The organism is Cellulomonas olei, assembly GCF_039548315.1.
Lineage (GTDB): Bacteria > Actinomycetota > Actinomycetes > Actinomycetales > Cellulomonadaceae > Cellulomonas.
The window spans coordinates 1-43,380 of the sequence record NZ_JBCLVN010000064.1; the positions used below are offsets into that span (position 1 = coordinate 1).

Consider the following 43,380-nt stretch of genomic DNA (forward strand, 5'->3'; position numbering starts at 1 on the left):
GCGGAGGGCGCGGCGCGTGCGCGGGCGCGGGAGCGGACCCGGGTGCGTGCGGGGCGCGGGGCGCGCGGTCCGTGGGGGCGGATTCGTCCCGCAGGGTGGGACGCGGGTAGGATCGGGGGGTTGCCTCGGCGAGGGACGTCGGACGGTCGCTCCACGACCCGTCGGCGGTCCGGCGGACGGCGCGTCCCGCACCCCCCGGGTGCCGCGGACACGGCCGCGCGGACCGCGTCGGATCGAGACCACCGATCTCCGTGATCGACTGGGTGGTCCGCCTCCGCGTGCCCGTCCAGCGTCCCGCGTCGAGGCCACCACACCGTCTCGCCCGTCATCCTCTGCTTCTTGGGAGTCACCGTGTCCGAGGTCAAGCTCGTCGCCACCACCCGTACCGAGTTCGGCAAGGGCGCCGCGCGCCGCCTGCGCCGTGCCCACCAGATCCCCGCCGTCCTCTACGGGCACGGCACCGAGCCGGTGCACGTCGCGCTGCCGGGTCACGAGACCATGCTCGCCGTCAAGCAGGCGAACGCCCTGTTCGAGATCGAGCTCGAGGGCAAGGCCACGCTGGCGCTCGCCAAGGACGTGCAGCGCGACCCGGTCAAGAACGTCATCGAGCACGTCGACCTGCTGATCGTCCGCCGCGGCGAGAAGGTCACGGTCGAGGTCCCGGTCACGGTCGTGGGCGAGTCGGCCCCCGGCACGATCCACATCGTCGAGACCCAGACGCTGACCCTCGAGGCCGAGGCCACGCACCTGCCGGAGCACGTCGAGGTCTCCATCGAGGGGCTCGAGGCCGGCACCGCGCTGACCGCCGGCGAGCTGGCCCTCCCGGCGGGCTCCGTGCTCGAGGGCGACGCCGAGCAGGTCATCGTGACCGTCACCGTCCCGACCGTCTCCGCCGAGGACCGCGCCGCGGACGAGGCCGAGGCCGCCGAGGCCGCCGCGGAGTGATCCGCCCGGCGCGCCCCCGTGCGGGGAGCGCGCCGACCACGCTGGGGACGCCCGGTACCGTGCGACGGTGCCGGGCGTCCGGCATGCGGGGCACCCGCGGGTGCCCGTGACGACGAGAGGGAGTGGCGTCGCGATGAGCGAGGGGCGCTGGCTGGTGGTCGGCCTCGGGAACCCGGGTCCGCAGTACGCCGGCAACCGGCACAACGTCGGGCAGATGGTGCTCGACGAGCTGGCGCGGCGCGCGGGCGCGTCGTTCGGGTCGAAGGGCGGCGTGCTGTCCCGGCGCCCGCAGGCGGCGACGGCGGAGGTGCGCATCGGCACGCTGCCCGGGGGAGCGCCCGGTCCGCGGGCCGTCCTGGCGAAGCCGACCACGTTCATGAACACCTCGGGCGGGCCGGTCGCCGCGCTCGCGCGGTACTACGACGTGCCGCCGGACCGGGTGGTGCTGGTGCACGACGAGCTCGACATCCCGTTCGGCGAGATCAAGCTGAAGCTGGGCGGCGGCGAGGGCGGCCACAACGGCCTGCGGGACACGTCGAAGGCGCTCGGGACGAAGGACTACCTGCGGGTGCGGGTCGGCATCGGCCGGCCGCCGGGGCGGATGGACGCGGCGGACTTCGTGCTGCGCGACTTCGCGAAGCCGGAGCAGAAGGAGCTGCCGCTCCTGCTCGACGACGCCGCGGACGCCGTCGAGCTGGTGGTCACGGAGGGCCTGGAGCGCGCGCAGCTCCGGTTCCACACCCGCACCCGCTGACCGGGTCGCGCGCAGCAGTCCGCTCGAGGTCGTCACCTCGGGCCGAGGTCGTCACGCCGACGTGACGACCTCGGCCCGGGGTGACGACCTCGCGGTGCGTCCGGGGTGCGTCCGGGGTGCGGTGGGGCGGCGGGGCGGCTGGTCGGCGGAGAGCCGGAGGTCGGCGCGGGAGGGTGTTGTCGCAGGCCGGGGGCGTGGGGTGCGGCATCCGGGTGACGCCAGGGGTGGGAGCGCGTCCAGCGCGGGTGTCGTCGCAGGTCAGCGCGAGGCGGATCGCCCATACGGGTGCGAAAGGGGTGAAAACGGACAGATAGGGCGGACCGGGACAAACCCGCTGATATAGCCTCAAGTCACACCAACGCCGCCCGGGGGGACCCTGACATGAGCCTGCTCGACGATCACGACGTGTCGCGCTCCGCCGAGCGCGCCGTCGCGGCGCCGGAGGCCGGACCCTCGACGGAGCACGACGCCGCCGAACGCCGGCGCGCCGCCCGCGGACCACGGCTCTCCTGGGCCTCCGAGCGGCCGTTCCACGAGCCCCTCGGCACCGCCGCCCCGTCCGGGTGGCGCAGCCAGCACGCGACCTACCAGGTCGAGACCCTGGCCCGGGACGTGGTGCTCGCCACCTGCATCCCGACGCTGCTGCTGTTCCTCATGCACGGGGTGTCGCTGCTCCAGCTGTCCTGGGGCCTCATGATCGGCGTGCTGTTCATCGCGATGGTCGCCGTCGAGCGCGGCTACGACCGCCAGGTGATCGGCGACGGCCACCTGGAGTTCGAGGCGGTGATCCGCGGCGGCGTGCTGAGCGCGGCGAGCCTCGCGCTGCTCGCGGTCGGCCTGGACGTCGACGTGCCCCGCACGATCGTGTTCTTCGCGCTGCCCCTCGTGGTGCTGGTGCTCATCACCGCCCGGCACGTCGCCCGCCGCGCGCTGCACCGCCGCCGCGCCGCCGGGGAGTCGATGCGCCGCACGCTGGTGGTGGGGGACGCCTCGTCGATCACCCAGGTCGTGGACGACCTGCGCGGGCTGCCGCAGTACGGGTACCACATCGCCGGGGTGTGCGTGCCGTCGTTCGACGGGCCGCTGCCGCCCCTCGGGGTGCCGGTGCTCGGGTCGGTCTCCGACGTCGTGCAGGTGGCGGTGGACGGGGAGTTCGACGTCGTCATCGTCACCGGGTCCGAGCTGTCCGGGCAGGCGCTGCGCCGGCTGTCCTGGGCGCTGCAGCGCACCCGCACCGAGCTGGTCGTCGCGCCGGGCATCGTCGAGGTGTTCGGGCCGCGCGTCACCCTCGAGCCCACGGCGGGCCTCTCGCTGATCCACGTGAACGCCGCCGAGTCGCGCCGGTCCCGCATCATCGCCAAGCGCGTGTTCGACACCGCGTTCTCGGCCGGGGCGCTGCTCGCGCTGCTGCCGGTCCTGGCCGTCATCGCCGTCGCGGTGAAGGTGACGAGCCCGGGTCCGGTGCTGTTCCGCCAGACGCGGGTCGGCAAGGAGGGCCGCGAGTTCTCCATGCTGAAGTTCCGCAGCATGGTGGTGGACGCCGAGGAGCGGCTCGCGGAGCTGCGCGCGGCGAACCAGGCCGACGGCCCGCTGTTCAAGATGGACCGCGACCCGCGCATCACCCGCATCGGGCACTTCCTGCGCAAGCACTCCCTGGACGAGCTGCCGCAGCTGTTCAACGTGGTCAAGGGCGACATGGCGCTGGTCGGGCCCCGCCCGCCGCTGCCGTTCGAGGTCGCCCAGTACCGCGAGTCGGCGCGCCGCCGCCTGCTGGTCAAGCCCGGGCTCACCGGCCTGTGGCAGATCAGCGGCCGCGCGGACCTGGCGTGGGAGGAGGCCGTGAAGCTCGACCTGCGCTACGTCGAGAACTGGTCGATCGCCTTCGACCTCATGATCCTGTGGCGCACCTTCTACGTCGTCGTGAGCGGGCATGGCGGGCGGTGAGCGCGTCGCGCTGGCGCACGACTACGCCACGCAGCGCGGCGGTGCGGAGCGCGTCGCGCTGGTGATGGCGCAGGCGTTCCCGGACGCGCCGCTGTACACGACGCTCTACCACCCCGACGGCACGTTCCCGGAGTTCGCGCCGCTGGACGTCCGCACCAGCCCGCTGGACCGCGTCGGGCTGCTGCGGCGCCACCACCGGCTGGCCCTGCCGCTGCTGGCGCCGGCGGTCCGGGCGACGCCGATCGAGGCGGACGTCGTCCTCGCGTCGTCGACCGGCTGGGCCCACGGGTTCCCGACACCGGGCCGCAAGGTCGTGTACTGCCACGCGCCCGCGCGCTGGCTCTACCAGACGGACCGGTACCTGGGCCCCGCCGGCGGCGCCCAGCGGTGGCTCGCCGCCCGGGCGCTCGGGCTGCTCGCCCCCGGCCTGCGGCGCTGGGACCGCCGGGCCGCGGGGACCGCCGACCGCTACCTCGCGAACTCGACCGTCACCGCCCGGGCGATCCGGGAGGCGTACGGGATCGAGGCCGAGATCCTCCCCCCGCCGCCCGCCATGCTGCCCGCCGGCGAGGAGACCGCGCCCGACGGCGTCGAGCCCGGGTTCCTGCTGTGCGTCGCGCGGCTGCTGCCCTACAAGAACGTGGACGTCGTCGTGGAGGCGGTGCGCCGGATGCCGGGCACCCGCCTCGTGGTGGTCGGCGACGGCCCCGAGCGGGCGGCGCTCGCCCAGCGGGTGCGCGACCTGCCCCGGGTGAGGCTCGTCGGGCGGGTGGACGACGCCCGCCTGCGCTGGCTGTACCGGCACTGCGCCGCCCTCGTCGCCGCGTCCTACGAGGACTACGGCCTGTCCCCGCTGGAGGCCGCCGCCTTCGGCCGTCCGTCCGTCGTCCTGCGCGACGGCGGCTACCTCGACACCGTCCGTGACGGCATCACCGGGGAGTTCTTCGACGCCCCGGACCCCGACCTGGTGGCCGAGGCCGCCGGGCGCGCGCTGGCCCGCACCTGGGACCCCCGGGTGCTGACGGCGCACGCCGACGAGTTCGCCGCAGGGCGGTTCGTCGAGCGGCTGCACGCGATCGCCCGCGAGGAGCTCGCGCACGCCGCCGGCCCCCGGCCCCGCCTCGAGACCGTCCCGACCGAAAGGCGCCCCCGATGACCCTGCAGGACATGTTCCGGACAGTCTGGTTCGGCAAGTGGCTGGTGCTGGTGTCCGTCCTGGCGGCGCTCGCCGGCGCCTGGCTCTACGTCGACCGGCAGGAGCCGGAGTACGCGGCGGAGGCGACGGTGCAGATCGTCGGGACCGAGACGCTGGCGGACGCCGGCATCCGGCTGGAGAGCGACCCCGCGCTGGTGACCGGGGACGCCGTCACCACGACCGCGGCGACCGCCCTGGGCGACCCCGGGCTCGCGGACGACCTCGCGGCCCGGACGTCGGCCGAGTACGCGCTCGAGAGCCCCTCCAACGTCGTCGTGACCGAGACGGGCCTGGACCAGCAGGACACGGTCGACGCCGCGAACGCGGTCGCCACGGCGTACGTCGCGGCGCTGCAGGCGCAGTTCGACGACGACGTCGCGGCGATGCAGAAGCGCCTCGACGCGCTCGCCACGAGCATCGACGAGCAGCAGCAGGCCATCACGGAGTCCCGGCGCGCGGCAGCCGCGGCGGCCGCGAACGCGAACCCCGACGCCCAGGTGGACCCGGTCGAGGGCCTGCTCGAGGCGCAGTACTCCACGACGATGGAGCAGTACCAGACGCTGTCGTCGCAGCTCACGCAGGCCCAGCTGCTGGCCTCGCCGGCCGCGATCCTCCAGAACGCGGTGCACGGCACGCTGGTCAGCCTCCCGCCGATGCTGGTCTACGCCGTCGCCGGCCTGGCGGGCCTGCTGGTCGGCATCGGCCTCGCGGTGGTGCGGCGCGGCCTGGACACCAAGATCCGCACGACGGGCGCCGCGCGCCGCTCGGCGGGTGCTCCGGTGCTCGCCCGCCTGTCCGGCACGGGCGCGGCGCTCAAGTCGTACGAGGCGGAGGGCACGCTCCCGGTGGCCCGCCGCGAGGCCACGGCGTACACCCGGTCCGTCCGCGAGCTCCGCACGGCGCTCCAGGCGGCTGTGGAGAACGACTCCGGCAGCGCGGTGATCGTGGTCACCGCGTCGGACGTCGAGACGCCCCGCTCGTTCGTGGCGGCCAACCTCGCGGCCTCCTGGGCCCTGTCCGGCCGGAGCGTCGTGGTGCTCTCCGGCGACCTGCGCCAGCCGCGGCTCAACGCGCTGCTGCCGGCGTCCGCGGACGCCCCCGCCCCGGCCGGACGCGGCGGCGCCCGCAACCGCACCGCGGCGGTGCCGACCGCGATCCCGCACCTGTCCGTGCACCCGGCGCTCCAGACGGAGCTCGACCCGGCGGACTACCTGGCGAGCGACGAGGTGCGCGCGCTGGTCGAGCAGCTGCGGCGCACCGCGGACGTCGTCATCATCGACGCGCCGCCGATGCTGGTCGCGGCCGACGCCACGATCCTCGGGTCGTACGCGGACGGCGTGCTGCTGGCCGTGACGATCGGCCACACCGCCGCGGCGGCCGTCGAGGAGTCGGCCGAGCGCCTGCGCGCCGCGAACGCCGCGCTGCTGGGCCTCGCGCTCGACGGCGCGGGCGAGCGCCGGCACGTGGCCTACGAGGCGACGTACGCCTACACCGGTGCGGCGGTGGAGACCGAGGACGACGGCGACGCCGCCCCGGCGCCCGGTGCGACCGTGGCCGGGGCGGACGCGCCCGCCGCCGGGCGCGGTGACGCCGCGCGCTCCGAGGGCGACGACGGGCCGGCGCCGGCGGACGACGCCGAGCCGGAGGGCGAGCAGGAGGCCGCCGGCGACGGCACGGCGCGCGAGGGCCGGGTCCCGACCCCCGCGTCGGGCCGCGGCGGCCGGGCGCCGGGCGAGCCGGCGCAGGAGCAGGAGGACTCCGAGGACCGCGCCCGGGAGGACCGCGCGCCGGTCGCCGCCGAGACGACGTGACCACCGGACGCGGTGCGCCGCGTGACGCCGCCGCGCTAGGCGAGCCGCACGTGCCGCACGAGCCGCACGTGCCGCACGGGCCGGGCGCACCGGGCGCGCCGCACGCCCCGGTGCGGGTGGTCGTGCTGGACCACACCGCGGAGCTGGGCGGCGCCGAGCTCGCGCTGCTGCGCACGTGCCGGGCGCTGGACCCTGCCCGGGTCGCGGTGACGGTCGTGCTGTTCTCCGACGGTCCGCTGCGCGAGCGCCTGCGCGAGGCGGGCGTGGCGGTGCGGGTGCTGCCGCTGGACCCGGCCGTCGCCCGCACCGACCGCGCGACGGCGGGGCGCTCGGTGCTCGGGGCGGCGCGGTCCGCGGTCGCGACCGCGCCGTTCGTGGCCCGGCTCGGCCGCCTGCTGCGGGAGCTGGACGCGGACGTGGTCCACACGACGTCGCTCAAGGCGGACCTGCTCGGTCTGCCGGCCGCGGCGCTCGCCCGGCGGCCGCTCGTCTGGCACGTGCACGACCGGATCGCGGACGACTACCTGCCGGGCGGGCTCGCCCGGGTGCTGCGGGCGGTCGCGCGCCGCGGGCCCCGGCACGTCGTGGTCAACTCGCACGCGACCGCCGCGACCCTGCTGCCGCTGCGTCGGGGCTGGACGCTCGCGTACCCCGGTCTCGCGCCGGAGCAGGTCGCGGCGGACCCCGCGGCGCGGCCGGTCCCGGAGGTCCCGGTCGTCGGCCTGGTGGGGCGGATCAGCCCGACCAAGGGCCAGCGCGAGTTCGTCGAGGCGTGCACCCTGCTGGCCGAGCGGTTCCCCGCGGCCCGGTTCCGGGTGGTGGGCGCGTCCCTGTTCGCCGAGGCGGCCTACGAGGCGCAGGTGCGCGAGCTGGCCGCCCGGCGCGGGCTGGACGGACGGCTGGAGTGGACGGGCTGGGTCGCGGACCCGGTCGCCGAGGTGGACGGGCTGTCCGTGCTGGTGCACGCGTCGCCGGTGCCCGAGCCGTTCGGGCAGGTCGTCGCCGAGGGGATGGCCCGCGGCGTGCCCGTGGTCGCGACCGCCGGCGGCGGCGTCGACGAGCTCGCCGTGGCGGCCGACGGCACGGAGCGCTGCCTGCTGGTCCCGCCGCGTGACCCGGCGGCGCTGGCCGCGGCCGTCGCGCGCGTGCTGGAGCGCCCGCAGGAGGCCGCCGCGCGGGCGGACCGGGCGTGGAAGGACGTGCAGGCGGAGTTCGCCGTCGAGCGCACGGCCGACCGGCTGACCACGGTGTGGGAGCGGGTCAGCCGGCGCGGACGCGGCTGAGCACCTCCGCCATCTCCCGGACCCGGTCGGACCAGCGCGGCACGTCGGCGTCGGCCGGCGGCCGCAGCGGGAACCGGGGCCCGGTGGCGTCGGCCCCGGTCGCGTCGGCGTCCGCGAGCACGCGGGCGACGACGTCGGGCAGGTGCTGCGGCGACGCCGTGGTCACGCGGTCCGGCGGCTGGTCGCGGAACCCGGCGACGGGCGTCGCCACGATCGGGCGGCCCACCGCCAGGTACTCGTACAGCTTGATCGGGTCCAGCGAGTCGGTGAAGTCGTCGACGACGTGGGGCACGACGAGCGCACCGGCGTGCTGCAGGTACGCGGGGACCAGCGCGGCCGGGCGGGCGCCGAGCAGCACGGCGCCCGCGGCCTCGAGCCGCGTCAGGTCGAGCGGGTCCAGCAGCGGCGGCCCGACCAGCACGAGCCGGGAGCCGGTCGCCCGCAGGTGCGTCGCGAGCCGCAGGCACGCGTCCACGTCGAGCCGGTCGGGGTGCAGGGTCCCGACGTACACCGCGTACGGGCCGTCCGGCAGGTCGGCCGGGCGGGGCGCGGGCGTGCGGTAGGCGTCCACGTCGACGGCGTTGGTCAGCAGCGTCACGGGGCGGTCGGCGCCCTTCGCGCGCACGAGCGCGGGGGAGCAGACGACGACCTCCGCGCAGCGCTCCATGAGCACCCGCTCGGCGGCCTCGAGGCGCTCGTGCTCGGCGGGCTCGCGGACGGCGCGCAGCCAGTCGTCGGTGACGTCGTACAGCGCCCGCCAGCCGGTGGCGCGCAGCACGGCGGCACCGCCCGGGTCGTTCACCCACAGCACCGGGTCCGCCATGCCGAGCCGCCGGGCCACGCGGGCGACCGCCCGGGCCCGCCGGTCGTCACCGCCCGCGTCGAGACGGCGCGGCAGCCACTTGGTCGGCCGGTACGCCCACGCCCGGCCGGCGGGGGCGCCGTCCTGCGGGCCGAGCCGCCGCACCGGGCGGCCGAGGGTGGGCTGGGCACCGCGGCGCAGGTCGTGCAGGTGGTCGACGGGCGGCTCGACGAACAGCACGCGCAGCCCCGGGTCGTCGGCCAGGAGCCCCGCGACGAGGTGCTGGTTGCGGCGCCACACCTCGTCCCACGGCTCCAGGGACACCACGACGAGGTCGCGGCGGTCGTCCGGGGCCGCGGAGCGCCGCACGGAGGCGTGGGTCGCGGCGGTCACCGGCGCACCGCCCCGGGCAGACCGGGCACGTCGGACACTCCGGTCGCCGCGGCACCCGCCGTCGGGGCCCCGGCGGGTCCGGCGGGTCCGGCGGCCCCCGGCGCCCCGCCCGCGACCGGCCGCGTCCCGCTCTCCCCGCCCAGCACCGCCGCGTACACCGCGGCGACGCCGTCGGCGTGCGTGCCGAGGTCGAAGTGCCGCTGCTGCACCGCCCGGAGCTCCTCGCCGTAGGCGGCGCGGCGCTCCGGGTCGCGGGCGAGCCGGGCGAGCGCGGCACCCGCCGCGGGGACGTCGTCGGCGGGCACGAGCACCGCCCCGTCCGCGGACCCCACGGTCTCGTCGTGCCCGCCGCCGCGCCCCGCGACGACCGGGGTCCCGTGCGCCATGGCCTCGACCACCGACAGGCCGTAGGGCTCGTCGGGCCGGGGGGCGAGGAAGATCCCCGCGGTCGTGAGCAGCGCGTCGACGTCGGACCGCGCGCCGAGGAACCGCGTGGTCGCCGCGACCCCGAGCTCGGCGGCCAGGCGCTCCAGCGCGGGCCGCTCGGCCCCGGACCCCGCCACGAGCAGCTCCCAGCCGGCGTCGGCGAGCCCGCTGGCCGCCCACACGCGCAGGCCGAGGTCCGTCCGCTTCTCCGCCTCGAGCCGCTGCGCCATGAGCACGACGGGGCGGCGGGCGGGCGCCACCTCGCCGTCCACCCGCGGCACGGACGGCACGCCGGGGTGCACCACGGTCGACGCGCCGTCCACGCGGTCGGCCACGAACCGGCTGATCGCGACCTGCGCCGCGATCCGCGGCCCGACGACGCGGGCCACGAGGCGCCCGGCCGCGGAGGATCCCCGGCGGTCCGCGAAGTGCCGCGTGGCGACGACGGGGGCGCGGCCCGCGACGACCGCCGCGAGCTCGGCGGCGGTCATGTGCGCGTGCACCAGGCGGGTGTCGACCCGCCGCAGGGCGGCCGCGGCGCGCAGGGGCGTCGGCGCGGGCGCCCACCGGACGCCGGAGCCGGCCAGCTCGGCGGGCATCCGGTCCGCCGCACCGCCGAGGACGTGCACGCGCAGGCCGCGGGCGTCCTGCGTGCGGGCGAGGGTGGTCACGTAGCGCTCGACACCCGCGAAGGCGTCGGTGCACACGACGTGCACGACGTCGGTGGTCACGAGTGCTCCCGGTGGCCGATCGGCAGGGGCAGGCGGCGCCGCTGGGGCCGCTCGGGGCGGGCGTGCCGGGCGCGGCGGCCCTCCTCGCTGTCCGCGCTGCCCGGTCCGCGCCGCTCGGGCGGTGGTGGCGCCACCCGGGGCGGCAGCCCGTCCTCCCCGGCGCCGGACCGGGCGGCGTGCGCCTGCGCCCCGAGGCAGATGCCGGCGATCACGAACGGGATGGACACCTGCGCGGCGACCCAGAACAGGTCGAACTGGCCCTGCACGAGGCGCATGAGCACCAGGACGAACGCGAGGGTGCCGTAGCGGGAGTCGACCCGCCACAGGATGACGAGGATCGCCAGGAACATGACGAGGAACCCGACGAGGCCGACGATGCCGCCCGACGACAGCATCTCGAACTCGGCGTTCGGCGGCTGGAACTTCTCGTCGAACCGGTCGGTGTACCACCAGCGCAGGCCGGCGCCGAACCAGGGGTACTGCTCCCAGATCAGCAGCGACTGCCGGAACCAGATCAGGCGCTGGTAGGCCGAGTTGTACTGGTCGCCGGACTCGAGCTGGTCCTGCACGAGGGTGCCGACCACGAGGGCTCCGCCCGCGACCGCGAGCAGCACGACCTTCGAGCGGTGCCGGTGGGGGTCGGGGCGCAGGGCCACGACGGCCACGGCGACGGCGAGCCCGATCAGCGCCTGGCGGGACTGCGCGACGAGGATGCCCGCGACGAACAGCACGAACAGGGCGAGGCACACGAGGTCGTTCCACCGCAGCCACCGCGGGCGGGCGTAGACGACGATCGCCGCGAAGGCCAGCACGCACCCGATGTAGTTCTTGTGCATGAGGAACGGCTCGTTGAGGTACACCGGCGCGGTGCTGCCGTGCGCGAGGTTCACCACGAACTGCGTCAGCGCGGCGAGCGTCACCACGACGGCCCCGGCCACGTAGAGCCCGAGCGCGAGCCGGGCGTGCCCGGCGGCGCCGATCGCCCAGCCGACCAGCAGGGCGCCCCCGACCAGCAGCCAGGAGTGCAGCCACTCGACGGCGTTCGCCACGTAGGGGTTCGCGATGACGGTGAACAGGACGGTGGCCTGGTAGAACGCGGTCGCCCACAGCACGCCGCGCATCGCGCCGGTCAGGGGTCGGCGGGCGAACAGCAGCGCCGGCCAGAACCCCGCGAACAGGACGAGGTCCGACAGGGACAGGGCCCCGCCCACCCGGTTCACCAGCAGCAGGAACGGCATGCCGAGCACCGGGATCGCCAGCGGCTCCCGCAGGGTGAGGCCGACCACCAGGACGAGCACGCCGGCGCCGAGCGTGAGCCAGGGCTGCACGGACGTGAGCAGCACCAGCACGACGCCCAGGGCGGCGAGCCCCGCGGCGAGCGCCACCCGGCGCGTCACCCCGGCGCCGGGGACGCGCTCGAGCACGCCCGGCGGCGGCGGAGCGCCGTGCGGCTCGACCCCGGGGGCGAGCGCGGAGGCGAGCGCGGAGCCGGGCGCCGAGCCGGACGCCGCCGGGGGACCGGGCGGGGCGGGTGGCGTGGTCGTGGTCATGCGGCGGGCTCCCGCTCGTCGACGGACTCGGGCAGGGGGCGCGCGCCGGGACCCGGCGCAGCGGGCGGGACGGGCGCGGCGGCCCCGGCGGTCCCGGTGCCGCGCGGCGCGCGCAGGTCGCCCAGCGCCTGCTCGGCGCGCACCGGCCCGCCCAGGTAGAGCCGCAGCCGCAGCCGGGCGGCGCGGCCGCGGTCCCCGGGGAGCAGCGCGCGGGGCACGGCCCCGAGGGCCACGGCCGCGCGGGCGGACGCCCACCCGGTGGCGCCGTGGTGCCGGCGCAGGTAGCGCTCCTGGCCGGCGTGGAAGTGCGTCTCCCGGCGGGCCGGGTCGGAGCTGGTCCCGCCGCCGGCGTGCTGCGCGACGACCTCCGGGACGACCGCCGACCGCCACCCGGCGTCGTGCGCCCGGCGCTGCCAGTCGGTCTCCTCGGAGTACAGGAAGTACGACTCGTCGAACCCTCCGACCCGGGCGAGCGCCTCGGCGCGCAGCAGCAGCACGGAGCCGATCACGAAGCCGTCCCCGCGGTCCGGGCCGAGCCCGAGGCCCGCCGCCTGCCGCCAGGCGGCGCGGGGGGTGGGGAACGGCCACCGGACGCGGGCGGGCTCCCCGTCCTCGTCGACCTGCGCGGGGCCGACCGCGGCCAGGTCGGGCTCGGCGCGCAGCCGCTCGTGCAGCGCGGCGATCCCGTCCGGGTCCACGCGCGCGTCCGGGTTGAGCAGCAGCACGTCCGCGCCGGGCCGCAGCCGGTGCGCGAGCGCGTGGTTGACGGCGGCCCCGAACCCGAGGTTGGCGCCGGGGTCGAGGTAGCGCGCGCCGGCCGCCTCGGCCACGGCGCGGACGTCGGGGTCCCCGGAGTTGTCGACCACGGTCACGGGCAGCACGCCGGCGACGGGGGCGAGGGCGCGCCGCAGGAGGTCGGCCGCGCCGTACGCGACGACGACCACCTCGACGCCCCGGTCGGTGCCGGGCTCCGCGCCGGTGGCCCCGACGTCCGCGGCGGACCCGGCGGGCAGCAGCCCGCGGTACAGGGCCTCGTACCGCTCGGCGATCGCGTCCCACGTGTACTCCGCGGCCCGCCGCAGCCCGGCCTCGCGCAGCCGCGCGGCGTGCTCGGGGTCGTCGAGCACCGCGCGCAGGGCACCGGCGAGGGCGGGGGCGTCGCCGGGCGGGACGAGCACGCCCGCCCCGCCGACGACGTCGCGCAGCGCGCCCGAGTCGGACGCCACGACGGGGACCCCGGCGGCCATCGCCTCGACGGCGACCCGGCCGAACTGCTCCAGCCAGCCGGGCGCGGCGACGGACGGCACGGCGAGCACGCCGATGCCGCGGTAGAACGCGGCGAGCTCCGCCCCGGCGAGGTGCCCGTGGAACGTGACGCGCCCGGCGAGGGCGGGGGAGGACGCCCGGCGCCGCAGGGCGGCCTCGTGCGGGCCGGCGCCGGCGATGGCGACGTGCAGGCCGGGGTCGGCCTCGGCGGCGTCGAGCAGCACGTCGAGGCCCTTGTGCGGCGCGAGGAGGCGGCCGACGTAGCCGGTGCGAGCGGGGGCAGCCGCACCGGCTACGCCGGCGTCCGTGGGCGCCGGGCCGGTCTGCTCGACGCCGAGCCCGATGACGTGCGCGGGGGCGGTCAGCCCCTTGGCGCGCAGCACGTCGCCGGCCTCGGTGTTGCAGACGCTGACGGCGCCGGCGTGGCGCAGGGCCCGGCGCTCCCACCACCGGAACGGCGGTGGGTAGCGCTTGGCGATGTTCTGCGCGGAGTACAGGACGTAGGGGACCCGGGACCGCCGCAGCGCGCGCAGCAGCAGCAGCTCCGCCGTCGCGAGGGCGGCGGGCTCCTCGTGGATGTCGAGGACGTCCCACCGCTCGCCGAGGGCGCGCCAGATCGGCCGCGGGTCGTAGAGGAAGACGTTCGGGTGCCGGCCGACGGTGCGGACGCCGACGACGTCCTCGCCGGGCTGCGGGTCCAGGTCGACGTCCCGGCCGCCCTCCTCCCAGCGGCGGGCCGAGAGCGTGCGGACCTCGAGGCCGCGGGCGCGCAGGGCGGTCTCGCGACCGCGCCACGCCGTGACGACGGCGCTGTGGGAGATCCGCAGGACGCGCATGGTGACCATCGTGCCGGTCACCGGAACAAAACGGACAATTGGTGCAAGAGGTTCACCCGACCGGCGTGGGTGAAACACCGGCGACCTCCGCGAGCACACCGTCGAGCACGCCGCGGGCCCAGCGCCAGTCGCGCGCCTCGGCCCGGCGGCGGCAGCGCGCGCCCACCTGCCGGCGCAGCGTCTCGTCGTCGGCCAGCGCCTCGAGCGCCGCCGCGAGGTCGTCCGGGTCGTCCGGCCGCACGGCCACGCCCGCGTCGCCCAGCACCTCCGGGATACCGCCGGCCGCCGACGCCACCACGGGCACGCCCGACGCCATGCCCTCCATGACGGTGAGCGCGAACGGCTCCGCCCACCGCGAGGGGACCACCACGACGTCGGCCTGCCGGTAGAGCTCCGCGACCTCGGCCCGCGCGGTGAACGGCAGCATCCGGACCCGGTCGCCGAGCGCCGCCGCCCGCTCCCGCAGGTCGCGCTCGTAGGGGGACGGCCGGGCGCCCGCGTCGAAGTTCTGCGAGCCGACGAGCGTCAGCGCCACGTCGTCCCGGCCGAGGCGCTCGACCGCGGAGACCAGCACGTCCGCGCCCTTGTCGGGGATCATCCGGCCGACGAACAGCACCCGCAGCCGGTCGCCGCGCGCGGGGTCGGCCCGCGGGGCGAACCGTGCGGTGTCGACCCCGTTGGGCACCACCCGCAGCCGGTCTCGCAGCCGCGCGGGCAGGTGCGCCGCGGTCTGCTCGGCGAGCGCGGCGCTGACGCAGGCGATCGCCGCCGCGCGCCCGAGCACCCGGTCCGCCTCGCGCGAGGAGTACGTGCGCAGCAGCAGGTTGTGCGCGTACAGCACGGCCGCGTGCCGCTCGTGCACCAGCGGCACGAGCTGCGGCGCGTTGTGCGCGAGCACCACGCCGGGGTCCCAGTCGTCCTGCGCCGCGAGGGTCGGGCGCAGCGTCCGGCGGACGCCCGGCCGTGGGAGGCCGAGCCGTCCCGCGGCGGCGTCCAGGTAGCGGTCCGTGCGCCGCGCCGCGGCCTGCGGGTAGCCCACCGCCTCGGCGCTCGGGTAGCGGTCGGGGTAGGTGCCGTCGGCGACCACGACGCGCGGGCGCGGGGCCGTGCCGGCGGGCAGCGCGGCGCACAGCCCGTCGACGACCGTCGGGATGGCCGACCCCGTGCGGGGCGAGAAGTGGTCCCCGGGCGTGAGGACGTGCACCTCCGGGACCCGGGCGGCCGGGACGCCCCCCGGAGCCGCGTCCGCCGTCGCGCCTCCCGCCACCGCGCTCACCGCCGCGAGCTCCGCGGCTGCAGGCCCAGCGCCGCCCACACGTCCGCGGCGGGCCCGCGCCAGCGCGGCAGCGTCCACGCCACCGGGATCGTCGCCAGGCACCGGGCCGTCTCGGCGGCGTCCAGGGGCGACGACAGCACGCCGCGCACCAGCTCGACGCTGACCTTCGTGTGGGGGAACGCGAACCGGACGGACGCCTTCGGGGCGTGCCACGCGATCTGCGCCTGGCCCTGCGCGGAGAACTGCTCGGCGTGCCGGCGCTGCAGGAACAGCTGCTCCGGGACCAGGGCGAACGGCCCGCGGCACGCCAGCTCCGCGAGGATCACGAGGTCGTTGCCGACCGTCGGCCGGATGCCGCGCGTGCTGCGCAGGGCCTCGGTGCGGTGCAGGCCGTAGAAGATGTGGGCGGCCTGCGCCCGCAGGAAGTGCGCCATCCGCTCGTGCGGCGTCGGCTCGTCGCAGGCCAGGTCGGCGTCGTTGAGGTCCTCGGTGACCAGGCCGCCGGCGTCGATGATCTGCGTGCGCGGGTAGACGAGCACCGTCGCGGGGTCGGAGTCGGCGAACACCTCCAGGCACCGGCGCACGAAGGCGGGGCGCCGGATGTCGTCCGCGGCGGCCCACGTGAAGTAGGGCGCCCGCGCGAGCTCGACGAGATGGTTGAAGTTCCACCGCCCGCCGCGGTTCTCCGCCTGCCGGACGTACCGGATGCGCGGGTCCTCGGCGGCCGCCGCGCGGCAGATCTCCTCGGTGGCGTCGGTGGAGGCGTTGTCCGAGATGACGATCTCGATGTCCTCCTCGTCCTGCGCGCGCACGGAGTCGAGGGCGGCGGGCAGGTACTTCTCCCCGTTGTAGACGGGGATCCCCACGGTGGCCCGGGGTGGCATGGCGACCTCCTGGTCGGCGGGAGCGGGTCGGACGGGGTCAGGGGCCGTACGCGGCGAGGCTGACGAGGGAGACGGGCCAGGTCGGTTCCGGCCGCACCGGCTCCCACGCGGGGAGCAGGCCGCCGGTCTGGCCGCCGTAGTTCGCGCTGGGGATGGTGACGTCGCGCTGCTCGGTGGTCGGGACGGTGACGCGCACGGCCGTCGCCTCGACCGGGTCGAACCGCACGACGTGGGTGCGCTCGAGGAACGCGCCCGTGACGCGGCCGACCTCGGTCCAGGCGCCGTCGGCGTCCTCGACCTCGACGACGGCGTCCTTGAGGCCCGCCGTGCAGCACCGGATGCCGGCCGAGCCGACCACCACCCGGTCGAGGGTCGTCGCCTCCGGCAACGTCGCGGTGACCCACGGGCTGACGTCCGGCTCGCCGTCGGTCGTCGGGCCGGCCCGCCACGGGTCCGCCAGGGCGCCGGCGGCCGTGACGAGGGTCGCGACGTCGCCGGCGGAGGTGGACGACGCGGTGACGTCGGCGTCCGCGAGCAGGTTCGTCCCGCCGTCGAGCGCCGCCACCCGCAGCCCGGCGCCCGCCGGCGCGGACAGGTACTGCGGCGCGCCGGTGACGCGCAGCCGGGTCGACTCCCCGGCGGCGACGTCCACCGTGCGGGTGCCGCCGTACACGTCGGTGACGGTCACGGACGCGTCCTCGTCGGCGAGCAGGGCCACGTCGGTGACGGCGTCCAGCGTCCACACCGCCAGCAGCGGCTCGGCGGCCGGCCCGTCGTCCGCGCCCGGCACCGGTCCGACGGTCATCGCGCGCACCGTCGGGTCCTCCACGTCGGCCTGCTCGGCGGCGGGGCGCCCGGCCAGCAGGTCGCCGACCGTCGCCATCGCCAGCGCGCCCGGCTTCACGAACGAGCCGACCTGCACCAGCGACCACGTGTTGTTGCCCTCGCCCCAGCCGCCCTCGCTGAAGAAGTACATCCACGCGTCGACGCCGAGCTCGCTCTGCCACAGCGACGTGCGGGCGACGTCGTACGCCTGGCCCCACTCGTTCGCCGGGCCGTCGGACCACCAGCCGGACTCCGTGTTCCACACCGGCACGTCGTCGTCGCACGCCGCGAGCACCTCGCGCAGCTGGGTGATCTGCCCGATCGGGCCCTGATCGCCCTCCTCGTCCCACGACCGGTTGAAGCCGGTGTACGGGTGGATGCCCACGACGTCCCAGGAGTCGCAGGCACCGGCGTCCACGGCCTGCCGGTACCAGGGCACGACGACGTTCAGCGCGTTCCCGCCGATCACCCGCGCCTGCGGGTCGATCGCGTGCACCGCCGCCGCGAACGGCTCCAGCACCTGCTCGACGTAGGAGGCCCCGTCCCCGAAGCCGGTGTTGTTCGGCTCGTTCCACGGCGCCCACAGGTGCACGTCCGGGGCGCCCTCGTGCACCGCCGTCACGATCGCGGTGACCCAGTCGCCCCAGGTGCCGTCGGCCACGGCCTGCTGGGCGCGCTCGTCCGCCTCGCCCACCTGCACGTACAGGTTCACGCCGCGCTCGGCCGCCTCGGTGGCCGCGGCCGCGAGCCCGGCGAACGGGTCGTCCTCGGTCGCGCCCGGGATGGCCGACAGGTTCAGCGCGCCGACGGACGGCGCCGCGTCCTCCGGCACCATGCCCGCGACGTCGAGCTGCACGCGGTGCGTCCCCAGGCCGAGCTCGTCGGCGAGCTGCACGCCGCGCAGCGGGCCGGCGCCGCCCCAGTCCGCGCCGTCCGCGAGGCCGTCCGGGTCGAACGTCGCGCCCGGCGCCCCGACCGCGTACCGCAGGCACGTCGCGGTGCGGACCTCGCCGGTGGCCTTCTCGACCAGCGTCGCGTGCACCTGGTACGGGCCCGGCCGGGCCGCCGGCAGGTCCAGGGGCACCTCGCCGCCGCCCTCGGGGATCGCGACGGTGCCGCTCACGGTCTCGACGGCGGGCTGCGCCCACGGGTCGCCGCTGACCTCGTAGCGGACCTCGTAGTCGTCCGCGACGGTGCCCCACCACGGGTCGAACTGCGCGTGCACGGCCGGGGTCTGCCCGTCCGCGAAGTAGTCGTACGTCGCGTCGGTGGCGAGCCCCGCCCCGTAGCCCAGCTTGTCGGTCGTCCCCGACACCGAGACGTTCCAGGTGATCGGCGCATCCAGCAGGGTGCGCAGCCCCGTGGCGGACACGCGGCTGAGCTGCACCCCGCCGCTCTCGGCCGGGGACAGGAAGTAGTAGTCGTCGCCCGCCCGGGTCAGGGGGGTGTGGTCCGCGAGCCGGAACGTCGACCCCTGGCCCTCGCCGGACAGCGCGATGCCGCGCCACATCCCGTCCGGCCCGATCTCGACGACGCGCCAGGTGGGGCCCGACACGAGGAACCCGTCGCCGTCCGGGGCCGGGGCCACGCCGGACGGGTGGTCGAGGGTCTGCGCGCGCCCGTTGCCGGAGTCGGTCGTCATGGTGCCGCCGACCTGCAGCAGCACGCTGCCCTCCGCGTCGTAGCGGGTCAGCGTCGTGTAGGAGGACTCGCCGTCGGCGTCGCTCAGCACGAACAGCGTGCCGTCCGGCTGCGGGTAGAACCGCGGGTACCAGTCCCAGGCCAGCTCGGGCCCGTCGGACACGGTGCCGTCGGCGTGCAGCAGCACCAGCGTGCGCGAGCGCTCGAACGCCACGGCGGCCACCGCGTCGTCGTCGTCCGCGGTGAACGGCAGGACGTCGATGACGTGGCCGTCGCCTGCGTCCGCGAGGTCCCACACCGTCGCCGGCTCGTCGCTCTCGGTCCACGACCCGACCTGCCGGCCGTCCGCGGAACCGGTCGGGGCGATGACGTCGCCGTCGGGGGAGAGCGTGAACGTGTCCGGCGCGGAGCCCCCGCGCGGCGCCGTCACCGTGACCACGCGCTCGGCGTCGCCGTCCGGGGACCACACGGTCACCACGGCCGCGTCGCCGTCGTCCGCACGGGCCAGCGTCGCCACGTGGTCGCCCACGGCCTCGAGGCCCGCCGGCTCGCCGCCACCCGACGCGACCAGGTCCGGCACCAGCGCGGTCGGCTCCACCGACGGGGCGTCCGCCGCGAGCGCCGCGAACCGCCCCGGGTCCGCGACGCCGCACATCCGCGCGGCCGGGACGCCCGCGGGCGGGGCGTCCTCACCGGTCGCGGACACGGCGGCCTCCCGGTCGCGGGTCAGCGCCACCGTCGTGCCCGTCGCGACGACGGCGCCCGCGACGACGACCGCCGCCACCGCCCAGCGCGCGCGCCCACGGTCCCCGCCCGGCCTCGAGCCCACGGTGCTGGTCACGTCGTCCCCCTCGGAGCCGGCACGTCAGATCACGTCCGCGAAGCCACGTTCCATCTTCGAGAAGACGAGGGCGCCGCCGGCGAACACGACGACGCTGACGACGGCCGTGGCGACCATCTGCCACGGGGCCGGCTGGGCGAGGTCGAGCAGCGCCCAGCGGAAGCCCTCGAGCACCCACGTCAGCGGGTTGATGTCGAACAGCCAGCGGATGCTCTCGCCCACCTCGGACAGCGAGTACGCCAGCGGGCTCGCGTACAGCAGCGTCTGCAGCGCGAACGGCACCACGTACGCCACGTCGCGGAACTTCACCATGAGGGCCGAGCACGCCATGCCGAGACCGGAGCCCAGCAGGATGACCGCCAGCACCCACAGCGGCAGCGTCACGATCGCCCACCCCGGCTGCACGCCGTACACCAGCAGCAGCACCACCATGAGCGCGGACGCCACGAGGAAGTCCACCAGCACGGACAGCACCGACGACAGGGGCACCAGCATCCGGGGGAAGAACACCTTCGACACCAGCGCCTGGTTGTTCACCAGCGACGGCGCCGCCCGGGACACGATGCCGTTGAACAGCGTCCACGCGAGCATCCCGGCGAACGAGAACACGAAGTACGGCACGCCGTCGCTCGACAGGTTCGCGATCTGCCCGAAGACGACCGAGAAGATGCCGGCGCTCAGCAGCGGCTGCAGCACCACCCAGATGACGCCGAGCGCCGTCTGCCGGTAGCGCAGCTTGAGGTCCCGGGTGCCGAACCGGGTGAAGACCTCGCGGGCCTCCCACAGCTCGCGGACGGACGGCAGCGGCAGCCGGCCGGGCGGGGTGATGACGATCGCGCGCGTGGCCATCGCGGTCACCGCCTCTCGTAGTCGAAGTCGGCGAGGACGAGGCCGGCGTCGAGCCCCTCGTCGGACACGGCCTGCGGGTAGGGCAGCACGGGGTGGATCTCGAACCGGCCGGCGCCCTCGAACGCGTCGAGCACACCCGAGGAGCACACGAACAGGTCGACGGAGTACTCGCCGGGCTTGAGCCAGGGCTCCTTGATCGTCAGCGCGATCTTCTGCTCCTGCGCCGGGTCCAGCCACAGGCCGCTGACCCGGGAGTCGCACTGCAGGATCGTGGTGCCGTGCCGGTCGTTGATGTGGCAGGACACGAAGTACTTGCCGATGTAGTCCGCGTTGGCGGAGACCAGGAACTCGATGGTCTTCGGCTCGGTGGTCCGGTACAGCGGGCTGGAGATCGTGGCCGACGTGATGCGCAGCTCGCCGGAGCCCGGGCGGCGCTCGATGTCCGTCTGGCTCAGCGCCGCGCGGTCCCGGCTGGTCTGGTACAGCTCGATCGCGTCGTCGACGTCCCCGTGCATCACGAGGTTGCCGTGCTCGAGGAACAGCGCCGACGTGCACAGCGCCTTGACCGTCTGGATCTGGTGCGACACGTACAGCACCGTGCGGCCCTCGGCGGCGACCGTCCGCATCCGCTCGATGCACTTCGCCTGGAACTCCGCGTCGCCGACCGCCAGCACCTCGTCGATCGCCAGGATCTCCGTGTCCAGGTGGGCCGCGACGGCGAACGCCAGCCGCACGTACATGCCGGACGAGTACCGCTTCACGGGGGTGTCGAGGAACTTCTCGACGCCGGAGAACGCCACGATCTCGTCGAACCGGGCCTTGATCTCCGACTTCCGCATGCCGAGCAGCGTCCCGTTGAGGAACACGTTCTCGCGGCCCGTCAGCTCGGGGTGGAACCCGGTGCCGACCTCCAGCAGCGACCCGACGCGGCCGCCCAGCTCGATGCGGCCGCGGGTCGGGGCCGCCACGCGGGTCAGCAGCTTGAGCAGCGTCGACTTGCCCGCGCCGTTGCGGCCGAGGATGCCGATGGCCTCGCCCCACGGGACCTCGAACGACACGTCGTCCAGCGCGCGGAACTCCTCGAACTGCTGGCGCTCCATCGGGTGGCGCAGCCGGCGCACGACCGCCTCGGCGGCGGTCGTCGGGGCGTCCCCGCTGGTGGCGATCCGGTAGTGCTTGCCCACCCCGGTGGCGCGGATGGCGGCGTCGGTCATCGGGACTCTCCGTGCTGGGCGGTGGTGGTCTGGGGGGCGGGCGCCGTGCCGGCGGTGGTCCGGGCGGCGGTGGTCCGGCCGGCCGGGGCCCCGCCGCGGTACAGGCGCTCGTAGGCGTCGGCGACGGCGGTGAGCGAGAAGCTGCGGACGCGGTCCAGGCCGCGCGCGGTGAGGTCGGCGCGGCGGTCCGGGCTCTCGAGCAGGTCGGCGAGCGCCGCGCCCAGGCCGTCGAGCTCGGTCAGCACCGCGGCGCGGCCCTCGTCGCTGACGTAGCGGGCGCCGACGTTCGGCGTGGCGACCACGGGCAGCCCGCTGGCCATCGCCTCCGCGTACGGGATGCCGAAGCCCTCGTACGAGGACGGCAGGCAGAACACCCACGCGCGCCGGTAGGCGTCCGCGAGCTCGGCGTCGGACAGCCGCCCCAGCACCCGCACGCCCGGCCCCGGGTCCTGCGGCGCGTCGCGGGTGACCATCCACAGCTCGGCATCGGGCAGCCGCGGCAGCACGTCCCGCTGGAACGCCGCCGCCAGGTCCCGCCCGCGCTTGCGGCCGTGCCAGGTCCCGACGAACAGCACCACCGGGTGGTCGGCGCGCGCGCCGTCGTCCGCGGGGGTGAAGCGCGTGGTGTCGACGCCGTTCGGGACCACCGCGTGGGAGCGCGGCACCCAGCGGCGGGTCTGCGGCGACACGACCACCACCCGGTCGGCGACGTACGACGCGACCACCTCGCTGACGCCGAGCAGCAGCATCCGCAGCTTCTCCTTGGCGCCGCGGATGTGCCGGGCCTCCTCGAAGCACGAGCCGTGCACCGTCCGCACGTGCAGCGGCGCGCGGCGGCGCCACAGCCAGTAGTCGTCGCCGTGCGCGTGCAGGACGTCGAAGCCCGACAGGTCCTGCCGGCGCAGCGCGGTCGCGAACCGGAACGTGCGCAGGGACCCGGACATCGCGACGTGCCGGTGCTCGTAGGGGGCGCCGGGGACCGGCGGGCAGTCGCTGAACATCGCGACGTGGTGCCCGCGGCGGGCCAGCTCCGCGGCCAGCTCGTGCGCCTGGAATCCGACGCCGATCTTGCTGCCGGAGGGGAGGTAGTAGGACACCATCGCGATGCGCAGGGGGCGGTCGGCGGTGGTGCCGGTGGTGGGGTCCGTGGTGGCCGCTGTCGTGACGGCGGCCTTCGTGGCGTCCGCGCGGGTGGGCTCAGCCATGCGCGCCCCCCTCCGCGACGGCGGCACGGGCCGGGACCGGCCGGGAGGCGGCGGACGGCGCGGGGGTGCGTGTCGGCTCGGGGCTGCGCGCGGGCTCGGGGCTCCGGGCGGGCTCGAGGGCTCCGCCGTCCCGGGGTGCGGTCTGCACCGTCTGCCCGGGCGAGGTCCGTCCGGCCGCCGTCGGGTCGGTCAGCCCGTCCCGGAGCGCCTCGAGCCAGCCGTGGCCGTGCTCCAGGTCGGGCTCCAGGTAGTTGCCCTCCGCCCACTCGTTCCACGACTTGACCCACAGCAGCCGCTCGGCGGGGCGGCGGTCCTGCAGCGAGTCGGCGGCCTGCCGGACGTGGTGCGCGAACAGCTCGGGCGTCGACTCGGTGACCGCCAGCCCGCGCGCACCGGAGCGCGGCGTGTTGTCCCAGTTCGGGTACACGCACGGCTGCAGCCGGTCGGACAGCCCGGCGGGCGCCGGCTGGAAGTCGGGGGCGTGCGGGTACACCTCGGGGCGGCCGAGCTTGCGGCCCACCCGCATCCGCAGCACGTCGGCCCGCGTCTGCCGCGCCGGGATCCGCATGTACACGCCGGCGTCGAACCCGGCGCCGTCCACGTCGGTGTAGCGCGGGCCGCGGCCCAGCAGGTCCGACACCTCCGCCACCAGGTACAGCCCGGGCAGGCCGGCCGCGCGGGCCATCGCCTGCCAGCGGTCCACGAACGCCGCGGCGTCCGGCAGCTCCTCCGGTCGGAACACGTAGAACACGGGCCGGTCGTCCACCCGCAGGTACCGCTCGTCGCGGAACGCCGGCAGCAGCGTGTCGAAGTGCCGCTGCTCGTCCTCCGGCCCGGGGTAGGTCTGCTCCATCAGGATGCGGTCGCTGGCGCCGTGCCAGATGCCGCTCCACGTCTGGTTGGCCCACGCCAGGCAGAACTTCACCGACGGCGCGCCGGACGCGAGCACCTCGGCGAACGGGCGCTCGAGGATCCGCCGGCCGCCGCCGAACCAGTAGTGCCAGTACACGAACGCCTCGACGCCGTACCGCCGGGCCAGGTCGCTCTGCGCCTCGCGGGCCTCGGGCATCCGCAGGTCGTAGAACCCGAGGTCCGCCGGCAGGTGCGGCTGGACGTGCCCGCGGAACAGCGGCCGGGCCTTCGCCGTGTTCGTCCACTCCGTGAACCCGGGTCCCCACCAGGCGTCGTTCTCGGGCACGGGGTGGAACTGGGGGAGGTAGAACGTCACGGCACGGGCGCGCAGCGCGGTGGGTGACACGGGCGTCGCGGGTGTCGCGGGCACAGCGGTCCCCTCTCTCGGCGTCGGACGGTGACTGGTCGGGGCGGGTGTCCCGGGCCCCCGTGCTGGCGAGTCTATGAGCGCATTTGTCCGATTTGTCCCGTCACCCCGGGTGAACTGCCTGGCATCCGGGTGACACCCCACCCGCACCCGCCACCCACCCGAGCACCCGCACCCCCGCGCTCCGCTCACCGCCCCCCGCTCACCGCCTCCCGCCCCCGCCCCTCGTTCCCCTCGGACGCTCCGAACGTGCTCGGAGGCGTCGGCGTGCTCTCGGAGGTGTCCGCGGACCACCACGATGGCGCGCGCACCCCTCCGATTGCGTTCGGAGCCTCCGAACGTGCCGGGGTGGCAGGCCGCACTCGGGGAGGTGGGGCGCTTCGCGGGTGCCGCGCGTTCTCGCGGGTGCCGCGCGCTCTCGCAGGTTCCGCGCGCTCTCGCAGGTTCCGCGCGCTCTCGCAGGTCCCGCACGCTCTCGGAGAGGTCCGCGTGTGCTCGGAGGTGTCCGCGGACCACCACGATGGCGCGCGCACCCCTCCGAGTGCGTTCGGAGCCTCCGAACGTGCCGGGGTGGCAGGCCGCACTCGGGGAGGTGGGGCGCTTCGCGGGTGCCGCGCGTTCTCGCGGGTGCCGCGCGCTCTCGCAGGTTCCGCGCGCTCTCGCAGGTTCCGCGCGCTCTCGCAGGTCCCGCACGCTCTCGGAGAGGTCCGCGTGTGCTCGGAGGTGTCCGCGGACCACCACGATGGCGCGCGCACCCCTCCGAGCACGTTCGGAGCCTCCGAACGCGGGTCTGTCGCGGGGTCAGGTCAGGGCGGACTGGGCCTCGCGGAGGCGGTCGACCAGGCGGCCCTCGGGCAGCTCCACGTCGGCGTACGTCAGGGTGGCGTCCTTCGGCACGTCCCGGACCAGGCGGCACCCCTCCGCGACGCCCACCGGCAGCAGCTGCTCGGTGCGCGTGACGGACGCCTTCTCCGCCTGGCCGTAGTAGTGGTAGCCCCCCAGCGCGTCCAGCACGGTGCCCGCCGGCAGGTCCGTCTTGGCGGTGGTGACGACCTCGACGGTCGGCGCCCCGAGCGGCCGGATGGTCGCGTCGCCGAGCAGGAACGCCCGCGCGATGGTGGTCGGCACCTCGAAGTGGCACAGGTGGTACGGCTGGTAGAACGAGTAGAGCGGCCCGGTGCCGAGCTTGTACAGCTCCAGGTAGTGCCGCTGCTTCGGGTCGTCGTGGGTGGCCAGGATGTAGACGCCGGGCCCGGGGCGCGCCCCGACCACGTAGTCCACCGCCCCGCCGAGCGCCCGCAGCTCGTCCACGTCGTACCGGGTGGTGAGCTCGTCGACGTGCCCGTCGTGGTCCCGGCCGAGCATCCCGCGCCGGTGCACGGACATGCCGGTGGCGTTGGCGACGAGCGCCTGCTCGACGGACACCTTGGTGCCGTCGGCGAACGACGTGACCATGTGCGGGTCCTGCCCCCAGCGCTCCGCGAACGCCTTCTGCGTGGTGGGGGTGCGGTACTCGTCCTGCAGGCCCTTGATGTTGCCGGCCACCAGCGGCGTCAGCCCGAGCCCGGTGACGAACCGGTGCAGGTTCATCTGCACGCCCGGCTGGTCGCCGTCGCAGCCGGTGTAGACGACGCCGGCCTTGTCGGCGAGGCGCGCGAGCTCGGCGCCGACGGTCGCGTCGACCTCCGCGTTCATGAGCACCAGGTGCTTGCCGTGCTCGAAGCAGGCGAGCGCCACGTGGGCCCCGAACTCGACGGCGCCGGTGACGTCCACGACCACGTCGACCGCGTCGGACGCGATCGCGACCCGGTGGTCGGCGGTGACGGCGGGCGTGCCGGACGCGGCGGCCCGGGCCAGCGCGGCGGGGGAGTCGACCTCGACCACGCCGGTCAGGCCGGCCTCGGTGTAGGCCCGCACGCCCTGCTCGGGGTGGCGGGCGGCGATCGCGACGACGTCCATGCCGGGCACGGAGTTGACGATCTGGTTGACGAGCCCGCGGCCCATGAACCCCGAGCCGACGAGCGCCACCCGGATCGGGGCGCCGTCGGCCTGCCGGGCGCGCAGCAGCGAGTCGACGACGATCACGGCGCCACCTCGGTCGACGCCGACGCCGACGCTGACGCCGACGCGCCCGCGGACGCGGGCGTTCCGTCCGACCCGACCAGCGGCCACGACGCGTCCTTGTCCGAGATCACGGTGACGGGCACCGGCCACTCGATGCCGAACGCGGCGTCGTCGTACCGGAAGCCCTGCTCGCCCTCGGGCGCGTAGGGGCCGCTGACCTGGTAGACCACCTCGGCGTCGTCGGTGAGCGTCTGGTACCCGTGCGCGACGTACGGCGGGATGAACAGCGCGCGCCGGTTCGCGGCGGACAGCTCGACCATCACGTGCTTCCCGTAGGTGGGCGAGTCGGGCCGGACGTCCACGGCCACGTCGACGATCGCGCCGGCGGTGCAGCGCACGAGCTTGCCCTCGGCGTACGGGGGCATCTGCCGGTGCAGCCCGCGCAGCGTCCCCGCGCGGTGGTTGTACGACAGGTTGCACTGCGCGACCGTGGTGTCGAGCCCGTGCGCCTCGAACTCGGTGGTGTCGAACGTCCGTGCGAAGAACCCGCGGTCGTCGCCGCGCGGCTCCAGGTCGACGATCGTCACGCCGTCGACGGCGGTGGGGGTGTACTTCACGGGTTCACCGTCCAGAAGAGCTGGGGGTCGAGCTGCCCGGTCTTGAGCAGGTGCTCGATCTGCGCGAGGCGCGTGTGCCCGCGCCCGGTGAACGTCTCGGTGTCGAGGGCGACCTGCTCGAACACCCGGTGCAGCTGCGCGGCGCCGGCCGCGGCGTCCCAGTCGGTGTCGAAGCCGGGCAGCACCTCGCGGATCTTCGCGAACGACACCCGGTAGGACCGGTTGTCCGCGCTGGGCTCGCCGAACGACACCTCGCACCCGGGGAACTCGGCGCCGACGGTCTCGGCGATCTCCCGCACGGTGTAGTTGTTGGCGTCCGCGCCGACGTTCAGCACCTGGGCGTGGACGGACTCGCGCGGGGCGTCGAGCACGGCGCGGATCGCCTTGGCGATGTCCAGGCCGTGCACGAGCGGCCGCCAGGGCGTGCCGTCCGACGTCATGGCGATGCGGTGCGTCGTCCACGCGAGGCCGGCGAGGTTGTTGAGCACGATGTCGAACCGCTGCCGCGGCGAGGCGCCGAACGCGGTCGCGTTGCGCAGGAACGTCGGGGAGAAGTCGTCGTCCGCGAGCGCGGTGACGTCCCGCTCGACGAGCGCCTTGCACCGGGCGTAGGCGGTCTGCGGGTCGACCGGGCTGGTCTCGTCGACGGTCCCGTCGGCGACGCCGTACACGGAGCACGACGACATGTAGACGAACCGGGACACCCCGGCGCGCTTCGCGGCGGACGCCAGCGCGACGGAGCCGTGGTGGTTGATGTCGTACGTGACCTCGCCGATGCGGTCCCCGATGGGGTCGTTCGACAGCTCGGCCATGTGCACCACGGCGTCGTACCCGGCGAGGTCGTCGGGCGTGACGTGCCGGATGTCCTTGACGAGCGTGTGCGGCGTCTCGTGGACCCCGTTGTAGAGCCAGCCGTTCTTGTAGTAGCCGGTGTCGAGGCCGGTGACCTCGTCCCCGCGGCCCAGCAGCGTCGGGGCGAGCAGGCTCCCGAGGTACCCCTCGGTGCCGGTGACCAGGATGCGCACGCGCTCAGTCCTCCCAGATCTTCCAGGGGGCGCGACCTGCGTCCCACAGTCCGTTCAGCTCCGTCCAGTCACGGAACGTGTCCATGCCCATCCAGAAGCCCTCGTGCTCGTACACGGAGAGCTGGCGGTCGCGGGCGAGCTGCTGCAGCGGTGCGCTCTCGAGCATCACGGTCGGGTCGTCGTCGAGGTACTTGTCGACGAACTCCCGCTCGAACAGGAAGAACCCGCCGTTGACCCAGCCGTCGGCGAGCGTGGGCTTCTCGTTGAACTCCACGACGGTGTCGCCGTCGACGCGCATCTCGCCGTACCGGCTGGACGGGTGGACGCCCGTGAGCGTGCCGAGCAGGCGGTGCTCCTCGTGGTGGCGTAGGGCGGCGGTGATGTCGACGTCCCCGATGCCGTCGCCGTACGTGAGGGCGAACCGCGGGGCGTCGAGGTGGTCGGCGACGCGGCGGATGCGGGCGGCGGTCGCCGTCGTCAGGCCGGTCTCGACGAACGTGATCTCCCAGTCCTCCTTCGCGGCGGTGCCGTGGAAGACGGGCTCGGAGCCGGCGCCGTCCGCGCCGAGGTGCAGCGTGAAGTCCGACGTGAGGTGCCGGTAGTCGAGGAAGTACTGCTTGATCAGGTCGCTCTTGTAGCCGAGCGCCAGCACGAAGCGGCGGAACCCGTGCTCGCCGTAGGTCTTCATGATGTGCCAGAGGATCGGGCGGCCGCCGATGTCGACCAGCGGCTTCGGGAGCTTCTCGCTGGCCTCGCGCAGCCGCGTCCCCATGCCGCCGCAGAGGATCACCACCGGGATGTCGGCCGGGTCGGGCTCGCCTGCGGTCATGGCTCCTCCAGGGCGGGGGACGGGGGTGTGGTGGCCGCGTGGACTGCCGGCTCTGGCCCCGAGGCTAGTCGGGGCATTTCCACCCAGACAGGTATGAACGGGTGAAAGTCGGACATTTCGCCCGAACGGTCCTGCGGGCAGCCCGGCACGCGCGGACGAGGCTCAGGACGAGCGGACGGCCAGCGCCGGCTCGATCGCGGCCGCCCGCAGCGCAGGGCGGACCGCGGAGACGGTGCCGACGGCCGCACCCAGAGCAGGCCCGACGACGACCCACCACGCGTCGAGCCCTGCCGTCCACCCGCTCGCGGCCGCGGCAGCGGTGACCGACCACGCGGTCAGGGCCGCGCCCGTGAGGCCGCCGAGGGCTCCTGTCACGGCACCCTCCACCAGGAACACGGCCGCGACGGTGCCGCGCGAGGCGCCGAGCGCGCGCCGCAGGCCGATCTCCGGGGTCCGGGTCAGCACGCCGACGGCCATGGAACCCGAGATGAGCAGCACGGACAGTGCGAGCAGCAGCGCACCGACCCACCCGACGAGACGCCCCAGCCGGCTGGAGACCCCGGCACGGACGGTCGAGGTGTCGAGCACCGGTGACGCGGCGAGCGCGGCTGGGGCGTCGGGTCTGATCGCCAGACGGACCACGTCGGCGACGACGGCCCCCGCCCCCGGGACGCTGCGGATCAGCATCCGCGCCTCCCGGTCGCCGCCGACGCTCCTGACGGCACCGCGGTACGGGATCGCCACGACGCGCTCCAGGTCCGTGCGCCCTTCGTCCAGGAACCCGACGACGTCATGGCGTCGTCCGTCGACCCACACGCTCAGGCCCCGGGGGTCGTCGGTGACGGGCACGTGCAGGGCGGCCGCCGCGCGGACGCCCAGGAGCACGACGGGCTCCTCGTGGTCCAGCCACCGCGCACCCGGCCCGGCGTCCGCCTGCGCCGCCTCGAGGTAGCCCGACGTCATCCCCGAGACGAGCAGGCCTGCGTCCTGCGGGTCCGATCCGGCGACCGGCGCCCGTGTGACGGACGTCGCGCGCAGAGGCGACACGTCGATCCGCAGGCCCGCCCCGACGACGGGCGCCAGGGCCGTCACCCGGGCGGGCGCGTCGGAGGGGAACGTCGTCCCCTCCGCGTCGGTCCCCGACGCGTGGGCGACCGTGACCGTGACCATGTCGAGCGTCGCGGCGGCGAGGTCGGCGTCGACCTGGCGCGCCGCGGCGCGCGACAGCCCCACCGAGGCGAGCAGGGCACCGACGCTGAGAGCGACGGCGACCACGGCCAGGACCGATCGCGAGCGGCGCGCACCCATCTCCACGAGGACGTCGCGCAGCACGTCGCGCGTCCACGTCACGCGACCGCCCCGGACGAGACGACTCATGGACGGGCTCCGGCGGGCGGTGCCGTCGCGCGCAGCCGGCCGTCGGCGACCTCCAGCACACGGTGGGCCCAGGCGGCGACCCGGGCGGAGTGCGTGATGACGACGACCGCCACGCCGTCGTCGGCCTGCTCGCGGAACAGCCGCAGGACGTCGGCGGCGTTCTCGTCGTCGAGGTTCCCGGTCGGCTCGTCCGCGAGCAGCAGCCTCGGTCGGGTGACGACCGCCCGGGCGACGGCGAGCCGCTGCTTCTCGCCCCCGGAGAGCAGCCCGCTGCGCGCCTGGACGTGCGCCCCGAGGCCGACCCGCCGGAGCGCTGCGTCGACCAGGGTCGGCCGGTCCCGGTGCGGCACGCCGGACGCTGCGAGCGCGAGGTCGACGTTCTCGCCCACCGTCCGGTGCCCGAGGACGTGGTGCTCCTGGAAGACGAAGCCGATGGTGCCCGACCGCAGCCGGTCGCGGTCGCCGCGGCGGAGCCGTGACGTGTCGGACCCGAGCAGCCGGTACCGGCCGGAGGTGGGCACGTCGAGCAGACCCAGCAGGTTGAGGAGCGTCGACTTCCCCGCGCCGGACCGCCCGACCACCGCGAGGCGCTCCCCGGCCCGCACCGAGAGCCCCACGTCCCGCAGCACGGGGACCGGTTCGCGCCCGGGGTAGGACTTGGTCACCCCGTCGAGCTCGACGACGGTCATCCGATCTGCACCACGACGAGGTCGCCGACCTCGAGGTCCCGGCCCGAGACGACGGCCCATCCCTGCGCGGTGCCCTCCACGTCCACCTCGACCTTCCGCGGAGCAGCCCCTCCGCTGACGAGGACGTAGGCGCCGTGCTCGTCGTCGCGGATCGCGGTGAGCGGGACTGCGAGGCCCTCCAGCGCCGGCGTGCCCTCGAGGGGCACCAGCAGCACGTCGTCCTCGTGGGCGAACGAGTGGGCTGCGTCCAGCTCGAGCTGGAGGTCGTATCCCGGTGCCTGCCCGGCGTCCGTCGCGGTGGCCCGGAACTCCGAGACGGCGCTCACGGTCGCGACGGCGCGGGCCGTGCCGTCGACGCCGCGCACCTCCACCTCGGTCCCGACGCTGAAGGCGGACGCGTTCGTGACCCCCACGCGCGCCAGGACCTGCGGGACGCCCGCACGGAGCGTCGCGAGCGGGACCCCGCCGTCCGAGAGGTCGGTGCCGAGCGCGGCGATCTGCGTCACGACGGCCCCGCTCTCGGGCACCAGGGCGATCTCCCCGCGCGGCAGCGGCGTCGATGCCGCGAGCACCGCTGCGGCAGCCTCTCGGCGGGCGCGGTCGAGGTCCTGCGCCGCCTGCGTCGTCCCCGCGGTGGGCGACCCGTCCTCGGCGCGGGCAGCGGCGAGGGCCTCCGTCGCCGCCCGCACCTGGTCCTGAGTCCGCGCCGCCGCCTCGACCGCGTCCGCTCCCGGCGGAGGCGGTTCTGCCCCGACCGCGGCGTACAGCGCGTCCACGGCCCGGGCGGTCGCGGTGCCGTAGACGCCGTCGACGGCACCGCCGTAGTGACCCGAGCGGGTCAGCGCGGTCTGGATCTCACGGACGTCGGGACCCTCGTCCCCGGGGACGAGGTCCCGGTAGGGGCCGAACGGCAGCGTCCACGCGATGACGGGCCGGCCCGCGACGTCAGCGAGGGCGGCGCCGGCGTCGACCCGCTGCCCCGGCTCGACCCGCACCGCGGTCACCATGGCCACCGGCTCCGCGGCCGGCGCCGGGACGACGACGTCGGTGCCCAGCCGGACCTCGCCCCGTGTCGCCGCTGTGTCGAGGACCAGCGACCGGTGCTCGACGACGGCGGTGACCTCCGGGCGCGTCGCCCCCGCGTCGACGGCGTCGTCCCAGGGGGAGCGGACGAGAGCGCCCGCGGCGAACGCCAGGACGACCGCACCTGCCGCGGCGCCGGCCCAGACGGCGATCCAGCGACCCCGGCGTCGACCTGCCGCCCCGGCTCGTCCGGCCCGGGGAGTCACGACCCGGCACCGTGGTGGATGACGTCGGCGTTCTCGGCGAGCACCTCCCGCGCGCGCTGCACCGCCGCGTCGAGCTCGGCGCGCTGTGCCACCAGCTCGTCGGCGTGCTCCAGGACGACCGCGGCCTGCAGGCCCGCCTCGATGCCGGCGATCCGCCGGGTGAAGTCGACCTCGTCCTTGCACGTGACGATCTGCAGGGCGATGGTGACCTGCTCCTCGCTGATCTCCCAGGACCCGGCGGTCACGAGCCAGGGCTGCCCCGTCACGGGCTGGAGGCCCGCCGCCCGGTAGCAGGCGCCGAGCTCGCCGAGCAGCGTCTGCACGTCGTCGCGGTCCGGGAGGGAGTTCCAGATCGGCGCGATCTGCTCGTCCCAGGGGCCGTCGCCGACGCCGACCTGCTCGAAGTAGCGGTAGTCCTCCGAGTCGGTGCAGGACGACTCCACCGCGGCGCGCTGGTCGTCGGTCAGCTCGAAGTTCGGGTGGTAGCGGTCTGCGGCGGCGGATCCCGCCGGCACCAGCCCGTTCGCGACCTGGTCCGCGGGCGTCAGCGGCAGCGTGTTCGCGAACCGCTCGGCCTGGTCGACGGTCCACGGACCCCAGGCCATGTCCGAGCGGTACTCCTCGGGGTAGGAGTGCTCGATGCCGTAGTACGGGACCCCGAGCTCCTGGGCGCACCGGGCGACGAGCGCTTCCCGGGCGGCGTCGAACAGGGCCTCCTCCTCGCCGGACGCGATGAACCGCTCGAACGGCAGCGTCACGGCACCGCTCGCGCTGTCGAGCGTCGCGCCGAGGTCGAGACCGGGCGCCGTCGTCGGCGTCGGGGCGGCTCGGTCGCTCGCACCGCAGCCGACGAGGAGGGCGACCACGAGCAGCCCTGCGCCGGCTCCTGCCGCCGGTCGCCGGGTCTGGCGGGGCCTCACCCGCAGCTCGTGTGGACGAAGCCGCTGATCCGGTCGTTGAAGTCGCTCGTCACCGTCCAGGCGCCGTTGCGCAGGTCGGGGTCGCGGTTGAACGTCGAGGACCAGGTCCGGCTGTTGAGCGTGACGTAGGCGCCGTACGGCTGGCCGTTCGTGTCGGCTGCGTGCTCGTAGAAGCGCGTCTGCCGGCACTGCTTGCCGTTGGCGGAGATGTAGCCGGCGTTGCACAACCCGTCGCCGGCCTGGGCGGTGGCGCCGCCGGAGATGAGCAGGAGGGCTGTCGCCAGGGCTGCCAGGAGCGTTCGTCTCGTGTGCCGCACGTCTGTCCTCGAGGTCGATCCGTCGTCGGATGAGAGGCATGCGGCTGGCTGCCTGCGGGCACCGTACGAGGCGCCCCGCGGCGGCCCGTGGGGCCTTGGTCCCGCTCGGTCGCCCGGTTCTCACCCGGACACCCCTCCCGCGCGGACCCGCGGAGGGTGTAGGACTTCCCCGTCCGCCCGAGGAGCGAGCGGACGGACCCGGGGGAGGGGCGATGATCGTCGACGCGCGCACGCTGCGTCCGGGAGCTGTCCGCACGGCCGACGTCTGCGTCGTCGGCTCCGGCCCGGCCGGCGTGACGGTCGCCCTGGGGCTGCTCGCCCGGGGCCTGACCGTCGCGGTGCTGGAGTCCGGGGGCCTGGACCTGGACCCGGAGGCGGATCGGCTGCAGCTCGCCGCGGACAGGCTCGAGTTCGGGACGGTCGACCAGATCAGCGGCACGCGGCGGGTCGGCGGGAACGCGAACCTGTGGAGCGTCGACCTCGGCGGGGGGCGGCGCGGGCTGCGCCTGGTGCCGCTGTCGGACGCGGACCTGGAGGCCCGGCCGTGGCTGCCGGGGAGCGGCTGGCCGATCACGCCGGCCGACCTCGAGCCCGGCTTCCGGCGCGCGCAGGAGCTGTTCGGGCTGCGGCCCGAGGGGTACGCGGCCGACCCGTGGGAGCGCCCGGGTGCCACCCGCCTGCCGCTGGACGAGGCGGTGGTGACGACGGACGTGTTCCAGTTCGCCGACCGGCGGGAGTTCGCGGAGCGCCACATCCGGACCATCGCCGGCGACCCGTCCTGCACGGTGTTCCACCACGCGTACGTCGTGGAGCTGCGCACCGACCCGGGCGCGACGCGCGTGACGGAGGTCCGCACGATGAGCGCGCCGGGGCGCGAGGTGGTGTTCCGGGCGGCGACGGTCGTGCTCGCGGGCGGCGGGCTGGCGACCACCCAGCTCATGCTCGGCTCGACCGGCGTGCGGCGGGCGCTGGAGCGCGCGGGCGGGGCGCGCGGCACCGACCCGCTGGGCCGGAACTTCATGGACCACCCGCTGGTGGACGGCGGCGTGCTGGAGCCGGCGGACCGGTCCCTGGTGGACGAGATGGCGCTGTACGACCTGCGGACCGTCGAGGGCGTGCCCGTGATGGGGCACCTGCGCCTCAGCGACGACGCCCTGCGGTCGGAGCCCGTGACGCAGCTGTCGACGATGTTCTTCCCGCGGCACGCCAGCCAGCGCGAGCCGGAGGGCGGCGACGACCGGGGTGCGGCGGCGCGGCGGTCGGCGGTCGCGGTGCGGGACGCGCTGCGGGCGCGCCGGCTGCCGGGCGCGGCGGACCTGTGGGGCGCGATCTCGGGCGGCGGCTCGGTGCTGCGCCGGGCCCTGCACTCCGGCGGGCGGCGCTCGACCTACGTGGGCCACGGCGGGTGGTCGACGTTCCGGCGGCCGTCGCGGCACTTCGACCACCTGCGGGTGCTGCACCAGGCGGAGCAGGCGCCGCACCCGGGCAACCGGGTGACGCTCGGGGACCAGACCGACGCGTTCGGGGTCCGGCGGCTGCGCATCGACTGGCGGTGGACGCCCGAGGACGCCCGCGCCGCGGCGGGCGCGCACGCGCTGGTCGCCGAGGCGGTCCGGCGTGCGGGGCTGGGGGAGCTGCGCCCGGCGCTCGCGGGCGTGGACCCCGTGGTGCTCGGCTCCTCGACCAACCACTACCTGGGTACGACGCGGATGCACGCCGACCCGGCGCTCGGCGTCGTGGACCCGGACTGCCGGGTGCACGGGCTGGGCAACCTGTACGTGGCGAGCACGTCGGTGTTCCCGACGGGCGGCTTCGCGAACCCGACGCTGACCCTCGTGGCGCTGGCGTCGCGGCTCGCGGAGGAGGTCCTCGCCACGTTCGGGTGAACGACCCGCGTTCCGGCGATGGGGTGAAAAGCCGCAAATCGGACATCCAGGGCGCGTCCAGGCGGGCAGACTGGCCCGGCCAGCCCACCCCGCCGACGCACCGTGAGCGCGCCGCCCGGCGCCACCCGGCCCGGCCCGCCGCGCAGGAGGCCCCCCATGCCGACACCTCTCGTCCCCCGCGAGCAGTCCGCCCCGCGGCTGCACCCCGGTCGGGGTCGCGTCGTGCTGCGCCGCGACATGGGGGAGTTCGGGGCCCCCGCGCCGCGGCCGCTGCCCCGGCGCGCGGTCGTCGAGCTGGCACGGCCCGTCCTGCAGCCGCTCGCGGCGCTCGTCGGCGTCGAGACGCTCGACCGGGTGGTGGCGCTGACGTTCGACGACGGCCCGGACCCGCACCACACGCCGCGCCTGCTCGACGTGCTGGGCGAGCGCGGCGCGCACGCCACGTTCTTCGTCCTCAGCGAGGCCGCGGAGCAGCACCCCGACCTCGTGCGGCGCATCGTCGCCGAGGGTCACGAGCTCGCGCTGCACAGCCGCGACCACCGCCGCCGGCTCGCGCAGGTGCCGTACGAGGAGTCCATGCGCGTGGTGGCGCAGTCGCGCGCCGTCGTCGAGCAGATCGCCGGGCGGCCGATCCACCTGTTCCGGCCCCCGTACGGCTCGCACACCGTGCGGCAGCGCCGCGGGTGGGCGCGCCAGGGCCTGCGGGTGGTGCTCTGGTCGTCCTCCGTGGAGGACTGGTACCACGGCGAGCAGGACGAGATGGTGCGCCGGGCGTACGCCTCGCTGCACCCCGGGGCGCTCGTGCTCATGCACGACACCCGGGCCGACCCGGAGACCGCGTCCGACCCGTCGGAGCTGCCCCGCCACGACCGCGCCGCCGTGCTCGACGCGCTGCTGCGGCGGATCGCCGCGGACGGCTACCGCACACGCACCGCGGGGGAGCTGCTCGCCGAGTACCCGCCCGTGCGGGCGATGATGCGCGACATGATGCGCTGACCAGCGCGTCCACCGACCGGCGCCGGGCCCCTCCCTCCATCAGGGGCCCGGCGTCTGCGCGTGCAGACGCCGACGGGCTCAGGCGCACTCGGCACATCCGGCGCACGCGGCACATCCGGCGCACTCGGCACACACGGCGCACTCAGGCGGCCAGCGTCGTCCCGCCCGCCGCGCTGAGCGCGACCCGCAGGATCGCGGCGGCCACCACGCTCTGGTCGAACGCCGGCTGCGCCGCGTGCGCCCGGCCGGCGGCGGCGACGCGGGCGTACCGCGCCGGGTCCGCGAGCAGGCCCTCGACGGCGCCGGCCCACGTCCGCGGGCCCGCGGACGGTTCCACGAGCACCCCACCGGGGCCGACCGCCTCGGGCAGCCCGCCGGCGCGCGTCGCGACCACGGGGATGCCGTTGGCCGCGGCCTCGAGCGCCACGCGCCCGAACGTCTCGACCACCCGGGACGGCGCGAGCAGGACCGCGGTGCGCCGGTAGACCTCCGCCATGCGGTCGGTCACCGGGGCGAGCCGCACGTTCGGCAGCGTGCGCAGCCGGGTGAGCAGGGCGTCGCGCTCGTCCGGGTCGAGCGCCCACGCCTCCTGCAGCAGGAACTGCCGGTGCGGCAGCAGCGCGGCGACCGCGAGCGTGGTGTCGATGCCCTTGACGTCCCGGGGGTTGACCATCGTGACGTGCACGGGGTCGTGCCCGGTCGTGCGGCAGTCGCCGAGGTCGATCGGCGGGTAGACCACGGGGGTCTCCAGGCCGAGCGCGTCCCGGACCCGGCCGGCGACGTAGCGGGAGTTGCTGACCACGCGCACCCGCGGGTCGCGCAGCACGGCGGCGAAGCGCGGGTCGGCGGCGCTGCGCCGCGCGAGCTCGTCGACCTCCTGCATCGCGACGATGCGGATCAGCAGGGGGATCCCGCGGCGGTGCACCGGCTCGACCAGGTCGAACGTGGCCACGTCCTGCAGCGCGACCACGTCCCAGTCGCCGTGGTCCAGCCGCCGCTCGACGCCGGCCCGCATCGCCCACGGGCCGTAGCGCGTGGTCCGGTACCCCTGGGCGTCGTCCGCCCAGGCGGCCGGGTGGTGCGGCCGCAGCCGCTGCAGGGCGCGGCGGGGCAGCAGCCGTCGTCCGCCGTACTTCGTCGCGACGACCTCCGGCACGTGGCCCGCGCGCACGAGCTCCCGGGCCAGGTGGTGCAGGTCGAGGATGCCGCCGGCGGTCACCTCCGGCAGCACGGGGTGCCGGACGATCAGGGCGATGCGCATCGTGGTCTCCTTCGACCAGGTACTCGCTGCCGGGGTCGCCGTGGGCAGGCTCACGCGGCGTGCTCCAGGGGGAGGGTGGCGTCGAGCTGCTCGACGATGTGGCGCGCGATCTCCAGCGACGCCGTGGCCGCGGGGGACGGCGCGTTGAGGACGTGCACCTGGCGCGCGGTGGTCTGCACGAGGAAGTCGTCGACCAGCCCGCCGTCGCGGCGCAGCGCCTGCGCGCGGACGCCCGCCGGGGCCGGCACGAGGTCCCCGGCGGTGATGCCGGGCACCAGGCGCGACAGGCTCCGGGCGAACGCGTGCGTGGACAGCGAGCGGCCGACCTCGGCCGCCCCGGGCACGAGGTTGCGGGCGGCGAGCCGCCAGAGCCCGGGCCAGCCCAGCGCGTCGGCCATGTCGCCCGGCGACACGTCGCGCCAGGTGTAGCCCTCCCGGGCGAGCGCGAGCACGGCGTTCGGGCCGGCGTGGACGTGCCCCTCGATGCCGCGCGTGAGGTGCACGCCGAGGAACGGGAACCGCGGGTCCGGCACGGGGTAGATCAGCCCGCGCACCTGCTCGCCGGCCTCGGGGGTGAGCTCGAAGTACTCCCCGCGGAACGGCACGATCCGCGCCTCCGGCTCCAGTCCGCACGCGCGCGCGATGCGGTCGGCGTGCAGCCCGGCGCAGACGACGAGCGCGTCGACCTCGCGGTCCGCCTTGTCGGTGCGCACCTCGACGCGGCCGCGGGCACCGGGCCGGTCGGGCACGGTGCGCGCGGCGAGCACCTCCTCGCCGAGCACGACGCTGCCGCCCGCCGCCTCCACGTCCGCGGCGAGCGCGCGGCACACGCCGGGGTAGTCGACGATGCCGGTGGACTCGACGCGCAGCGCGCCGACCGCCCGCACGTGCGGCTCGTACTCGCGGGCCTCGGCCGGCGTGAGGCGGCGGGCCGGCACCCCGTTGGCGACGGCGCGGTCCGCGAGCTTCTCGAGGCCGGGCAGCTCGCGCTCGGAGGTGGCGACGACGAGCTTCCCGCAGATCTCGACCGGGACGCCGCGCTCGCGGGCGTAGGCGGTGAGCGACCGGGTGCCGGCGGCGGCCATCGTCGCCTTGAGGCTGCCCGGCGGGTAGTACAGGCCGGAGTGCACGACACCGGAGTTGCGACCGGTCTGGTGCAGGGCCAGCCCGTCCTCCTTCTCCAGGACGGTGACCTGGTCGCCGCGCGCGGCGAGGCGGGCGGCGACCGCCAGCCCGACGATGCCGCTGCCGACGACGAGGACGTGGCTCATGCCGTGCTCCTTCCGGGTGGCCCCGTCGGGCCGCTGGCCGCCGCGACCGGGCGGTGGGCGGACCCCCTGTCCGCACCGCGAGGCTAGCCGTCCGCGATGCCCGCTATGTCCGCTTTCGCCGGAATTCACCCTGGAGGCGGTGCCGCCTCCGGGGGACCCCCACCTACGCTCGACGCCATGACCTCCCCGGGCACCGTGAGCGCCGTCGTGTACTCCCGAGACGAGGCCGACCTGCTGCGCGACTGCCTGCCGCGGCTGGCCGGCTTCGACGAGGTGCTCGTCTGCGACATGGGGTCGCGCGACGACACCTCCGCGGTCGCCGCGGAGCACGGGGCGCGCGTGGTGCCGGTCCCGGACGCGCCCGTCGTGGAGCAGGTGCGCCAGCTCGGGCTCGACGCGGCGACCAGCGACTGGGTGCTGTTCGTGGACGCGGACGAGCACCTCCCGGCGGGGTTCCGCGCGGCCCTGCAGCCCGTGCTCGACGGTCCCGACGACGTCGCCGGCGTGCGCCTGCGGTACGACAACGTGGCGTTCGGCCGGCTGCTGGAGCACTCGCTGCGAGGGAGCGCCAAGTTCGCCCTGCTGCGGCGCGGGCGGGCGCACTACGCCGAGCCCGCGCTCGCCCACGTCCCGCCGGTGCTCGACGGCCGCGGCATCGACGCGCCGGAGTCCGTGCCGGCCATCGCCCACCTGAACTTCCGCTCCGTCGGCCAGACGACCGAGAAGATCCTGCGGTACGCCGCGAACAACCCCGGACGGTTCACCCGGTTGGACGACCCCGTGGCCCTGCTGCGCGAGCTGCTGCGGTCCACCGTCTACTCCGGCGTCTGGCGCGACGGCCGCGCGGGGTTCGCCGTCGCCGCGCTGCACACCTTCGGGCACCTGTACGGCTCGCTGCTGGAGGACGAGCGCACCGGCCGGCTGACGCAGGACGTGCCGCGGCGCCGCACGCGGCTGCTGGGCGCCGTCGAGGGCGTCCAGCGCGCCGCCGTCGGGGTCCGGGACGGCGTGCGCGGTGCGGCCCGTGGCGGTTCGCGGGGAGCCCGGTGACGGCGGCCCCCGCGGGGCTGCGGCTCGTGCACGTCACGCGCCTGCCGCCCAGCCCGAGCGGCGTCGCGGCCTACGCCCAGGCGTTCCGCCCCGTGCTGGAGGAGCTCGGGGAGGTGGACGTCGAGCGGCTGCCGCCCGAGCCGGGGGCGTCCCAGTCGGCGGTGCTGGCCGTGCGGCTCGCCCGGCGGCTCGCGCGCCGCGACCCCGCCGACGTCCTCGTGGTCGAGCAGGCCGGGCGGGGGCTGGCTGAGTTCTGGGCGGCCTGGTGGCTGGCCCGGCGCGGGCGGCGCGTCTGGCTGATGGTGCACGACGTGCCGGAGCTCTCCGGCGGCGCCTTCTTCACCACCCTGCTCGACCGTCGCGGGGGGCGTCGCGTCGCCGCGGCCCTCTCCGCCGTGCTCGGGCGGCGGGCGGAGCGGGACCTGCTGCAGCGCGCGGAGCGGGTGCTGTGCCTGTCGCCGGCCGGCGCCCGGGCCCTCGAGCGCGCGCACCGGCTCACCCGCCCGGTGCAGGACGTGCCGCACGTCGGTGCCGTCGCCGAGGCGCCGGTCGAGGGGCGGACCGAGGTGCTCGTCCCCGGCTACGTCGCGGACGCGGCCGACGTGCTGCCGCTGGTCCGTGCGGCGGGGGACCTGCCCGCCGGCTGGACGCTCGCCGTCGGGGCGGCCTCGCCGGCCACCGAGGAGCGGCTGCGCCAGGAGGCGGAGGCGCGGGGCGTGCTCGACCGCGTCCGGCTGCTGGGGTTCCTGCCGGAGGCCGACGTCCGGGCCGCGTTCGCGCGCGCCGCCGTCGTCGTGCGGTGGCGGCGCGACGGGTGGGGCGGTGGCGGCGCCTTCGCGGTGAGCGGCCCGCTGGTCGCCGCGCTGGGCCATGGCTGCGCGGTCGTCACCAACGACTCGCGCGGCGCCTCGCACCTGTTCGACGAGGCCCGGGTGGTGGTGGTCGGCGACGGCGAGCCGGGCGAGCGGGCGCTGCTGGCCGCCGTGCAGGCGCTCGTGGCGGACCCGGCGGACCGGCTGGACCGGGCGCAGGCCGGGCGCGACCTGGTGCGCCGGGAGCACGTGCCGGGGGCGATCGCCGCGCGGCTGGGCGGTGCGCGGGACCCGGAGCGTGCGGGCGCGGCCCGCGGGAAGGAGGCCTGAGGTGGGACGACGGGGCGAGCTGGTCTTCAACCGGGTCATCACGCACGTGCCGAGCAACGCGCTGCGCATCGCGACGCTGCGCCGGCTCGGGGCGGACCTCGGCGAGCACGTGTACCTGTTCGGAGGCTCCGAGGTGCTGGAGCCGGGCAACCTGCGGATCGCGGGGCGCTGCCACGTCGGGCGGTTCTGCCAGGTGGACGCGCGCGGCGGCATCGACATCGGGCACGACGTCGTCATCGCCAGCCACGTGCTGCTGGTGACGGCGGACCACGACCTGCGCGACCCCGGGTTCGCGGGGCGGCTCGGCCCGATCGTCATCGGGGACCGGGCGTGGCTGGCGAGCCGGTCCACGGTGGTGCGGGGCGTGACGATCGGCGAGGGCGCCGTGGTGGCGGCCGGCGCGGTGGTCACGCAGGACGTGCCGCCGTGGACGGTCGTCGGGGGCGTGCCGGCGAAGCCGATCGGCGAGCGCCCGCGCGAGCAGCACTACCGGATCGACTACGGGCCCGAGCGGTACTGACCGGGTCCCCCCCGGAGGGCCGGGGGCGGGACCGCGACGGACGGGGCGCCGGGTCGCGTGGCTCGCGGTGCCACGGCGTGCGGGCCGGACAGGTGCGTGTTTCGATGGGTGAAATGTCATGATTTGACCCAGAGGGGGACCATGCGCGCGTCCGACCGCCACGCCGATCCCGACCCCGTCGCCGTCTCCGTGGTGATCGCCGCGCGCGACGCCGCCGCCACCCTCCCGGACCAGCTCCGCGCCCTCGCGGCCCAGCGCGCCGAGCGGTCCTGGGAGGTCATCGTGGCCGACAACGGCTCCACCGACGGCACCCGCGACGTCGTCGAGGACGCACGATCCTGGCTGCCGCAGGCACGCCTCGTGGACGCCTCCGGGACGCCGGGCGCGGGAGCGGCGCGCAACGCGGCCGCCGAGGTGGCGCGTGGCGGCACGCTGCTGTTCTGCGACGCGGACGACGTCGTCGCCCCCGGGTGGATCGACTCCCTCGGCGCCGCGGTCGACCGCACGGGCGTGGTCGCCGGGCGCCTCGAGTGGCACCGCCTCAACGACCGGTCGGCCCGCCGGTCGCGCGCCCTGCCGCAGGTCGAGGGGCTCCAGTACACCGAGCCGCTGCCGTGGCTCCCGTGCGCGGCGGCGAGCAACCTCGGCATCGGCCGCGAGCTGTTCCACCGCATCGGGCGCTTCGACCCCCGCGCGCGGTGGCTGCAGGACACCGACCTGTGCTGGCGGGCGCAGCTCGCCGGCAGCCGGCTGGAGTTCGAGCCGGCGGCGGTCGTGCACATGCGGCTGCGGCACGGGCTGCGCGACACCTGGGACCAGGGCCGGCACAGCGGCATGGGGCAGCGCTGGCTGGCGGCGCGCTACGGCGACGTCCGCGAGGCGCTCGCGGTGCACCACGAGCCCGCGCCGCCGGCGGACGTCACCGCGCCGGTCGTCCCGGCGCCCCGGCGGCAGCTGCTGCGCAGCAGGCCGGTCCGCGTCGCACGCCGCGCCGGGACGGTCGCGGGGGAGCTCGCGCGCGTGCGGTCGAGGGGCGACGTGGCGCGCCTGTCCTGGTCGACGGGGTTCGGGCTCGGGTACGCGCTCGGCGGGCTGCCGGACCCCGAGCCGTTCCCGCCCGCGGAGGTCGCGGGGCTCGCGGCCGACGGCCGGGGTGGCCCGGACGGCCTGGCCGGCACTGACGGCCCAGGTGGCCCCGATGCTCCGGGTGGCACCGGCGGCCCGGGCGCCGCGGCTGCACCGGAGCCGTCCGGGATGCGGGAGCGCCACCCGGACGAGTGACCCGCCTCGACCGCGCCTGTCCGGTTTGGGAGGGTATGAGCCCATCCCGGTGCCCGTGCCGGGAGCCGTGCCGCCGGAGGTGAGCGTGCCCGAAGCCGTGCCGGGGCGCGTCGACGTCTCCGTGGTGGTCGTGGCCCGCGGCGCGGAGCCGGGTCTCCCGGAGATGCTGCGGGGCGTGCTCGCGTCGCTCGACGTCGCGGCCCGCGGTCCCGCCGGGTCCGCAGGCGCCGGTGCGGTCGCGCCCGCGGTGCGGCTGCGGGGCCACCGCCTCGGCGGCGAGGTCGTGCTGGTCGTCGGGGACGTCGCCGCGCTGCCGCCGGGCCTGGGCGGGGACCGTCGGGTCCGGGTCGTCGCCGCGCCCGGCGTGGGACCCGCGCGGGCCCGCAACCTCGGCGTCGCGGCCTCCCGGGGGCGGTACCTGCTCTTCACGCTGGCGGAGGTGCGGGTCCCCGCCGCCTGGGTGTCCGCGCTGACGGCACCACTGCGCGCCGGGCGGGCCGACCTCGTCGCGGGCGCCGTCCACCCCCCGGGTCGCGCGCCGTCCGCCGCGCGCGCGGACCGCCTGCTGGGCGTGGTGGCCGACCCGCCGCCGCCGGGTGCCTGGCCGGCCGCCGCCGGCGCGGCGACGCGGGCGGTGCTGGAGTCGGTCGGGTTCGACGAGGGGCTGCGGGCGGACGAGGAGGGCGCGGCCGTCATGTTCCGCCGCGACGCCGTCGGGGCCGGCTTCCGCGAGGCGCCGGTCGCCGGGCAGCCGGTGCTCCTCGCACGCGACCCCGCCCGCGCGGGCCGGCGGGCGGTCGCGGCCCGTGCCCGGACCCGCGGCCGGGTCGACGCCTACGTGGCGCGGCACCTCGGCCGCGGCGCCCCCGCGCTGCTCCCCGCGGTGGTCGCCGTCG

The 43,380-nt window shown here is 76.3% G+C and carries 35 protein-coding genes; 13 read left to right on the forward strand and 22 right to left on the reverse strand.

Going from position 1 to position 43,380, the window contains the following annotated elements:
- The first annotated feature begins 351 nt into the window (after positions 1-351).
- From AAHH18_RS16020 to AAHH18_RS16045, 6 genes are all read left to right on the forward strand, one after another.
- Positions 352-945 (forward strand): 50S ribosomal protein L25/general stress protein Ctc, encoded by a 594-nt coding sequence (locus tag AAHH18_RS16020; protein WP_283321209.1) that lies wholly within the window; start codon positions 352-354, stop codon positions 943-945.
- Between the two features lie 133 nt (positions 946-1,078).
- Positions 1,079-1,699, forward strand: a complete 621-nt coding sequence (pth, locus tag AAHH18_RS16025) for an aminoacyl-tRNA hydrolase (RefSeq protein ID WP_283321208.1) — start codon at positions 1,079-1,081, stop codon at positions 1,697-1,699.
- Between the two features lie 381 nt (positions 1,700-2,080).
- The gene (locus AAHH18_RS16030) at positions 2,081-3,643 is read left to right on the forward strand and encodes a sugar transferase (protein ID WP_283321207.1); all 1,563 of its coding nucleotides are present in this window, start codon (positions 2,081-2,083) and stop codon (positions 3,641-3,643) included.
- On the forward strand, positions 3,630-4,799 hold the full coding sequence (locus AAHH18_RS16035) for a glycosyltransferase (RefSeq protein ID WP_283321206.1): 1,170 nt from the start codon (positions 3,630-3,632) through the stop codon (positions 4,797-4,799). Before AAHH18_RS16030 ends, AAHH18_RS16035 begins: the two co-directional genes overlap by 14 nt.
- Positions 4,796-6,649 carry a hypothetical protein gene (locus tag AAHH18_RS16040; RefSeq protein ID WP_343302300.1) on the forward strand — a complete coding sequence of 618 codons (1,854 nt, stop codon included), beginning with the start codon at positions 4,796-4,798 and terminating at the stop codon, positions 6,647-6,649. Before AAHH18_RS16035 ends, AAHH18_RS16040 begins: the two co-directional genes overlap by 4 nt.
- Positions 6,650-6,699: 50 nt before the next feature.
- Positions 6,700-7,932: a glycosyltransferase gene (locus AAHH18_RS16045; protein WP_343302301.1), complete on the forward strand. Its 1,233-nt coding sequence runs from the start codon at positions 6,700-6,702 to the stop codon at positions 7,930-7,932.
- On the opposite strand, the gene AAHH18_RS16050 is transcribed toward AAHH18_RS16045, so the two are convergent.
- The 20 genes from AAHH18_RS16050 to AAHH18_RS16145 form a co-directional block, all read right to left on the reverse strand.
- Positions 7,910-9,127 carry a glycosyltransferase gene (locus tag AAHH18_RS16050; protein WP_343302302.1) on the reverse strand — a complete coding sequence of 406 codons (1,218 nt, stop codon included), beginning with the start codon at positions 9,125-9,127 and terminating at the stop codon, positions 7,910-7,912. The two genes, AAHH18_RS16045 and AAHH18_RS16050, sit on opposite strands and share 23 nt — an antisense overlap.
- Positions 9,124-10,284 carry a glycosyltransferase family 4 protein gene (locus AAHH18_RS16055; RefSeq protein ID WP_343302303.1) on the reverse strand — a complete coding sequence of 387 codons (1,161 nt, stop codon included), beginning with the start codon at positions 10,282-10,284 and terminating at the stop codon, positions 9,124-9,126. The genes AAHH18_RS16050 and AAHH18_RS16055 overlap by 4 nt, the downstream gene beginning before the upstream one ends.
- Positions 10,281-11,834 carry an O-antigen ligase family protein gene (locus tag AAHH18_RS16060; RefSeq protein WP_343302304.1) on the reverse strand — a complete coding sequence of 518 codons (1,554 nt, stop codon included), beginning with the start codon at positions 11,832-11,834 and terminating at the stop codon, positions 10,281-10,283. The genes AAHH18_RS16055 and AAHH18_RS16060 overlap by 4 nt, the downstream gene beginning before the upstream one ends.
- Positions 11,831-13,936: a glycosyltransferase gene (locus tag AAHH18_RS16065; RefSeq protein WP_343302305.1), complete on the reverse strand. Its 2,106-nt coding sequence runs from the start codon at positions 13,934-13,936 to the stop codon at positions 11,831-11,833. The genes AAHH18_RS16060 and AAHH18_RS16065 overlap by 4 nt, the downstream gene beginning before the upstream one ends.
- A gap of 52 nt (positions 13,937-13,988) precedes the next feature.
- Positions 13,989-15,212, reverse strand: coding sequence for a glycosyltransferase family 4 protein (locus tag AAHH18_RS16070; RefSeq protein ID WP_343302306.1), 1,224 nt, complete (start codon positions 15,210-15,212; stop codon positions 13,989-13,991).
- Positions 15,209-16,096 carry a glycosyltransferase family 2 protein gene (locus AAHH18_RS16075; protein WP_283321198.1) on the reverse strand — a complete coding sequence of 296 codons (888 nt, stop codon included), beginning with the start codon at positions 16,094-16,096 and terminating at the stop codon, positions 15,209-15,211. Before AAHH18_RS16075 ends, AAHH18_RS16070 begins: the two co-directional genes overlap by 4 nt.
- 37 nt (positions 16,097-16,133) lie before the next feature.
- The gene (locus AAHH18_RS16080; protein WP_343302307.1) at positions 16,134-19,403 is read right to left on the reverse strand and encodes a galactose-binding domain-containing protein; all 3,270 of its coding nucleotides are present in this window, start codon (positions 19,401-19,403) and stop codon (positions 16,134-16,136) included.
- A 24-nt stretch (positions 19,404-19,427) separates the two neighbouring features.
- Complete coding sequence (locus tag AAHH18_RS16085; RefSeq protein ID WP_283321196.1) at positions 19,428-20,252, reverse strand: ABC transporter permease; 825 nt, start codon at positions 20,250-20,252, stop codon at positions 19,428-19,430.
- A gap of 5 nt (positions 20,253-20,257) precedes the next feature.
- Entirely contained in the window at positions 20,258-21,466 is a 1,209-nt protein-coding gene (locus tag AAHH18_RS16090; RefSeq protein WP_283321194.1) for an ABC transporter ATP-binding protein, read from the reverse strand.
- Positions 21,463-22,671: a glycosyltransferase family 4 protein gene (locus tag AAHH18_RS16095; RefSeq protein ID WP_343302308.1), complete on the reverse strand. Its 1,209-nt coding sequence runs from the start codon at positions 22,669-22,671 to the stop codon at positions 21,463-21,465. Before AAHH18_RS16095 ends, AAHH18_RS16090 begins: the two co-directional genes overlap by 4 nt.
- The gene (locus AAHH18_RS16100; protein WP_343302309.1) at positions 22,664-23,953 is read right to left on the reverse strand and encodes a glycosyltransferase WbsX family protein; all 1,290 of its coding nucleotides are present in this window, start codon (positions 23,951-23,953) and stop codon (positions 22,664-22,666) included. Before AAHH18_RS16100 ends, AAHH18_RS16095 begins: the two co-directional genes overlap by 8 nt.
- Before the next feature lie 798 nt (positions 23,954-24,751).
- The gene (locus AAHH18_RS16105; protein WP_283321191.1) at positions 24,752-26,035 is read right to left on the reverse strand and encodes an NAD(P)H-dependent oxidoreductase; all 1,284 of its coding nucleotides are present in this window, start codon (positions 26,033-26,035) and stop codon (positions 24,752-24,754) included.
- On the reverse strand, positions 26,032-26,631 hold the full coding sequence (rfbC, locus tag AAHH18_RS16110) for a dTDP-4-dehydrorhamnose 3,5-epimerase (RefSeq protein WP_343302310.1): 600 nt from the start codon (positions 26,629-26,631) through the stop codon (positions 26,032-26,034). The genes AAHH18_RS16105 and rfbC overlap by 4 nt, the downstream gene beginning before the upstream one ends.
- Positions 26,628-27,656: an NAD-dependent epimerase/dehydratase family protein gene (locus AAHH18_RS16115; RefSeq protein WP_343302311.1), complete on the reverse strand. Its 1,029-nt coding sequence runs from the start codon at positions 27,654-27,656 to the stop codon at positions 26,628-26,630. The genes rfbC and AAHH18_RS16115 overlap by 4 nt, the downstream gene beginning before the upstream one ends.
- A 4-nt stretch (positions 27,657-27,660) precedes the next feature.
- Positions 27,661-28,485 carry a glucose-1-phosphate cytidylyltransferase gene (locus AAHH18_RS16120; RefSeq protein WP_283321188.1) on the reverse strand — a complete coding sequence of 275 codons (825 nt, stop codon included), beginning with the start codon at positions 28,483-28,485 and terminating at the stop codon, positions 27,661-27,663.
- 162 nt (positions 28,486-28,647) lie between these two features.
- Positions 28,648-29,862, reverse strand: a complete 1,215-nt coding sequence (locus tag AAHH18_RS16125; protein WP_283321187.1) for an ABC transporter permease — start codon at positions 29,860-29,862, stop codon at positions 28,648-28,650.
- The gene (locus tag AAHH18_RS16130) at positions 29,859-30,551 is read right to left on the reverse strand and encodes an ABC transporter ATP-binding protein (RefSeq protein WP_283321186.1); all 693 of its coding nucleotides are present in this window, start codon (positions 30,549-30,551) and stop codon (positions 29,859-29,861) included. The genes AAHH18_RS16125 and AAHH18_RS16130 overlap by 4 nt, the downstream gene beginning before the upstream one ends.
- A complete protein-coding gene (locus AAHH18_RS16135; protein ID WP_343302312.1) occupies positions 30,548-31,840 on the reverse strand; it encodes a peptidoglycan-binding domain-containing protein in 1,293 nt (430 codons plus the stop codon). The genes AAHH18_RS16130 and AAHH18_RS16135 overlap by 4 nt, the downstream gene beginning before the upstream one ends.
- Positions 31,837-32,760 carry a hypothetical protein gene (locus tag AAHH18_RS16140; RefSeq protein ID WP_283321184.1) on the reverse strand — a complete coding sequence of 308 codons (924 nt, stop codon included), beginning with the start codon at positions 32,758-32,760 and terminating at the stop codon, positions 31,837-31,839. The genes AAHH18_RS16135 and AAHH18_RS16140 overlap by 4 nt, the downstream gene beginning before the upstream one ends.
- Positions 32,757-33,077, reverse strand: a complete 321-nt coding sequence (locus tag AAHH18_RS16145) for a hypothetical protein (RefSeq protein ID WP_343302313.1) — start codon at positions 33,075-33,077, stop codon at positions 32,757-32,759. The genes AAHH18_RS16140 and AAHH18_RS16145 overlap by 4 nt, the downstream gene beginning before the upstream one ends.
- Before the next feature lie 212 nt (positions 33,078-33,289).
- Here AAHH18_RS16145 and AAHH18_RS16150 point away from each other — a divergent pair, with 212 nt between their 5' ends.
- Positions 33,290-34,963 (forward strand): GMC family oxidoreductase, encoded by a 1,674-nt coding sequence (locus tag AAHH18_RS16150; RefSeq protein WP_343302314.1) that lies wholly within the window; start codon positions 33,290-33,292, stop codon positions 34,961-34,963.
- 156 nt (positions 34,964-35,119) lie between these two features.
- A complete protein-coding gene (locus AAHH18_RS16155) occupies positions 35,120-35,959 on the forward strand; it encodes a polysaccharide deacetylase family protein (RefSeq protein ID WP_343302315.1) in 840 nt (279 codons plus the stop codon).
- A gap of 142 nt (positions 35,960-36,101) precedes the next feature.
- On the opposite strand, the gene AAHH18_RS16160 is transcribed toward AAHH18_RS16155, so the two are convergent.
- On the reverse strand, positions 36,102-37,220 hold the full coding sequence (locus AAHH18_RS16160) for a glycosyltransferase (protein WP_343302316.1): 1,119 nt from the start codon (positions 37,218-37,220) through the stop codon (positions 36,102-36,104).
- A 50-nt stretch (positions 37,221-37,270) separates the two neighbouring features.
- The gene (lhgO, locus tag AAHH18_RS16165; protein WP_343302317.1) at positions 37,271-38,491 is read right to left on the reverse strand and encodes an L-2-hydroxyglutarate oxidase; all 1,221 of its coding nucleotides are present in this window, start codon (positions 38,489-38,491) and stop codon (positions 37,271-37,273) included.
- Positions 38,492-38,668: 177 nt separating this feature from the next.
- Here lhgO and AAHH18_RS16170 point away from each other — a divergent pair, with 177 nt between their 5' ends.
- The 5 genes from AAHH18_RS16170 to AAHH18_RS16190 form a co-directional block, all read left to right on the forward strand.
- Complete coding sequence (locus tag AAHH18_RS16170; RefSeq protein WP_343302318.1) at positions 38,669-39,541, forward strand: glycosyltransferase; 873 nt, start codon at positions 38,669-38,671, stop codon at positions 39,539-39,541.
- Positions 39,538-40,683: a glycosyltransferase family protein gene (locus tag AAHH18_RS16175; protein WP_343302319.1), complete on the forward strand. Its 1,146-nt coding sequence runs from the start codon at positions 39,538-39,540 to the stop codon at positions 40,681-40,683. The genes AAHH18_RS16170 and AAHH18_RS16175 overlap by 4 nt, the downstream gene beginning before the upstream one ends.
- A gap of 1 nt (position 40,684) precedes the next feature.
- Positions 40,685-41,203 carry an acyltransferase gene (locus AAHH18_RS16180; protein ID WP_283321176.1) on the forward strand — a complete coding sequence of 173 codons (519 nt, stop codon included), beginning with the start codon at positions 40,685-40,687 and terminating at the stop codon, positions 41,201-41,203.
- Positions 41,204-41,344: 141 nt separating this feature from the next.
- Complete coding sequence (locus AAHH18_RS16185; RefSeq protein WP_343302320.1) at positions 41,345-42,484, forward strand: glycosyltransferase family 2 protein; 1,140 nt, start codon at positions 41,345-41,347, stop codon at positions 42,482-42,484.
- 85 nt (positions 42,485-42,569) lie between these two features.
- A partial coding sequence (locus AAHH18_RS16190) for a glycosyltransferase (protein WP_343302321.1) occupies positions 42,570-43,380 on the forward strand: 811 nt, incomplete at its 3' end.

Excerpts from the sequence above, each read along its gene's own strand:
- AAHH18_RS16090 (WP_283321194.1), bottom strand. The coding sequence starts at position 21,466 with ATGACCGACGCCGCCATCCGCGCCACCGGGGTGGGCAAGCACTACCGG.
- AAHH18_RS16185 (WP_343302320.1), top strand. The coding sequence starts at position 41,345 with ATGCGCGCGTCCGACCGCCACGCCGATCCCGACCCCGTCGCCGTCTCC.
- AAHH18_RS16155 (WP_343302315.1), top strand. The coding sequence starts at position 35,120 with ATGCCGACACCTCTCGTCCCCCGCGAGCAGTCCGCCCCGCGGCTGCAC.
- AAHH18_RS16160 (WP_343302316.1), bottom strand. The coding sequence starts at position 37,220 with ATGCGCATCGCCCTGATCGTCCGGCACCCCGTGCTGCCGGAGGTGACC.
- lhgO (WP_343302317.1), bottom strand. The coding sequence starts at position 38,491 with ATGAGCCACGTCCTCGTCGTCGGCAGCGGCATCGTCGGGCTGGCGGTC.
- AAHH18_RS16125 (WP_283321187.1), bottom strand. The coding sequence starts at position 29,862 with ATGAGTCGTCTCGTCCGGGGCGGTCGCGTGACGTGGACGCGCGACGTG.
- AAHH18_RS16040 (WP_343302300.1), top strand. The coding sequence starts at position 4,796 with ATGACCCTGCAGGACATGTTCCGGACAGTCTGGTTCGGCAAGTGGCTG.
- AAHH18_RS16170 (WP_343302318.1), top strand. The coding sequence starts at position 38,669 with ATGACCTCCCCGGGCACCGTGAGCGCCGTCGTGTACTCCCGAGACGAG.
- AAHH18_RS16060 (WP_343302304.1), bottom strand. The coding sequence starts at position 11,834 with ATGACCACGACCACGCCACCCGCCCCGCCCGGTCCCCCGGCGGCGTCC.
- AAHH18_RS16085 (WP_283321196.1), bottom strand. The coding sequence starts at position 20,252 with ATGGCCACGCGCGCGATCGTCATCACCCCGCCCGGCCGGCTGCCGCTG.
- AAHH18_RS16150 (WP_343302314.1), top strand. The coding sequence starts at position 33,290 with ATGATCGTCGACGCGCGCACGCTGCGTCCGGGAGCTGTCCGCACGGCC.
- AAHH18_RS16130 (WP_283321186.1), bottom strand. The coding sequence starts at position 30,551 with ATGACCGTCGTCGAGCTCGACGGGGTGACCAAGTCCTACCCCGGGCGC.
- AAHH18_RS16035 (WP_283321206.1), top strand. The coding sequence starts at position 3,630 with ATGGCGGGCGGTGAGCGCGTCGCGCTGGCGCACGACTACGCCACGCAG.
- pth (WP_283321208.1), top strand. The coding sequence starts at position 1,079 with ATGAGCGAGGGGCGCTGGCTGGTGGTCGGCCTCGGGAACCCGGGTCCG.
- AAHH18_RS16095 (WP_343302308.1), bottom strand. The coding sequence starts at position 22,671 with ATGGCTGAGCCCACCCGCGCGGACGCCACGAAGGCCGCCGTCACGACA.
- AAHH18_RS16075 (WP_283321198.1), bottom strand. The coding sequence starts at position 16,096 with ATGCCACCCCGGGCCACCGTGGGGATCCCCGTCTACAACGGGGAGAAG.
- AAHH18_RS16120 (WP_283321188.1), bottom strand. The coding sequence starts at position 28,485 with ATGACCGCAGGCGAGCCCGACCCGGCCGACATCCCGGTGGTGATCCTC.
- AAHH18_RS16030 (WP_283321207.1), top strand. The coding sequence starts at position 2,081 with ATGAGCCTGCTCGACGATCACGACGTGTCGCGCTCCGCCGAGCGCGCC.
- AAHH18_RS16065 (WP_343302305.1), bottom strand. The coding sequence starts at position 13,936 with ATGCGCGTCCTGCGGATCTCCCACAGCGCCGTCGTCACGGCGTGGCGC.